We start from the raw sequence: 57671 nt of genomic DNA, 5'->3' as shown, positions 1-57671 counted from the left end.
ATCAACCGCTTTGGAAAAGACAGATATATTGCCAACCTTGGACATGGCATCTTACCTAATGTACCGGTAGAAAATGCTGAGGCATTTATCAGAGCAGTTGTTGACTGGAAACCCAATTTATAAGATTACTTCTTTTAAAATAGATAAAACCTTATAGAGCATTCTATAAGGTTTTATATTGTAAGCCTATTTTTTGATAATTTTCTTCTTCAGAACTTCATTCTTATTATCCGTAATCACAACAATATAAGTTCCCTTAGGAATATCTGACACGTCATACGAATCAGATTCCTTATCAAACGTTTTTATGCGTTTTCCAGACATATCCATAACATTGATCATTTTAACCTTATTTTGGGCAGCCATTTTAATATGAATATTATCCCTTACCGGATTTGGATATATATTTATATGATCAGCATATGAAACTTCCCCCGTTGCCAAAGCTCCACTTGTGATCATTACATTATCTACTACAACGCCGTAGGAATAATCCCCTGCGTCGTCATAAACAAATCTAAGCTTAAAAGCAGCATTAGCGTATGGAGTCAAATCTATATTGGCCGCTGTATCGTAAGCTGTTACCACATATGAAAAGGTATTAAAATCAAGATCCCAGACACCTGCATCGCCTGAAAAGGTAAAAACCTGAACCCACGAAGTTCCGTTAAAAACTTCAACTTTTAAAGTAGAGTCCAGATCATAAATCATATTGGCATAATTAAACGAAAGTTTTGGATTTGCAACTCCGTTAAGGTTAATCACCGGAGAAACCAATCTTGCATTTGCGTTAATTGCAGTTGGGCCAGCATCATCATCGTCAAAAAAAGCTGCACCATCAGGAAAGCTGGCAAAGCCATTCTGAGTACCCACATCCCAGTTATAAGATGTATCCGGATTTTCTACCGTCCATCCGGCTGGTAAAGAATTACTATTGAAACTTTCAGAGAAAACCTGTGCATCACATATTCCCCAGGTGGATAAAAATAAAATAAATAGTTTTTTCATAATAAAAATATTTGATGTTTATATAAAATTAACAAATTATACCTTACAAAACATAATCATACACAAAATCAATACATTACTATTCATTGTAAAAAGAAACAGAATTTTTATCTATTATTTATACCTTTATGTCTAACCTTTAAATCACATCGCATGAAAAAACTAAACAAACAAAAAATGAAAAAAATTATGGCAGGAGGAGATATCTGCCTTGAATGTGCTGAAGGATACCATCAGGTAATTATTGACGGGCGCTGTTCATGCGTTCCGGACTAATAAAAAAAGCAGCCCAACCGGCTGCTTTTCTATTTATATCAGTATCGTTATTAATTAACTCAACATTCTCTGAGCTTTTTTAACTCCCTCTACCAAAATATCAATTTCTTCAAAAGTATTGTAAACCGCAAAACTTGCCCTTACCGTTCCTGCAATATTAAAGAAGTTCATGATAGGCTGTGTACAATGATGTCCTGTTCTTACAGCAACACCCATTTTATCAAGGATCATCCCTACATCGGAGGCAATCCCCACTCCTTCCAGATTAAAGGAAACCACTCCGGTTCTTTTCGCTTTTTCACCATAGATTTTAATACCTTCTATTTCCAAAAGCTGTCTCTGAGCATATTCCAATAAAGCATTCTCATGATTCTGAATGTGAGAATGACCTATTCTGTTCATAAAATCAACAGCTGCACCTAATGCAATATTTCCTCCTACATTAGGGGTTCCTGCCTCATATTTAAACGGAAGACCTGCATAAGTTGTTTCTTCAAAAGAACAGGTTGCAATCATTTCTCCTCCTCCATGAAATGGCGGCAAAGCTTCTAATACTTCTTGTTTTCCATATAAAATACCTGTTCCCATTGGAGCATACATTTTATGACCTGAAAACACAAAGAAATCACAATCCAGCTTCTGAACATCAATATTGAAATGTGGAGCGGACTGAGCTCCGTCAATAACAATATAAGCATCAGTATTCTTTCTTGTTTTTGCAATGATCTCCTCAACAGGATTGACAATTCCCAACGCATTGGAAACCTGGTTTACAGAAACAACTTTTGTTTTTTCACTTAAAAACTGATCAAAATAATCCATCTGAAGGATTCCGTTTTCATCAATAGGAATCACGCGAAGCTTTGCTCCCGTTCTTTCGCAAAGCATCTGCCATGGAACAATATTAGAATGGTGTTCAAGATATGAAATAATAATCTCATCATCTTTCTTCAGTTTCTGCGTTAAAATATAAGCGATAAGGTTCAGCCCTTCTGTTGTACCTTTTGTAAAGATAACTTCAAAATCATGTTCAGCATTGATGAATTTCTGGATCTTTCTTCTTGAAAGCTCCATTTCTTCAGTAGCCAGCTGACTTAGCGTATGAATTCCCCTATGAACATTGGCATTAATTTCGGTATAATATGCGTGACAAACTTCCAAAACCGAATTTGGCTTTTGAGATGTAGCTGCATTGTCCAGATAAACCAGTGGCTTACCATTCACTTCTCTATCCAATATAGAAAACTGGCTTCTTATTTCCTGAATGTCAAACATTTATTTATTTTTTATAAAATTAAGACGTTCTTATTTAGAACTCTTCAAATTTACATAAAATCATTTAAATTATTAATTTAAAATACAATCAAAAAGAGTCGATTATTTTTAAATTTATAATTTTTCATCAAAACAGGTTCCCAATATAATGATGATAATGACTATGCCTAACCCTGCAATAATTGAATAAGGATTTGCAAAATTAATCGTCCATCCTAAAAATTTTGTTTGTTTTGGAGGAAACAATCTTTTATCTTCTTTATTATAGTAAAACAGCCCGAATTTCTAATAACCTGGATCATTAAAATCTTTTTTACTATTATTTATATCCGTTTTTTTCATTTTAATACACTGTTTTTAAATCGCACTGAAATAATTTTTTACAAAAAAAAATCTACCAATAAATTGATAGATTTTATGTTGTGTATTAAATAAGCAATTCTTATTCTGCAGATTTTTCTTCTGTTGTTGGAACGTCAGGAGACTGAGTTGCAACTTCTTCTGCTTCCTCTTCATCTTCATCATCCATTGCTGCTGCACCTCCTTTCATTGCATTTCTAGACATCTTAACAGCAACTACTACTGCGTTGTCAGGGTGCATGAAAGAATATCCTTCTGTTTTGATACCACCGATGTAAAGTTTGTTACCAATTCTTAATGGAGTAACATCTACAACGATTTCGTCAGGTAGGTTAGCAGGAATAGCTTTTACTTTCAGTTTTCTGAAAGACTGACGCAAAACACCACCAGCTACAACACCTTTAGAACGTCCTGTAATTCTTACCGGAACTTCCATGATAACCGGCTTGTCATCAGATAACTGATAGAAGTCAGCGTGAAGAATTTTATCAGTGATTGGGTGAAACTGAATATCCTGAAGAACAGCTGGAATTGTTTTTCCGTCAACTTCAATAGATACCGTGTGTGCTTCAGGAGTGTATACTAATCCTTTGAAAGCTTTCTCTTCAGCAGAGAAGTTTAAAGGTGCTTCACCTCCATAAACAACACAAGGAACTAATTCAGCATCACGTAAAGCTTTTGTAGACTTTTTGCCCACGCTTTCTCTTTTTGTACCTTGAATTGTAATAGATTTCATTTATAAAAATTTAAAAAATTGTTTTTAATTTCAATTTGCAAACCACTTAAAATCAATTAAATAACAAACTTACTGCTAATTGATTTATGCTCATGAACCATAGTCATAACATCCGCAAATAATGGGGCGCAAGATAGCACTTTTATTTTAGATGACAAATTATTTTTAACAGGAATTGAGTCAGTTACAATAACTTCCAAAAGTTTTGAGTTCTCAATATTCTCGTAAGCCTTACCTGAAAGCACTCCATGAGTAGCCATAGCTCTCACAGTTTTTGCTCCTTTTTCAATTAAGATATCTGCTGCTTTGCAAAGTGTACCAGCAGTATCAATCATATCATCAATAAGGATTACGTTTTTACCTGTTACATCCCCGATAAGGAACATTTCTTCCACAACATTTGCTTTTTTTCTTTCCTTATAAGCAATTACTACTTCAGCGCCTAAGTGGCCTGCATAGTTTTTAGCTCTTTTTGCACCACCCATATCCGGAGAAGCAATGGTAAGATTATCAAGGTTCAAAGATCTGATGTGGTCTACGAAAATAGTTGAAGCATACAGATGATCTACCGGAATTTCGAAGAATCCCTGAATCTGATCTGCATGCAGGTCCATTGTCATGATTCTTGTAGCTCCCGCTGCTGTTAGAAGGTTCGCAACTAGTTTTGCACCGATCGGCGCTCTTGGTTTGTCTTTTCTGTCCTGTCTGGCAAGTCCGAAGTAAGGAATTACCACGGTGATGCTCTTTGCAGAAGCTCTTTTTGCTGCATCAATCATTAGAAGAAGCTCCAAAAGATTGTCTGCAGGAGGGAATGTAGATCCAATCAGGAAAACTCTTCCTCCTCTTACAGATTCATCCAAAACAGGTTCAAATTCTCCGTCACTGAATTCCTGAAAGTTGATTTTTCCTAATTCTTTCCCATAATTCTGGGCAATTTTCTCTGCCAAGTCCCTGCTGGTTCTTGTACAAAATAGATAACTTAACTGATCGGCCATTTTTACTTTTTAAAAGATTTTGCAAATTTAAAAAAAAACCACAAGATTTACTCCTGTGGTTTCTAAGTTTTTATTTTATCAATTATTAAGGGAATTTAACTCCTGAATATTTGTTCGGGTCTACCTGCGGAAGTGTAGATCTGTATTTTGCATTAATAGATTTAATAAATTCATTAGCAACAATACCATATCCACGTCCTGTCAGGTGAACACCGTCTAAAGAGAAAGCTCCCCCTGTAACGAATTTGGCAGAGTATTTTACTCCATTAAATATAATTCCGGACTGTCCGTTAAGCTCCACCATTTTAGCGTTAGCATCTACAAATGCCAACCCGTATGAATCTGCAAGTGATTTTATAGAACCGTTGTAAGCATCTGTTGCAGTTTTCACATAACCGGCTTCAGTTTTTGTCAATACATGCTGGTTCTGCAATGGATAAGAAATTCCATAAACATTTACCGGAGCTGGAACATTCGGCGCATTAGTTCCGATTAAAGAACTTGTAGTAAGAAGAATATAATCATCTTTTGTAGCCTGTCTTGCCTGTCCGAAAATCTGCCCGAAAACGGTTGCAGTAGGTAGCCCTAAAGAAGGAGTAAGAGCTGCAGTAAGCTGAGCTGATAAATCTGTAAGGGCAACATCTTTAATCAATACCGGGTTAGGATCTGTTGTGGAAAGCAAATTAATTCTATCTCCGGCACCAAAAGCAGTAAGTGCCTGCTTCAAAGGACCATAAAGACTGGTATTAAGAGCTGTTAAGTTAGCTCCTAAAACAGCAGGTGTCAATGGATTATATGGCACTGTTGTAAAGAAAGGAACCGATGTAACATAAGGAATATTTGCCACCACTCCTTTTGTTGTCCCAACGCTCTTAAGTCCGTCAAGAACCGCTTTTATAGAACCGGCTACTACCGCCGGATCAGAAATATCATTTGATTTATACGTTGCTGGATTGGTATTTCCGGTCTGAACTGTAGCAGCAGTATATGTTGTAACTCCAGCTACCGTCTGAGAATTTGTCCCTCCATTGGTAGCATATGATAATACATCATTATTCCCAATCCAAAGTGAGAAGAATGTAGCTTTTTGGGCCATAGCATCCGCAAGAACACTGGTTGTTGCAGAAGAAGCAAATCTTACAAAATAAGGATTAGCCGTTCCTGTTGCCAGACCCGCCTGGCTGCCATATCCAGGGGCAACCAGATGGAAAGATTTTGCTCCCGGAACCCCCATATTCTGATAAGGCCCCCCAGAAGTTACATTATCCAAGGCTCCCGCCGGCGCACTTGGTACAGGTGCTAAAGATCCGTTAACCACCTGTAATGTCAGTTTTCCTGAAAATCCGGGAAGGTTATTAAAGCCACCGATATCATTAGGCATCAAAGGCTGTTTAAAATCTCCTCCACCCGCAAGTTTCATCTGTGCAGCAATCATACTTGGATAAGATTCATTCTGACCACTGCTGTACAATGCACCATCACGATATCCTGAAGTAAGTGAATTTCCTAAAGAGATATATTTTGAAAAGTCTGCATCACCTTTTGTTACCGGAATATCTTTCACATCCGTATCGAAATCCGTATTACAGCTTGTTACCGTAAAAAGAAGTGCAGAAACTGCAATTGTCGATATTATAATTTTTTTCATAGTCTTCTAAAATTAAAAAGGATTATAAGATAAACCTAGACCCAGATAGAAAGCAGTTGCTTTTGACTGGCCTTCAAGTCCTATATTAACATTGTTTACCTTTCTGTACTGAGGCATTGCATATCCTCCTGCAACATCAATTCCGAACTGCTTAAACTTGAAACCTACCCCACCTGTAACAACATACGTGTCATATGAAGGAGTTTCCGGAATAAAATTATCAGTAGTGTAAGGTGCTTCATCATAATAAGCTCCCAAACGTCCATAGATCATATTGGTGAAAGCATATTGAGTCCCCAGTCTGAATGTCTTGGAGTTTTTGAAGTTCTTAGGATTGGTAAGAATAGTAGGATCTGATGGATTGTTTCCAATAGGTGCATTTTCGAAATCAAGGGTCAGCTTACTGTATCTCTCCCATCCATGATAGTTAAAGTCTGCAGAAACCTGCCATTTCGGTGTCACTTTATAGGTTAAACCAATAGTATATTCTTCAACCAGTGGCAGCATTGCTGAGAATCCGTCCTGTCCGGCCGCATTCAATTTCAGCTGATTATAAACAGACTGTGATGGGAACTGGAAGGTAGCCGTTCCATTTTTAGCTTTCATATCTACCGGTGAACGGTAAGCAATACTTACATCTAATTTAGGATCAGGTCTGAAATAGAAACCGAATCCATAACCGTGTCCGCTTGCTTTTTTATCATTGATGTTAACTTTTCCGTCAAATTGGGTAACAGCTTTATCCCAATCCACTACTCCTCGTGCATAAATATAGCTCGCTCCGAAAGCAAGCCATGGAGCCAGCTTCACAGAAATCATAGGCTGGAAGTAGAAACTTTTCAGCTCCAGCTTCTGTACCAATTCTTTACCTTCCCAGTTATCGGGCCATTTGATGGTACTTCCAAAAGGAGTGGTAACACTAAGACCTACGGTAAGTTTTTCTATGGGTCTATAAGTAATCGCTGCATAAAAAGGAGTTCCTACAGGGTTATCTGTTTCCGCACTTTGTAAAGTATTGAAATTCTGAAAAGTAACCTTATTACTTGCAGCAAACCCTCCTGCCACTACACTCAGTTTGGAAGGGATAAATGACATACCCGCCGGGTTGAAGAATGTCACACTCGCATCTTCGGCATGAGCACTAGTATGCGCCATTGCCAATTGTTTTACCCCCTGCAGGGAAACTCTGAAGCCTCCTGCGTAAGATAGAACGCCCGCCAATAAAGCAGTTGATACTAATATTTTTTTCATAGACTATTATTATATAAGCCAAATATAAAATTATTTTGAATACGTCTGTTAATATTTCCTAATATTTTAAACAATATACCAAAAGAAAACTATGTTTAAAATAATATTTCACAAAAATCAAAACACAAACCAATCATTATGAAATAATTATGAAAAATCAGAAAAGATATGTATTACACTGTTTAATTTCAAACAAGTGTTTAACTTAAAGTATATTCACCACCAAAGGGGATTATAGAAATATAAAATAATAAGAAATGTTAATTTTTAGAAGAGCTCTGTTAAAATAAAAAAAATATATGCACTACGATTCCTTCTACAGCACTCCTTATCCTGCATCTCTCTTCCATTCTCTCTTAAAATATAGAAATGTTTTCTTCTGAATTCAGCTTATTTAAGTATTTTAGAATCACATAAAGATAAAAATACATAAATTTGCAGATTATAAATAATAGTAATATGAGTTGTGGATGTAAAACATCCGGCGATTCTGCACATTCTTGCGGACCTAAAAAAACCGCAAATGGCTGTGAAAATGTAAATACCTGCGGGAATAGTTATAAATTAAGTGTTTTTGACTGGCTTTCTAACATCAACAATCCAGCACCAAACAGGTGTGATTTTGTAGAAGTTAGATTTAAAAATGACAGAAAATCGTTTTATAAGAATGTAAATAATATTCCTTTACATATCGGCAGTGTAGTTACAGTAGAATCAAGTCCGGGACACGATGTAGGCGTTGTAAGCCTTACGGGAGAATTAGTAAAGATTCAGATGAAAAAGAAAAAGTTTTCTGAAGAATCGGCACTCAAAATATACAGACAGGCCAACCAAAAAGATCTTGAGGTATGGCAGGAAGCAAGAAAAAAAGAAGACGGCGTAAAGCTTGAGGCAAGAAAAATCGCTCAAAGGCTCAGCCTTGAAATGAAAGTAACTGATGTTGAATATCAGGGTGATGCTTCAAAGATTACGTTTTATTACACCGCCGACACCCGGGTGGATTTCAGGCAGTTAATTAAAGATTATGCCGGAGCTTTCCGTACTAAGATCGACATGAAACAGATTGGTTTCAGACAGGAAGCAGCCAAAGTAGGCGGAATAGGATCTTGCGGACGTGAGCTTTGCTGTTCTACATGGCTTACAGATTTCAGATCCGTAAATACCAATGTTGCCAGATATCAGCAGCTGAGTATTAACCCTCAGAAACTGGCAGGACAATGTGGTAAGCTTAAATGTTGTCTTAACTATGAGCTAGACAGCTACCTGGACGCATTAAGCGACTTCCCTTCTTCTTCGACGACCCTGGAAACTGAAAAAGGAAAAGCTTTTTGTATCAAAATTGATGTTTTCAAAAAGAAAATGTGGTTTGCTTACGTGGAAAGTTCCATTGCATGGTATGATTTTGATATTGATCTGGTTAAAAAATTGATTTCAAAAAATAAAAGAGGAGAAAAAACACTTCCTCTTGAAGAACTGAAGCAGCCTGAAACTTCTATACACACTATCGATCTGATCCAGGAAAACAATGTAGATCGTTTTGAAAAGAAAAACAGAGGAAACAGAAATAGAAACAATCAGAATAAACAACACAACGGGAACCAACAGGGACAGGGTCAAAAAAGAAACAAACCGGAAAGAACGGAAAGATCTGAAAAAACAGAAAACCCGAATGCTCATTCCGGAAATCAGCCTAAAGCACAAAAACAGCATCCACAGCAAAAAGCAGCTGTAGAGAAAGTAGCGGGCAGTACTGACGCTGATAAAAAACCACAAAACAACCCGAACAAGAAAAAATTTAAAAAGAAATATCCTCCAAAAAAAGATAAAAATGCGTAAAATTTTAGGATTATTTTCCCTTATCCTTTTCTTTAGCTGTACCTCTTCCTCAGGAGAAGACATCATTATGAATTCCGTTGATAACAAGTGGAATAAGAAAAGTGAGCAAAAATTTAATCTTGAGATTTCAGATCCGCAGAATCCTAAAAATATTATATTTGTTGTAAGAAATAATAACAGTTATCCATACAGCAACATAAGGTTTATTGTAAATTTCACCAATCTCCAGAACAAAAAAAAGGAGACAGACACCTTAAATTATGTATTGGCAAAGCCAAACGGAGAATGGCTTGGTACAGGCTTTGGTGATACGAAAGAAACTTTGTTTCAGTATAGAGCTAATTACAGATTTCCAGGAAAGGGAAAATATGAAATTGGACTGATCCAGGCGATGAGAAACGATAACCTTCCGGGAATTGAGGATATTGGGATAAAAATAGAAACGGCTAAACCGTAACCATAAATGGAAGAGAACAAAAAAAATGCAGGAAACAAGGGGAAAACATTTCCTCTGCCTCCCAAGAAAAAGAAAGATACCTCCTGGAAAAAATGGGTCTCATTTATTTGGATCGGACTCATTGCAGTAGTTTTGGGGATTTCAGGACTTTTCTTTGCGGTTTCCCAAGGTTTCCTTGGAGAAATGCCTGATGTAAAAGAGCTTGAAAATCCGGACATCTTTGTCGCTTCTGAGATTATTTCTTCAGATGGAGTCACTCTGGGTAAATTCGAAAAAGAAAAAACACAGCCTATCGTTTACAAGGATCTTCCTCCTTTTCTTATTTATGCACTTCAGGCTAAAGAAGACGAGCGTTTTAAAGAACACTCAGGAATCGACTTATATTCCGTAGCCAGAGCCGTAGCTTATGGTGGTGGACGTGGAGGTGGTTCTACCATCACTCAACAGCTTGCCAAGCTTCTCTTTACTGGAAACGCCTCTCAAAATAAGTTTCAGAGAGCATTCCAGAAGCTAAAGGAGTGGGTTGTAGCAGTAAGTTTAGAAAAAAGATATACCAAAGAAGAAATTATTACTCTTTACTTCAATAAATTCGATTTCCTTTTCAATGCCAATGGTATTGAAATGGCTTCAAGAGTTTACTTCAACAAAAAGACTTCTGAACTTACACTGCCTGAAGCCGCTACATTTGTGGCAATGCTTGAAAATCCAAGAAAAAATAACCCTTACAGATATCCTGAGAAGGCCAAGGAAAGAAGGAATGTAGTATTAGACCAGATGCAGAAAACCGGATATATTGATGCCGCAACATATGAAAAAGCAGCCAATACTCCAATAGAAGTAGATTTCCACCCTATCAAGACTATCACTGACGGATATTCTGCCTATTATAAGTTTTATCTGAGAAAAGAGATTGATAAATATCTTGAGACTCACGAAAAAGAAACCGGTAAAAAGCTTAATCTTTATAAAGATGGCTTAAAAATATATGTTACCCTTGATTCTAAAATGCAGAAATATGCAGAAGATGCAATCAGGGAGCACCTGACTGACCTGCAGAAAAGATTTGATGCAGAACAGAGAGGAAGAAAGAACAGACCTTTCTATTACCTTAATGATAAACAAATCAATGATGTGATGGTTCAGGCTATGAAAAGAACCGGCCGTTACAAGCTTCTGAAAGCGGATGGAATGCCTGAAGACTCTATCATGATGGAATTCAAGAAACCAATTAAAACTTCACGATTTACGTGGAATGGAGAGGAAGAAGTTGAAATGTCCCCTTGGGATTCTATCAGATACCACAAACAAATTGCACAGGCAGGCTTAATGTCTATGGTTCCGGGAACCGGAGAGATTAAAGCCTGGGTAGGAGGTATTGACTGGCAGCACTTCCAATATGACCATATCAAACAAGGTAAGAGACAGGTAGGATCTACATTCAAGCCTTTCGTATACGCAACAGCGATTATGAAACTTGGAATGACACCTTGCTCTACTGTTTCCAACGGAACTTATGATCATAACGGATGGCATGTACCAGGAAGAGGAGGAATGCTTACCTTAAAGGACGCATTAGCTCACTCACAAAACCCTGTTGCAGCTAGACTTATTGAAATGACAGGAGTAGACGCTGTTATCCAGACAGCAAGAGATCTGGGCGTAACAGAAGATATCCCAAGAAACAATACAATTGCTCTGGGTTCATCCGATATTACCATCTACGAGATGCTAGGGGCTTACAGTACATTTGCCAACTATGGGAACTACATTAAACCAGAAATGATCTGGAGAATTGAAGATGCCAACGGCAGAGTAATCAAAGAAGTAAACGTAGAGCCGAAAGAAGTAATGAACCCAATGTATGCTTACACCATGATTGAGCTCATGAAGGGAGTAGCACAATTTGGAACTGCTTCCGGGGAGCTGGGAAGAAAAGGTATATCTAAGGCAGTGGAAATTGCAGGTAAAACCGGAACAACTCAGAACAACTCTGATGGATGGTTTATGGGAATTACTCCTAAATTAGCAACCGGAGCATGGGTTGGATGGGAAGACAGAGCAACTCACTTCTTTGGAACGGGTGAAGGTCAGGGAGCGAAGATGGCTTTACCGATCTGGGCTATCTTTATGAAGAAAGTATGGGCGGATAAGAGTTTAGGAATCACTCCTGATGATAAGTTTGTAAAACCTTCAGACTGGAAAGACGGATGTTCAAACCTTAAAGGTCTGAGTGGAGGATATGGAGATGATGGAAGTCTTCAGACTATCGATGAGATTAAGAATCCAAGGCCAGCAGATCCGACCCCGAAAAAAACGACAGAAAAGAAAGAGGATAATATCAATGAAAACCTTCATTCTAATGATGAAGTAGATTTCAATAAATAAATTCTCTTTTAGAAATATACAAGACCTTTCAGATTATTGAAAGGTCTTTTCTTTTATATTTAATACCTTTGAAGCATGAATATTGAACATATCAGACAACCCTTTATCGAACATTTTCCGGGAGATTTTTCCAACAACCCCATGCAGAGAAACACTCCAAAGGTTTTATTTTCCACCATTAAACCGGCCGGCTTTGAAAAACCTGAACTGATCGCTTTTAACGAAGTCTTATCAGAAGAAATAGGCCTGGGAACATATGACGATAAAGACCTTGATTTTCTGGTGGGAAACAATCTTCCTGAAAATGTTCAGACCTACTCCACAGCATACGCAGGGCATCAGTTTGGAAACTGGGCGGGACAGCTTGGGGATGGAAGAGCTATTCTTGCTGGTGAAATCACAAACGATGCCGGCAAAAAAACAGAAATTCAATGGAAAGGTGCCGGAGCTACCCCATACTCCAGACATGCTGACGGAAGAGCCGTGCTAAGGTCTTCCCTGCGCGAATATCTGATGAGTGAGGCTATGTATCACCTGGGAGTTCCTACGACAAGAGCATTAAGTCTCGCCTTTACAGGAGAAGATGTAATGCGTGATATAATGTACAATGGAAATCCAAAGCTGGAAAAAGGAGCTGTGGTTATCAGAACAGCAGAAAGCTTTCTTCGTTTCGGACATTTCGAGCTGATGTCCGCTCAAAGAGAATACAACAGCCTGCAGGAACTTGCTGATTTTACGATCGAAAACTACTTTCCTGAAATCACATCTTCAGACCACCGAAAATACAGAGATTTTTTTGAAAATATCTGTACCCGTACGGCAGACCTGATGGTTGAATGGTTCAGGGTCGGCTTTGTACATGGAGTCATGAATACGGATAACATGTCTGTTTTAGGATTAACCATTGATTACGGACCTTATTCTATGATGGATGAATATGATTTGAATTTCACACCCAATACGACAGACCTTCCTGGAAGAAGATACGCCTTCGGAAAGCAGGGCCAAATTGCCCAGTGGAATCTCTGGCAGCTTGCCAATGCCCTTCATCCCTTAATCAAAGATGAAAAATTTTTAGAAGACACCCTAAATCATTTCGGAACCTATTTTTGGGAAGCCCATGATAAAATGCTTTGTAAAAAGTTTGGTTTCGACCAAATTCAGAAAGATGATGAGGAGTTTTTCACCAACTGGCAGGGATTAATGCAGGAACTTCAGTTGGATTACACCCTGTTTTTCAACAAATTGGAGACCGTAACCCTTTATACTGATGTAAAGGAACATTTTAAAGATATATCCTATACTTTTTTAAATGAAGAGATGATAGAAAAACTCAGCAATTTTATTGCGGGTTACGAAAAAAGATTGACTTCAAACTCAATTTCCAAAGAAGATTCAATAGCAATCATGAAAGAAACAAACCCAAAATTCATCCTAAGAAACTACCTTCTTTATGAATGCATAGAAGAGATCAGTAATGGTAAAAAAGAAATGCTGGAAAAACTAACCAAAGCATTAGAATCTCCTTATCTGGAACTCTATCCTGAGTTTTCAATCAAAAGACCATCCGGGTATGATGACACTGCAGGATGCTCTACACTTTCATGCAGCTCATAGGAATTTAACAACAAATACCATATATAACTAATACATTTTCATAACATTGATATTTTTACTATATTTAGAGAAATTTTTAATTATGAAAAAAATTGTATTTTCTTTAGCATTAGCATCATGCTTTTACAGTAATGCCCAAACCCTTCTTTCAGAAAGTTTCGAAGGAGCGACATTTCCCCCAACAGGTTGGACCAAGTCCAATACAAACACGTCAAGAGCCTGGGAACTAACCAGTTCTGTTTTTTCCGGCACTTCCGCTTCCTCTATTGAATTAAAAACAAGATTTACTATTGCTGGAACGAATTCCGCTACCATTGACTGGATTTCAGGAGCCAATACAGCCAATCTGGTAAGTCCTACATTTAGTTTAGTGGGAGCTACAAGCCCAGTCTTCAGCTTCAAGGTAAAAGTAGGATGGGGCTATATGATCAGCCTGAACAAGGGTAATCTTCTGGCACAGATCTCAACAGATGGCGGAACCAGCTGGACCACTCTTTGGAATGAAGACACTGAAGCAGGATTTACTGATGATGGTGATGGCAATGTAGATACTGATTTGTATAATACTGTAACTGTACAAAGAAGTCTCTCCTCTTATATTGGACAAGCCAATGTAAAAGTAAGATTCCAGTATGTTGCAAATGATGCTGACGCAGTTTCAATTGACGATGTACAGGTTACAGCCAATGGAACACTTGCTACCAATGAAATTTCAAGATCAAATAATAATCTTTCTATTTATCCTAATCCTACAAAAGGAGAAATAAATATCAAAACAGATAATAAAATCAAATCTGCAGCAGTATTTGATATGAGCGGAAAATCTCTGCTTAACAAAGGTTCTGAAGGATTAAATATTTCTTCACTTCCAAAAGGAACTTACTTACTAAAAGTAGACTTCTCAGACGGAACTTCCAAAACCGAAAAAGTAATCAAACAATAACAAACCTTTATACAAACTTTTATAACCACCTACTTTGGTGGTTTTTTTATTTTACTTTTGCAAAAAAATCGCACGTGTCTTTTATTAAAACAAAAATTATCAATTTTTTTAAACTGATTTTCCCTTCCACCTATACTGAATTGGCGGTTTTTCTGTTCTTTATTATTTGCTATGGGATTTTAGGTTCCTATATTGCGGTTCATTATAGAATAATTTTTGACAGCAGGATTCCATGGGACGCTTACTTCAGTTTTGATAACAAGTCTATTCTCATGACGGGAGGGAGCTTCGAAAGGCATCCTCTATCCTATTATTTTTTCAATTGGGTAAGAGAGTTTTCGTTATATATTTCAGGCGGAAAAATGGATACAAATTTCAGACTCACACTGGCATGGCTCAGCAATATTATCATCACTCTAAATATTGTCCAGGTTTTTAAATATTTAAAAAACATTATCAGCCTGCCTTTGTGGTTAAGCATATTCATTATTATTTTTTTTGGAACGTTTTCAACCAACATTATTTTATCATTTACTCCTGAGAATTTCACATACACTCTATTCTTACTGTCATTATACAACTACTATGCAGCCATAAAACTCAGAAAAGAAGAAAGAACACCGGCAATTGCTCTTTCCCTGGCAGGAATCACCATTGGCGGGCTTACTGTTACCAATTTTGTAAAAGTTTTTATCCCTTTACTTTTTGAGAAAAATCTTTTCACCAACTGGAAAAAATTCGGAAACGCAGCCTTCAGAGTAATTGTTGCTGCCATTTGTTTTATACTTCTTTATTTGAATAGAATTGATTTTAAATATCAGAATATTTTTTCGAAGACTAACCAGCAGTATGAAAAATTTTCGAACGTAGAATCCATGCCTACATGGGATATGATCATTTCATTCTTTTTTGGAGGTAATATCCTTTTCCCGGGATTTATTATGTCAGACAAGCATAATATGAAAGGGTTCAATTTCAAAGGACTTTATATGGATCTTTATTCATCCCCCTTTCCTTACCTTTTTATAACAATTTTACTACTACTGATATGTTGGAGTTATCTTAAAAATTTCAAAAACAAGTGGGTCCAGGTGATTGCCATTTCATTTTTGGTTGATATCATCATCCACTGTGTGATGAGGTTTGGACTTCATACTTCCTATATTTATGGAGGACATTTTGTTTTTGTATATCCACTATTGTTGGGATGGTTATTTTACGCTTACAGATCATCACCAAAAATAATATCATTTTTAACATTAATCCTGGCTGTATTATTCACTTATCTGCTTTTTAATAACATCTTTAGAATGACCGAATTCTTTTGGTTTATGGAAAATTATTACCAATAAAAAGAGCGGAGAAAAACTTTCTCCGCTCTTTTGTTATATGTCGTATGGATCATTCCTATTTGGCTTCTGCACAGAAAATTCTGTACTGTACGGCTACCGCAGACTTGAAATATTCTCTGATCTTAGAAAGATCACTGGCTGCACTTTGTTTGGTGAAATAACTTCCTGCTAAAATTTTATAATTCGGCCTTAAAGATGCATCCGTTTCCACTTTAAGATTAGGGAATCTTTTTCTGAAATATGACTTCACCTCATTGGCTTCTTCATTACTTTTCACTGTTGTAATCTGAATTTTGAAACCTAAAATTCTAGGATTTTTCTTACAAATTTCTGCATTGGTAAGTTCTCTGCTAGGCACAAAGATTTTAGGTGGTTTTGTATTGATTCCTGTAGAAATTCCACTGTCATTATTACTGAAATCTTTAGAAGAATTAGTTGTGACAACTTTAGCACATTTCCCTTCAATTCCTTCCAAAGCAGCATTTATTCTGGAATCCATTGTCATGACAAGCTCCGTTCCCGAAAGGGTATCTTTTTTAACAACCTGCTGTGCTTCAATACTATAAAATCCAAATAATGATAATATCGAAAATATTTTGATTAGATTTCTCATTTAAACTTGTTTCCGCAAATTTATACAAATTAAAAAACTATACCAAACTGGTTATTTAGAATCAATACAAATTAAACGTAAATGATATTTTCCCTTTTCGATATACCGTTAAATTCCTGTTAAAAATATTATTTTTGCGGAATTGATTGAATGTTCAATAATTTACTAACATAAGATAATTTAAATGATTAGTTGGAGAAAGCATTATAAAAAAACGTTGATCGCGATAGGCTTATTGCTATCAACCAGTGCTTCATTTTACGGGCAAGACGGCGATCCTAAAAACGGAGAGAAACTTTTCAAAGCGAATTGTACTGCATGTCACGCGCTGGACAAACAAGTTGTAGGACCACCATTGAAGGGGGTTGTAGAACGAGTAAAGACAGAAGGTGGTGTAGACAAAGACTGGCTTCACAAGTGGATCAAGGATAACAAAGCTCTTAGAGCTTCGGGAGACAAATACGCCAATGAGATTTTTGAAAAGTTTAATAAGACTGAAATGCAGGTCTTTCCAAATCTTACAGATAAGGATATTGACGACATTTTAGCTTTCACAACTAACCCTCCTGCTCCGGAGGAGAAAAAGCCGGAAGCAACTCCTGCAACTGACGCTACTGCGGCAGCTCCTGCAGACAAAACTACTACAAACGTTGTCATCATTTCACTTTTAGCGATTGCAGGTTTACTGGTTTGGATCTTGGTAAAACTAAGACAGTTGGTAAAACTAGGCCAATCTGAAGATTTAGCCGGGCTTAACGAGACCAGAGTTCGTTCTTTCAGTGAAATGTATGAGAAGTTCCATTACATTGGCAAAGGGTTATTGGCAATTCTTGCTATTCTGGCCGCTTACGGAGTTTGGAACTGGTTGATGTGGATCGGGGTTTACAAAGGTTACAAGCCTGAACAGCCTATCTACTTCTCTCACAAAATCCACGCTGGGGAACAGAAAATTGACTGTCAGTTATGTCACTCAAGTGCTAAATACGGAAAAGTATCTGAGATCCCTTCTATGAATGTTTGTATGAACTGTCACAGAACAATCTCTGAATACAACAAAGATCACTACATGGAGCCAGGAAAAGATAAGGCGTTCTATGATGGTGAAATCCAGAAGATCTATGCAGCAACAGGCTGGGATCCTGCAAAACAACAGTACACAGGAAAAACACAGCCGGTTGAATGGACAAGAATCCACAACATGCCAGACTTCGTTTACTTCAACCACTCTCAGCACGTAATTGCTGGAGAACAGGCTATCATCAATTCTTTCAACAAAAAGAATCCTAACAACAAAATTGATGTTGTATGTAAAGCTTGTCACGGTAAAATTGATACAATGAATGTTGTTCAGATGGCTAACGACTTTACTATGGGATGGTGTATCGAGTGCCACAGAACGACTGAAGTTGATATGAACAACGGTTATAATAAAGAGTACTTCAAAAATCTACATGACAAGTTGAAAAAACAATATCCACAAGATGGAGGTAAGATCACTGTAGATGCCATTGGAGGTCTTGAGTGTGGTAAATGTCATTATTAATAACTAAAAAATTAGAAGTATAAATGGCTTCAAACAAAATACAATTCAGAAGTATTCATGAACTTAAAGATCCGGCTTTGAATAATAAGCTGGCTCAGAAAGAGTTTCAGGAAGAAATTCCGGTAGAAGATTTCCTTGGAGATGCTGAGAAAAACGGATCAAGTACTTCAAGAAGAGATTTCCTTAAATTATTAGGGTTCTCTACAGCAGCAGTTACATTAGCTGCCTGCGAAGCTCCGGTAATCAAAACGATTCCTTACGTGGTAAAACCACATGATATTATTCCGGGAATCCCTAACTATTACGCTTCAACTTATTTTGACGGTTTCGACTTTGCTAGTGTTTTAGTAAAAACCCGTGAAGGTAGACCTATCAAAATTGAACCCAACCCAGCTGGTGGTGACTTAGGTAAAACTAACGCAAGAGCTCAGGCAAGTGTACTTTCTCTTTATGATAACGATAAAGTAAAGCAGCCTAAACTGGATGGTAAAGACGAAACGTTCGATAAAGTAGACAGTTTTGTTATAAAAGGGTTAGAGGAAGCTAAAGCTTCAGGCAAAAAGATTGTGGTTTTATCACACTCTTTTGCTTCACCAACTTTCAAAAAGTTATTTGGTGAATTCAAAGCTAAATATCCTACAGCAGAACTGGTAACTTATGATGCTTTCCCTTATTCTGCACAATTAGACGCAGCTCAGGAAGTATTCGGACAGAGAGCATTACCTGTTTACGATCTTAAAGGATCTGAATTGGTAGTTTCTTTCCAGGCTGATTTCTTAGGGGACTATAACGCTTCAAGCTTAGAAACGTCTTATGCAGCGGCAAGAAAACCAGGAGCAAACATGTTGAGACACATTCAGGTGGAATCTAACATGTCATTAACGGGTGCTAATGCCGATTCAAGATATAGATTAAAACCAAGTGCTGTAAACAAAACTTTAGTTGAAGTTTACAATGCAATCGTAGGTGGTGGTACTTCTGATAAGACTGCAACTGAAATTGCTAACGAATTGAAGGCAAAAGGAAACAAAGCCGTTGTTTTTGCTGACGGTTCTAAAGGAGCACAGGTTTTAGCACACTTAATCAACCAAAAATTAGGTTCAGTAGCTTTCACAGGTAAAGCAAACTTCCTGAAAGAGTTCGATGGAGCAAAATACCAGGAATTCTTAGGATGGGTAAACGGTGGACAAGTAGGTGTGTTGATTACAAACAATGTAGATCCTATCTACTCTCATCCAAAAGGAGAAGATTTCAAAAAATCTTTATCAAAAGTTCCTTACGTAGTTGCTGTAGCAGATAAGAAAAATGAAATGTACAAAGCAGCGAAAGCTGTAATTCCGGTAGCTAACTGGTTAGAGTCCTGGGGAGATATCGAACCACAGACAGGAGTATATTCATTAATGCAGCCTACCATCCAGAAAATCTACAAATCAAGACAGATCGAAGAATCTTTACTGGTTTGGAAGAATGGTAAAAACAATGCAGCAAACAATTACTACGATTATTTAAAAGCAAGCTCTGCTTCTCTTTTAGGTGGTACTTCTTTCAACAAAGCATTGTATAACGGTATCAACGCTTCTACTAACTCAACAACATTATCTTACGCAGGTGGAAACGCTGCTCAGGCTGTTGCTGAACTAGGAAACTTCAAAGCTTCTGAATTAGAATTAGTACTATATACTAAGACTTCAATGGGAGACGGTACTCAGGCTAATAACCCTTGGTTGCAAGAATTACCTGACCCAATCACAAGAATGTCTTGGGATAACTATTTGACAATTTCTCCAAAAGACGCAGAAAAGTTCGGAATCGATAACGATCTTAATGCAAGAATGCAGCTAGACGGTTCTATTGTAAACCTTACTGTAAACGGAGTAACAATAAAAGATGTTCCTGTATTTGTACAACCAGGACAGGCTGAAGGATCTGTAGGTCTTGCGCTTGGTTATGGTAAGAAAAACTCAGGAGCAACTGCTGATACCGGGGTAAATGCTTATCCTTTATTTGACGGTTCTAACCTTGTTCTTTCAGGTGTTAAAATTGAAAAAACAGGAGAAGATCACGAATTTGCAGGGATCCAGCTTCAAAATACATTGATGGGTCGTTATGAGATCGCTAAAGAAGTTCCTTTAGCAGATTTCATCAACGTTGCTTTCGATGATGAGCACAAAGGATGGAACAAACCTTTGGAATACCACACTATCAGCGGAGCGCTTCCGGCAAGAAAAATTGACCTTTGGGATGCATTTGATGATACGGACGGTCCTCACTTCAACTTATCTATTGACCTGAACTCTTGTACCGGTTGTGGAGCATGTATTATTGCTTGTCAGGCAGAAAACAACGTTCCTGTAGTAGGAAAAGCAGAAGTAAGAATGTCCAGAGATATGTACTGGTTAAGAATTGACCGTTACTATTCTTCAAGACAGACAGTAGAAGTATACGAAGGATTAAAAGACGGAATGGCTGTACCAGAATTATACGGTACTGCTTTCAATAAAGAAGGAGGGGCATTAAACCACCCTGCTGATAATCCGGATGTAATCTTCCAGCCTGTAATGTGTCAGCACTGTAACCATGCTCCATGTGAAACAGTATGTCCGGTAGCGGCTACTTCACACGGTAAGCAAGGTCAAAACCATATGGCTTACAACAGATGTATCGGTACAAGATATTGTGCAAACAACTGTCCGTACAAAGTAAGACGTTTCAACTGGTTTACTTATAACCTAAATGACAAGTTCGATTTCAATATGAACAACGATTTAGGAAGAATGGTACTTAACCCGGATGTAGTTGTAAGAACTAGAGGGGTAATGGAGAAATGTTCAATGTGTATCCAAATGACTCAGAATACTATTCTTGAGGCTAAGAAAGAAGGAAGAAGAGTGAAGGATGGAGAATTCCAGACTGCTTGTTCTAAAGCTTGTTCTACCGGAGCAATGACATTTGGAGACATGAATGATAAAGATTCTGAAATTAGAAAGGTATATGCCTCTAACAGAAGATATTATTTACTGGAGGAGATCGGAACAAAACCAAACGTGTTCTATCATACTAAAGTAAGAAACAGAGTAGAAAAATAAAGTTTAAATAATAAATAGGTAAAAAATGTCAGGACATTACGAAGCTCCGATAAGGGAACCTCTAATTATTGGTCACAAAACTTATCACGATATTACAGAAGATATCGCACGACCTATCGAAGAAAGAGCAGGTAAATTATGGTGGATCTCATTATATGCTGCACTAGTTCTATTCCTCTATGGATTCGGCTGTATCGCTTACACTATCGGGACAGGTATTGGAGCATGGGGGCTTAACAGAACTATTAACTGGGGTTGGGATATTACCAACTTCGTATGGTGGGTAGGTATCGGTCACGCCGGGACCCTAATCTCAGCGGTATTATTATTATTTAGACAGAGATGGAGAATGTCTGTAAACAGATCTGCAGAGGCGATGACGATCTTTGCGGTTGTACAGGCAGCAATCTTCCCTGTAATTCACATGGGTAGAGTTTGGGTTGGATACTGGGTATTCCCATTACCAAACCAATTCGGTTCTCTTTGGGGGAACTTCAACTCTCCTCTACTTTGGGACGTATTTGCGATCTCTACGTATTTCTCAGTATCTACTGTATTCTGGTTCATGGGACTTATCCCTGACTTTGCAATGATCAGAGATAGAGCCAAGACTCCTTGGACTAAGAAGATTTATACATTCCTTGCATTCGGTTGGGGTGGTAAAGCAAAACACTGGCAAAGATTCGAAGAACTTTCTTTGGTTCTTGCAGGGTTGGCAACTCCACTTGTATTCTCAGTACACACTACCGTATCTTTTGACTTCGCGACTTCAGTAATTAAAGGATGGCACTCAACGATCTACCCTCCTTACTTCGTTGCTGGTGCGATCTTCTCAGGATTTGCAATGGTACAGACACTATTGTTGGTTGCAAGAAAGGTGTGTCACTTAGAAGAGTATATTACAATGTATCATATCGAAATTATGAACATCGTAATTATCTTAACTGGTGGTATGGTAACGGTAGCTTACGCCACTGAATATTTCATCGGATGGTACTCAGGTTCAAGATTCGAAGATTTCACATATCTTTCTCCAGGTGCTGCTGTAGGACCTTACTGGTGGGCATTCTGGTCATTGATCATCTGTAACCTTGTTGTTCCTGCTTCTTTCTGGTTCAAGAGACTAAGAACGAACATTATCTGGACATTCATTGTTGCATTAATCATCAACATCGGTATGTGGTTCGAGCGATTTGATATCATCGTTATCAACCTTTCAAGAGACTACTTACCAGGATCATGGACTATGTTTAAACCAACGATCATTGATGTGGGTGTATATTTAGGAACTATCGGATTCTTCTCTGTATTATTCTTACTATACGCAAGAACATTCCCTGTAATTGCACAGGCTGAATTAAAATCGATTTTGAAAATCTCAGGTGAAACTTATAAAGCAAAAGAAGGAGATGAGCACCACTAAAATTGTATACGGACTTTATGCTGACGACGACGATTTGATGAACGGCGTTAAAGCATTCAACGATAAAGGAATCGCAATCAACGAAGTTTATACTCCGTTTCCAGTTCACGGACTAGACAAAGCTTTAGGTTTAAAGAAAACCAGAATTTCTGATGCTGCTTTTATCTATGCTTGTTATGGAGTTACTATCGGTGCTACTTTAACCTGGTATGTAATGAACCACGACTGGCCTCAGAATATCGGTGGTAAACCAGCTTTTGACTGGGGACACAACATGCCTGCATTCGTAGTTCCAATGTTCGAATTAATGGTATTCTGTGCAGCTCACATGATGTCTTTAACTTTCTTGGTTAGAAACAAAATGTACCCAGGAGCTCCTGCTCAGAATCCTGATCCAAGAACTACTGATGATAAATTCATGATGGAATTTGTAACTGAAGATGTAGAATCTGTAAAGCAGTTGCTTATTGAAACTGGAGTTGAAGAAATAACTGTTAAAGACGCTTAAAATGAAAAAGAATGTATTAAAGATTACAGCAGTTTTAGGTTTAACAACAGTTTTACTTAACTCTTGCGGACCAAAGGAGAATACTCCGTTGGTATATTTCCCGGACATGTATTTTCCGGTAGCTTATGATCCATTGATGAAAGCTCAGGATGCTTACTCAGATCATGAAAATGAAATTCCTGCTTTTGTTAAAAATAATGGTGCAACGGGTCTTTCTCCAGTAGAAGGATCAGTTCCTCAGAATAAAGACGGTGTTTTTGAAGAAAGCTTATTACCTAAGAACGTTGACGAGTACAACGCTGGGTATGATGCTTCCAAAAAACTTACCGTATCTCCTTTGAATCCGGCTAATGCAGCTAAGGATCTTGAAAGAGGGAAAATATTGTTTGATCACACTTGTGCTGCATGTCACGGAACAGGAGGTGATGGACAAGGACCTATCGTACAAAGTGGAGCATTCTCAGGAGTACCTAACTATGCTGACAGAGAAATTACTGTAGGATCTGTTCATTATGTATTAACAAACGGTAGAAATGCCATGGGATCTTATGCGGGACAACTGAACGCTGGAGACAGATGGAGAGTAGCCATGTATGTGATGAGTGCTTTCAAAAAAGGAGCAGCAGCACCGGCAGCAGCTACAGCGGCGGCACCAGCAAAAACTGAAACGACTACCGAAACTAAAAAATAAGAAAAGAAATGTATAGTTTTTCACCAAAATTAAAATCAACTTCTATAATACTTCTTGTTGTAGGTTTAGTTCTTTTCGGTATTGGTTTCTTTATGAACAAAGGAATTTCTACTGAGAAAATAGAACAAATGATGGAAGCTGTTCATGCTTCTGGTCATACAGCTCCTACACATTCAAGTGAAATGGTTGGACCTCAGGATCACGCAGCTCACCTTGAGCATGCTACATTGCAGGTACACAACCAGCCTTTAGCAGCAATACATTTTGTAGCTGTATTTTTCTTTGGAGTAAGCTGCTGCGTATTGTTCTTCTATTCTATTCAGCACGCTGCACACGCAGGATGGCCAATCATCATTACAAGAGTAATGGAAGCTATTGCTTCTTATATCCCTTACGGTGGTGCAATCCTGGTAATCCTGATGATCTTGAACATCACTCATAATGGTCATTTATTCCACTGGATGGACCCTGAATTGACAAACCCGGATTCTCCGCATTTTGATGTGATCTTATTTGAAAAGAAAAAATTCTTAAATATTCCTTTCTATGCAGTAAGAACTTTAATCTATGTGATTGGTGCTTCTTTCTTTGCTTGGAAATTAAAAGCTCAGTCTAAGAAAGTAGACGAAACTAAATCTAAAGTTGAGTATCAGATGCTTTACAGATGGGCAGTAGGATATATCGCATTCTTTGGATTTGCTTCTGCAGCTTGGGCTTGGGACTGGTTGATGTCTATTGACCCTCACTGGTATTCTACAATGTATATCTGGTATTCAATGGTTAGCTGCCTTTCAAGTGGTATCGCTGTAATTATCTTATTAAGTGTTTATCTTAAGAAAAACGGTTTCTTACCACAGTTCAACGACAACCACTTACACGATTTAGGAGTATTCCTTTTCGCGACAAGTATGCTTTGGACTTATACATGGTTCGCACAGTTCATGCTTTACTGGTATGCAAACGTTCCGGAAGAGGTTAACTACTTCTTCGGTAGATTCCAGCACTACTCTCCTACTTTCTTGCCGATGTTGATCATCAACTTCTTATTACCATTATTGGTATTGGTAAGCAGCAGCATCAAGAGAAACTACAAAGTAGTTACAACTATGGCTGTAGTAGTTCTTTTAGGACACATCTTAGACTACTTCAACATGGTAATGCCGGGAACAGTAGGACCATACTGGAACACTCCTGAAGTATTCTTGTTAATCCTTGGAGCAATCCTGTTCGTAGCTGGGTTATTTATGTTCACTGTACTTTCAGCTTTATCTAAACTGAAACTGATTCCTACAGGAAACCCATTCTTACACGAATCTGAAATTTATGAGTATCCTTTCTAAGGACTTGTAACAAAATAAAATTATAAAAGACTGATTGTTAAACGATCAGTCTTTTTTTATGCAGATAACCGTCAGGCAACTATTCTGAACGTTATGCGTCTCTATAATGAGATCAATCACTAAAAACAAATCTTATTATGAAAACAAAACTTTTCCTTTACTCATTCTGCCTTTTCATCTATAGTTTTATTCAGGCCCAGACTATTACTTTTGTTTCTGAAAAAAGTAATCATCCTCTTCCAAGGGTTTCAGTATTTGGAAAAGATGGAACTATTCTGGCTTATTCTGATATTGAAGGTAAGATTGATAAAAAATCATTGTCTCCTTCTCAGGAGAAGTTTCAGCTGGTCTATAATAATTTTCCGGTAGCTACCCTATCTTATACTGATTTTGATCAGCCCATTATTAAAATTAATGATCAGGTAAAGGAAATCGAAACAGTAGTTATCAAAAACAGCAAACCTGCCAAGTACATTTTCATCAAAGGAAATTTTAATGCCTACGTAACGGTGAATAATAAGTTGAACAGTTATGCAGATGGAATTGTAACTTATATCTTCGACAACAAAACAAAAAAACTGAAGAGCACCAATGTGGAGCAGTACAGGATATTCAGGCTTACAGAAGCTAAAAACGAAAAGAAAGAGACTTCTTCATGGGATTATGGAAATTCCCTGAATATTCCAAAACTTAAAAATGTGGGAAACCCTGAAGAATATAAAACTAACAAAAATGTAATCCGTGAATTGAAAGGTGATCGCAAAGATCAGATAGAAGTTACAGGCGGAATTCTCCGGGAAAAAGAATTTTCATTCTTCGGCTACAGATTTTATGATATCAGAACCATTTTAAATATGTCCTTCGAAAAGGGATCAGAAAAAACCTTAAAAGACTTCCTCGAATACAACGAACTGTTTTTTGTGAAACTTAAACATAAAAGTGAACCGGATTATAATCAGATTGCTGGCTATACTAATTTCTATCCCACAGAATTAAGCTTTAATAATGACAACGACATTGAAAAAGTAAAATTTAATAAAGAAAACAGTAACTATCAGATTCCCTATTGGCAGGATGCTTCGTTTCCGAATATGCAGACAATTTTTAGCAGCTTCTTTAAAGGAGACCTTAAAGAGATGCCTAATAAACAATAACACTTCACAATATGAAAAAAGTATTATCTCTTATTTTCATGACCATGCTATGTATTGGAAATGCTCAGAACTCAGCCCATCGCTTTTTTTATGAATTATCTTACAGACCCAATAAAGATTCCCTGCAATATGAAAAGGAGATCATGATTCTGGATATTGATAAAGAGCAATCTGTATATCAATCTTATGAACTTACTGTTTTAGATTCACTTTCTAATGACATCATCTCTAAAAGTGAAAAAAATGGAACTATGCCGGATTTAGCCAATATGCCGGATCGTAAACCAATACCATTTTCGCACAGAATTTTCAAAAAATATCCGATACAGAATGTGCTCTATACGGACATTATTTTCAATGATGATTACTCCTATATCGAAACACCTCCCATCACATGGACAATAAGCAATGAAAAAGGAAAAATGGAAAATTACACTGTCCAAAAAGCAGAAACAGCTTATGGAGGAAGACTGTGGACTGCCTGGTTTACAACCGACCTTCCATTTCAGGATGGCCCCTATAAATTTTATGGGCTTCCGGGTTTAATCATTCAGATAGAAGATTCAGAGAAAAATTACTCCTGGGAACTAAAGGGAAACAGAAAAATAGACCAAATTAAAAATATACTTCTTCTTGAAAAATTTAACAAAAAAAATTCAAACCCAGGAATACGCCAGCTCCCCAAAGAAAAATTCGAAGAAAAATACAATGAGTATAAAAAAGATCCATTCGCTCAAATAAGGCAGATGGCTTCACAGCTTCCTTCCAATATGAGACTGCCAGATGGTTCCTCTATTACAGATGGAATGCGGGAGGCAGATAAAAAGGCAAAAGAAATGGCAAAAAAGAATAATAACAGCATTGAAATTTCCCGGAAAAAGTAATAAAATAGGCTGGAAAGATAAAATAAAAAATAAAATCCTGTATTAATAAAGGTTTTATTAAATTTGCAACAAACCAAATAAAAATGAAAAAGTTTTCTTTTCTACTTGTTTTCAGCCTGTTGCTTTTTACAGCATGCAAGAAAGACCATGTAGATGCTACGAATACTAAAACACTGCAGTCAAGTATCAACGATATGACTTCCAGTTTACCTACCATTAAGCAGATTAAGTTTAATGAGGCCCTTTATATCCTTAAAACATTTGGTGTAGAAGCCGATGGTGATATCAATGAGCTAAAGGCACTGGGAAAACTCATCAACGGAAAAAAAGTTCCTGAGATCATGGCACTTGCTGACGAGGTTGCACAGAAAAATGGAATAGAATGGGCCAGTACGGCTCCTCCATCACTGGGAGAAATGAATATCTTCGGGGATGATAAAGCTAAAGAAAGTGACCCTAACGATGTAAAAGCAGGAGCATTAAGCCTTGTGACAAGACCTACAGGAGATGATGGAACAGGAGCTCCCACAGCCATTCAGGTTGTTCCAAGACTTGTAGATGCTGCCGGAAACCCGGTATCATTCACAGGAGCCGGTCTCGAAGCTACATTGGAAGTTTTCAGTAATGGTGTAAGATTGGCAACAGCCAAAAACCTGATGCAGGATAATAATTTCAAAGGATTCAACCTTAAGTTCTCCTCTATTCCTGCTGCAAAAGTAGTAGATAACAAAATAGACATCACTGTTTCTGTAAAAACCACTGCAAAGACCTTCAAAATGTCAAAAATAGGTCTTGATGTAAATGCCGCAGCCCTAAAAGTTCCAGCCATCCCAAAAACAGACTCTACCGCTGTACCGGAACAACCAAGTGCTGTAATAGATCCAAACAATCCGGCAGCTGCTTCCGGAACTACTACGGACCCTTCTGCAGTTGCTCCAGCAACACCAGCCACTCCAAAGCAACCGACCACAGACCCTAAAAATACAGTAAGTAAATTTTTGAATAGCGTAAGCTCTCAGAATTTAAAAGCAGCTTACGAAACATCCAGCAATCCAAGCTGGGGAAGCTATGAATCGTTCTCAAATCCCACCTCAGGTTTCGGATCGGTAAAAAATGTAAGCGTAAAAAATATTACAACCAGTGGTGCTACGCCTAACAGCGCCAGTGTAAACGCAACTTATGATGTAACGGATAAAAGTGGTAAGACTACTTCTTTAAAAGTAACTTTCGGACTTAAAAATGTAAATGGAGACTGGAAAATTTCCAGCTATAAAATCAATCAATAAATGGCTTCAGCAGAACTGATCAAGAAATTAGAGGAGACAATTGAAAATATTCCTGATTTTCCCATTCCGGGGATTCAATTCAAGGATATTTCTCCAATCTTTTTAAATCCGAAGCTTTACGAAGATGTAATCGCAGATCTTGCAGCTTTCAGTAAAGGGAAAATAGATGCAGTCTGCGGAATAGAGAGCCGGGGTTATCTTTTCGGAATTGCCATTGCAGTAGCATTGGAAGTTCCGTTTATCTTAATCAGAAAAGCAGGAAAACTACCCCCTCCCATTATTTCAGAGAAATACGATCTTGAATATGGAAGCGCTGTTATTGAAACCAGAGACGGGCAGATAAAGCCGGGACAAAGGGTTTTGATTCACGATGACCTTTTAGCGACCGGGGGAACAACTGAAGCAGCGGCAAAGCTTGTTGAGAAACAAGGAGCAACCGTTTCACAATTCAGCTTCCTGATCGGGTTAAAAGGATTGGGTGGTGATGAGAAATTGAAAAAATTTGGTGCTGAAGTCTACCATATTTTAGAATACTAGATACTGCACAGTCAGCATTAAAGATCAGAAATGGAAAATCTGAGAGCTCATTTCGAAGAAATAATTGAATTGACTGATGATGAATTTGCTTACATCCTTTCTCACTTCACTCCAAAAAAACTAAAAAAACACCAGTACCTCATTCAAAAAGATGATAATGTTCATCATACCTATTGGGTACGGAAAGGGTTATTGAAGGCGTCATATACTGATGAAAAAGAAAAGGAACACATTATACAGTTTGCGATGGAAAATTGGTGGATTACAGATTATCAGGCCTATTTTACCCATACAAAAGCCATATTTAATGTAGACTGCCTCGAAAATACAGAGCTTCTCTGTTTATCTTATGAAAACCGGGAAAAACTGTGCAAGGAAATGCAAAAGGTAGAGCACTTTTTCAGAAAAAAAGCCAACAGTGGATTTGTTGCACTGCAAAAAAGAATGCTTTCCCTTTTATCCGATAATATAAAAGAACGCTATGAAGTTCTCCTTGCCCAATATCCTGACCTTTTTCAAAGAGTTTCAAAAACCGTAATTGCATCTTATCTTGGCGTTTCAAGAGAATCCCTGAGCCGCCTGCATTCAAAATAGTGAGATTCGTCACAAAATATTTGTGAGATTCGTCCTTTTACATTCCATCATATACATCCATTTTTGTAGTAAAATTTCACTAAAAATAGATGTAGATATGTACACCCTGAAAAAAATGATTCTCCTATGTTTGTTTATAATAAACATCACGGCTTATACTCAGAAAACAAGCCGCAAAGTTCAGATGAGCACCTTTGCGGAAAGCCAGCAGCAATGGACTGGTATTGCTATTTCAAAAAAAGATCACGTTTTTGTTAATTTTCCGAGGTGGTCTCAGAAAACACCCGTTTCTGTAGCAGAAATTATTGATGGGAAAACCATTCCTTTTCCTGATCTGCGCTGGAATAGCTGGACTCAAAACACGGCAGGTAACAATCAGTTTATTTGTGTTCAAAGTATATATGCAGATCATACAAACTTACTTTGGGTGTTGGATACGGGTTACGAACTTTCCACCGATACAACGAAGGGTGCCCGTTTATACTGTTTTGATCTCAGTAATAATACTCTCACGCATGAATACTTTTTATCTGCAGAAAAAATAACAGAAAAAGCATATTTAAATGATTTCAGGATAGACCATAAAAATCATGCTGTTTACTTTACAGATTCTCAGGTAGGCGGCATTGTAATCTTAGACTTAAATACGAATGAAGTAAAAAGGGTTCTTGCCCATCATTATTCTACCTTGACCGAAGTAGACCAAATTGTAATAGAAGGCTATGAAAGAAAGCATCCTGTACATTCAGACGGAATAGAGCTTGATGCCACAGGAAACTATTTATATTATTGTTCACTGATGGGTAAAAACGTTTACAGAATCCCTGTTGCGTCATTATTGGACAAAAAGATTTCAGAAGCCATGCTGGAAACAAAAGTGGAGAAGTATGCACAGACCGGAGCCAATGATGGAATTATCTTCAATAAAAAAGGAGAGCTTTTTCTCAGCAGTTTAGAAAAAAATGCCATCAGTAAAATAGATAAAAAGGGAATTTTTACCGAAGTAATACACAACGAAGATATCAAATGGCCTGATTCATTTGCTTTTGACACCCATGGAAACCTCTATTTTACAACATCCCAAATACACTTACCGAAAGAAAAAAGAAGCACTTATAAAATATTTAAATTAAAGTTTTAAAAACAAAACCAGGAAATCTTTTGATATTTAAAGCCACAAAAAGCAATAATCATAATTTATATTTTGTAAATCATTCAGAAACAATTAAATTTGCATTTCAATTTTTAAAAACTTATGGCAAAATTGGGAAAGAGTGCTCAGAACGAGCAAGAAGGTAAAGAAACAGTTGAGTTCTTTAAAGATCTTGACAGAGAAGCTTTAAACACTGAAAGATTTGTTGAAAAATATTCAAAACCTCTTGGTTTTATATTTGGGGCATTGCTTTTAGGAGTTTTAGGATTCTTTGCTTACAAGCAATTTGTAATTGCACCAAAAAACGCTGAAGCTGTGAAAAGTTTCCTTGCTGCTCAGAAAAATCTTGCAGAAGGTAAAGATAAAGATGCTTTGGGTGGAAAATCAGCAGCTAACCCTGGTTTTATAGGTACAGCTAATGAATATTCTTCTACCGATATCGGTAAACTTTCTGCTTACAATGCCGGTTTATTAAAATTCAAAGAAGGAAAGTTCCAGGAAGCTTATGATCTTTTGGATAAATTTTCATCCAAAAACAAAACTTTAATGGCAATGAAGTACGGAGCTATGGCAGATGCAAAATCAGGCCTTAATAAAAATGACGAGGCATTGTCTTTATTAGACCAGGCAGCATCAGCATCTGACGATCCTTATACAACCTATTACTTTACAAGAAAAGCAGGTATCGTTGCATTAGGATTGAAGAAAAATGCAGAAGCCAAAAAATACTTCGCTACAATTGACGAGAAATATCAGGACTACGACAACGGAATGTCTGATTCTTATATTGAAATGACTAAATATTACTAAAAAATGGCAACAGTTAATCTTTCCGATTACAAGCCACTTCATATAACGAATGCCGAAGATTTTTCTATCGGCATTGTTTTTTCTGAGTGGAATGATTTTGTAACGTACAACCTTCGTGATGCAGCTTTGGAAATCCTTGAAAAAGAAGGTGTAAAATCTGAAAACATTAAGCTTTTCCCGGTTCCGGGAGCTTTTGAATTAAGCTATGCAAGCATGCAGCTGTGCAAAGAGAGAAAATATGATGCGGTAATCTCTATCGGATGCGTAATCCGTGGGGAGACTCCACATTTTGATTATGTATGCTCTGCAGTAGCACAGGGTATCAAAGACTGCAATATCATGACAGATACGCCTACTATTTTCTGTGTATTGACAGATGATACAAAGGAACAATCTATCGCTAGAAGCGGTGGTGATCTTGGGAACAAAGGTGTGGAAGCCGCTGTAACAGCTCTCAGAATGATCGATTTTAAAAAGAAATTATCCGATAAAAAAGGGAATATCGGCTTTGGACACTCTTAAACCAGATTCGCCTTAACAAAATATAATGAGGACTATTTTTTAATAGTCCTTTTTTATTGGTATATTTCTAAAATAAATCTTTTTAGCAGAGAGCATGTTTTTGTTTTTTTATATCAAAAGTTCTGTACAAAAACTATCTTTGTGTAAACTAATAAAGACAGTACATACATGTTTTTAAGAAAAATAAAACCGTTCCTATATTTAGGAGTTTTTTATCTTATTATTTCGTTGATAATAAGAACAATATTCTTTTTCCATCCTATTACTACAGCCAGTTTTGGATTTTTTGAAGTCATAAAGGTCCTGCTCATAGGCCTGGTGAATGATGTTTTTGTTTTCATATTGGCCAGTTCTCTTCTCGCCCTTTATTTCCTCTTCTTATCCAATTCAAAATATAGAAAACCTTACGGTTACATTATTCTGGGAGCACTGGTTCTGTTCTTTCTTTATATTTGGCTTGTACCAAACAATATTTTTAAGCAGTACGGTGGCTCTGTCATGGAAATTGCCCTTGTCTTCGTAGGAATAAAGACTCTTTTCTTCGGATTGATGCTTTTCCTTCCTGCACAAAGAATAAAAATCCGGAACACATTATATTTCACCACATTATTTTTATATGTTCTCCTGATTATCTTTAACGGAGTAAGTGAATACTTCTTTTATAATGAATTCGGGGTACGCTATAATTTTATTGCAGTAGATTATCTTATCTATACAAATGAAGTGATCGGAAATATCATGGAAAGTTATCCGGTTATTCCATTATTTTCCGGGATCATGATTGTCACTCTTACGATCACATGGTTCATTTATAAAAAAACAAAAAACGAACTGCTGGAACTTCCTGATTTTAAACAAAAAATGGTACTTCTGGGCTGTTTTATAGTGCTTTGCGCTCTCAGTTCACTGGCTATACCTTCTTTGATGCAGATCAGGTCAGACAATGTTTTTGCTGACGAAATTGAAGCGAACGGAATTCCAAAATTTTATTGGGCCTTTACGCATAATGAACTGGATTATTTCCAGTTTTATCCGCAGATTAACCAGCAGCAGGCTGAAAAAAATTTCCTGAGCCAGTATCCACAGCATACATTATCAAGAGCAGTTACCGCCGAGCAGCCGGAAATGAAAAAGAATGTAGTATTGATCTCTATTGAAAGCCTTTCTGCAGATTTCATGGAACATTACGGCAATACACAGAAGATCACTCCTTTCTTGGACAGTCTTGCAGACAGATCACTGATGTTTACAAACTTGTATGCCACCGGTAACAGAACGGTACGCGGGCTGGAAGCATTAACCTTGTGTATTCCGCCTACTGCGGGAGAAAGTATCATCAAAAGAGATGACAATAAAAATAAATTCACAACCGGGAGTGTCTTTAAATCCAAAGGATACGATGTTAAGTTTTTATATGGAGGCTACAGCTATTTCGATAATATGCAGGATTTCTTCCAGGGAAACGGGTATGATATCGTAGACAGAAACAACTTTAAACCGGAAGAGATCACGTTTGCCAATGTTTGGGGTGTTGCTGATGAAGATATGGCCAAAAAAGCGATCCAGGTAATGAATGCTGAAGCTAAATCAGGGAAACCGTTTTTCAATCACTGGATGACAGTCTCCAATCACAGACCGTTTACATATCCTGATGGAAGAATCGATATTCCCGGAACAGCAAAATCACGTGAAGGAGGGGTAAAATACACTGATTATTCTCTTAAACTGTTCTTTGATATGGCTAAAAAACAGGACTGGTATAAAAATACAGTCTTTGTCATTATTGCTGACCATTGTGCTTCAAGTGCCGGAAAAACAGAGCTTCCGATGGACAAATACAGAATTCCCGCAATGATCTTTTCTGAAGGATTTATTGAGCCTCAGAAGTTTAATGCCCTGATGTCTCAGATAGATCTGATGCCTACCCTTTTCGGATTACTGAATTTCAGTTATCAGTCTAAATTTTTAGGACAGGATGTCTTCAGACAGGAATTCCAGCCTAAAGCCTATGTGGCTACTTATCAGGATCTGGGGCTTATAAAAGACGGACGCCTCACCATTATCTCTCCGGTGAAAAAAGTAAAACAGTATTCATTGGAACTGGAAAAAAGCGACCTTGCCCCGGAATTTAAGCTGTATTACGACGAAAATTTATTAAAAAAGCCGGATCAGAAACTGGTAGATGATGCTGTATCAGCCTATCAGTCTACTTCCTACTGGCTAAAAACGAAACAACTTAACAGATAAATATCTAGATATTTTTCGCATATAGTTTGGCTTAAAATATTTAAATTAACCGATAAATTTATTAGTATGAAATGGACAGACGACAGAGGCGGAAACGTTGATGACCGCCGTGGTTCAGGAGGTGGAAGTGGCGGTATGATCGTAGGAGGCGGACTCGGAACCTTAATTATAGCCGCCATCGTATTCTTTTTGGGTGGTGACCCATCCGGTATTTTGAATTCCGGCAGTATACAGTCTTCAGGAAATTCCGGAGAACAAAGAGAACTCACTGCCGGTGAAAAGCAGGTTGGAGAAATGGTCGACATGATGGCCAAATGGAATATCCTTACCTGGGATCAAATCTTCAAGGAAAATGGAATGACATACAGTGCTCCTCAGGTAGTTCTTTTCGAAAATACAACTTCTTCAGCATGTGGTACAGCGCAGTCTGCCATGGGACCATTTTATTGTCCGGCTGATCAGAAAGTTTATATGGATATGAGCTTCTTCAATGAACTTCAGCAAAAGTTTGGCGCCAAAGTAACCGAATTTACAGTAGCTTACGTTCTGGCTCATGAAGTAGGCCATCATGTTCAGACACTTCTGGGAACTACCCAAAAAGTAGATGCATTAAGAAGAAGTGGAAGATATTCTGAAGAACAAATGAACAGAGTTTCTGTTGCTACAGAATTGCAGGCAGATTTTTATGCCGGCGTCTGGGCAAAAAGAACCAATGACAGCAAACATATCCTGGAACCTGGAGATATTGAGTCCGCCATAGATGCTGCTGAAGCTGTTGGAGATGACAACATTCAGAGAAGAGCACAGGGCTATGTAAACCAGGAAAGCTTTACCCACGGATCCTCTGCGCAACGTAAAGAATGGTTTATGAAAGGGTACAACACCGGAGATATCAGACAAGGTGATACTTTCAACCAACTGTTGAAATAGTTTCACCATAGCTATTATCATATAAAATAAAATGCGGCCTTAGATGAAGACCGCATTTTTCATTTATTGCAATTCGATTGGATTAGAATTTCTCTTAGCTTCTTCTTTTATCCGCTCCTCCATTCTCTTTCTCATATCGGCAGGATTCTGATTTCCTCCCCCGCCAGGGCCTCCAATTCTCATGGGTGCAGCTACACTACCACCCTGATTCATAAATGACATTGGATCTGTTTTAAACTTTTGCTGCTGTTTTACAAAATCAGCTCTTTTTACTTTTAAAGTATTTCCAAACTGATTCAAAGTCGGAAACTCCGCGATTTTGTAATTTTTCATAAGATCAAAAGAATAATCTCCTTTATCATCTTCTATTTTTACAATCAGTCCCGGAAGTCCACCAAATTTATATGGACCGTCCTGATAAGGAAGATCCGTGGTAAACCAGGCAGTCCATTTTCTTCCTCCAAAATCAGTTTCCGCTTTCTGAACTTTATATTCGCCTATTTTTCTAGTTTCTGATTCAATTTTCCAGTTCAGCGGTCTGTCTTCTTCATACGAATAGATGTCACGGCCAATCCTGTCTTTGAAGTAAGTCTTTTGACCGGTCTTATCCTTTTCTACAGAATAGTTGATATTGGATCTCAAACTTTCCATCTGGTCCCTGTTGATACTTCCTCTTCCGCCTCCGCCTTGAAATGCCTTTTGCATAATAGAATCTCTTTTGATTCTGTTTTCAGAATAAAACAAAGATTTTTCCGGAGAAATATCCAGATAAGCATTTTCAGTCTTGATATCTGTTTTATTTTCCGCATCAGGTTTCATAGTGACCTGATACACAAATCTGTTTGTCTGTGCAGAAACATTCTGTATGAAGAGTGCCAATGCGATAATACCTAATTTTTTCATTTATATTTTTATTTATTTTAATTCAATTGGATTCTGGGCTGTATTGGTAAAAGAAGGTACTTCTCCAGACGAACCTGTTGAGACCGGTATTCCTTGATTTTCATCTCCCATTCCCCGGTGCATTCCGTCACCACTGTGACCACCGCCTCTCATTCCTCCTCCATTCATTCCTCCACCCATGCCGCCACGATGTCTTCCGCCACCAAAATTCATATTTCCACCACCATTATTTCCTGCCATTGCCTTTCTGCTTTTACCAAACTCAAGTTCCAGAGCTGCTTTATCACCATGGAAATTAATCCTTGTACTTTGTTTAGCATCAGGATCTATCTGTTCTTCAAAGGCATTTTTAATCATCATTTTTTTAACAAGATCAAATTTATAATCTCCTTTGTCATCTTCCAGTTTTACAATCAGTCCTGGCAGTCCTGAGAATTTGTAAGGCCCGTCAGACAAAGGAATCTCTTTCGTGAACCATGCCGTCCAGACTCTTCCGCCAAATTCTGTCACTGCCTTTTGGGTCGAATATCCGTTTTGTTTTTCAACAGCATTTGTCACTTCCCATTTTATGGGCCTGTCTTCCTCATAGTAAATTTGCTTTCCGGCAGCTTTTTCATAATAATACACTTTCTGTTCCGGAATAACCTTGGTAATAAAATATTCAAAAAAAGTAGGTTCAAGATGTTTTCTCCCCTCCATTTTTGAAAAATCTCTTTCCTCTTTTTTCTGAGTTTCTTTCGCTTCTGATCTTATAGAAGTAAAAAGAGAGTCTCTTTTCAGTTTATTCTCACTGATAAATAGAGAACGTCCCTCTTTAATATCCAGAAAAGTTCTTTCACTTTTCATACTGACCAGATTGATTGAATCCGGGTTAACCAGTGTTTCATACACAAATCTTGTTGTCTGCCCATAAGATACCGTGATGAAGAACAATACAAAAAAAGCAGTTATTTTTTGTTTCATTACCAATTTTCTTTATAGATCGAAAATAGCTTTCAAAGTTAAAATAAGGAAAGAAATCTTCACATCATAAGATAAATTCACTTGATTTTATCATTAATAACGGTATATAAAACAGCTATTAATATCAGAATCATTAAAATAGATATCTTCGATTTGAGATTGCGGAAATTAGTTCGTATTTTTGCATCATTAAATCATTCTAAATAAATACAATGATAAAAGTATCAGACCATGCAAAGGAGAAAGCCATCCAGTTGATGACGGAAGATGGTTTTAACCCTGCTGAAGATTATATAAGAGTAGGGGTGAAAAGCGGCGGATGCTCTGGTTTAGAGTATGTTTTAAAGTTTGACAACCAAAAAACAGACGCAGATCAGATTTTTGAAGATAATAACATCAAAATTATTATAGATAAAAAATCCATCCTTTATTTAGCAGGAACAACTCTTGAGTATTCAGGAGGATTGAACGGAAAAGGGTTTGTTTTTAACAACCCGAATGCATCCAGAACATGCGGATGTGGGGAATCATTTAGTCTTTAGAGAAAAGACATTAGATCCTAGATTTCAGACCTCAGAGCTATTCTGACTTCTGAAATCTAAAATCTGAAATCTAAAAAAAAATAATGAGTAAATATACAGAAGACGATTTAAGAGTCGATCTAGAAAATAAAAAATATGAATTCGGCTGGGAAACGAAGATTGATTATGAAGATTTCCCGATCGGTTTAAATGAGGATATCATCCGTGCGATCTCTGCTAAAAAAGAAGAGCCTGAATGGATGACTGAATGGCGTCTGGAATCTTTCAAAATCTGGCAGAAAATGGTAGAGCCTGAATGGGCAAATATCAAATATGAAAAACCAGATTTTCAGGCAATCCGTTACTATGCTGCTCCTAAAGTAAAACCAGAGCTGGCAAGCCTTGATGAAGTAGATCCTGAATTATTGAAAACATTCGAAAAGCTAGGGATTAATATCGAGGAACAAAAAAGGCTTTCAGGAGTTGCCGTAGATATTGTCATGGACTCCGTTTCTGTGAAAACCACTTTCCAGGATACATTGGCAGAAAAAGGAATTATCTTCTGTTCTATTTCTGAGGCCATTAAAAACCATCCTGATTTAGTAAGAAAATATCTTGGAAAAGTAGTTCCGAGAGGGGATAACTTTTACGCAGCATTAAATTCCGCAGTATTCTCTGACGGAAGTTTCTGTTATATTCCTAAAGGAGTAAGATGTCCAATGGAACTTTCCACTTATTTCCGTATCAACCAGGCAGGAACAGGACAGTTTGAAAGAACTCTTGTAATTGCAGATGAAGGCAGTTATGTTTCTTATCTTGAAGGATGTACAGCACCATCAAGAGATGAGAACCAGCTTCACGCAGCCGTTGTTGAGCTTATTGCATTAGACGATGCTGAAATCAAATATTCAACGGTTCAGAACTGGTATCCGGGTAATGAAGAAGGAAAAGGAGGGGTATTCAATTTTGTAACCAAAAGAGGACTTTGCGAGAGAAATGCAAAAATCTCATGGACGCAGGTAGAAACCGGTTCAGCAGTAACATGGAAATATCCGTCTTGTATCCTTAAAGGAGACAATTCTATCGGTGAGTTCTACTCTATTGCAGTAACCAACAACCATCAGTATGCTGATACAGGAACAAAAATGATCCACATTGGTAAAAACACCAAATCAACGATCATTTCCAAAGGTATTTCCGCAGGAAAATCTCAGAACTCATACAGAGGGCTGGTGAAGGTAATGCCTTCTGCAAAAGGCGCCAGAAACTTCTCCCAGTGTGATTCTTTGCTGATGGGTAATGAATGTGGTGCTCACACTTTCCCTTATATAGAAATCAAAGATCCTTCCGCACAGTTAGAGCACGAAGCTACTACTTCAAAAATCGGGGAAGATCAGATTTTCTACTGTAATCAGAGAGGTATTGATACTGAAAGAGCTATTGCATTGATCGTAAATGGCTTCAGTAAAGAAGTTCTAAATAAACTTCCAATGGAGTTTGCTATTGAAGCTCAGAAACTACTTGAAATTTCATTAGAAGGATCAGTAGGATAATCTTTTAAAAGGATTTTCAGATAAAAACCAACTGATTTAAAGGCAAGGTTTTCAGTGTTTTTATCGGATGATTAACCGTTATCAACGGAAGATAAATTATAATCTTCACAGAAGGTTATTAGTAAAATAAAATATAAAAAGCTTCTATCTGTCCGCTGAGGAAATACTTCAGTAAAAGACAAAGTGAATACACGATGAGAAGCTCACACAATTATAAAGCAAAAGTTAGCAAGAATGTTACAAATTAAAGACCTTCACGCCAAAATTGAAGATGGCGCAGAAATATTAAAAGGTATTAATCTTGAAATAAAGCCGGGCGAAGTTCACGCCATTATGGGACCGAATGGAGCTGGTAAATCTACCCTTTCTTCTGTAATCGCAGGAAAAGAAGATTACGAAGTGACTGGTGGAGAGATTCTTTTCGAAGGACAAGACATCAGTGAAGATGCTCCTGAAGATAGAGCTCACAAAGGAATTTTCCTTTCTTTCCAATATCCAGTGGAAATTCCGGGAGTTTCTGTAACGAACTTTATCAAAGCTGCTTTGAACGAAACAAGAAAAGCAAACGGACTGGAAGAAATGCCGGCAAAAGAAATGCTAGCCTTAATCCGTGAAAAATCTGAAAAACTGGGAATCAAAAAAGATTTTCTTTCAAGATCATTGAACGAGGGATTCTCCGGAGGTGAAAAGAAAAGAAACGAAATCTTCCAGATGATGATGCTTAATCCTAAGTTGGCTATTCTTGATGAAACCGATTCAGGACTTGATATCGATGCATTAAGAATCGTAGCAGACGGAGTAAATTATTTTAAAAACGAGGGAAACGCAGTTCTTTTGATTACCCACTATCAAAGATTGCTTAATTATATTCAGCCTGACTTCGTTCACGTGCTGGCAGACGGGAAAATCATCAAAACAGGTGATAAGTCTTTAGCATTAGAACTTGAAGAAAAGGGTTACGACTGGCTTCTTAATTAATTTGAAATTAAATATTTGAGATTTGAAATTATGGCCACTATAAATAGTTTTGAGGATTTAGATATATGGAAAAAATCCAGAGAATTATGCCAAAAAATTTTCATCTCACTAATACAAAATTCAAATTGCAGTCAAAATATTAAAAATCAAATCGACCGTTCATCTGCCTCTGTAATGGATAATATTGCAGAAGGTTTTGAAAGGGAAGGAAATAAAGAGTTTATTAATTTTTATCTATGTCGAAAGGATCATGTGGAGAAGTAAGATCTCAGTTGATCAGAGCATTTGATAGAGATTTTATTAACGAGAATGAATTTAATGATTTGAAAAAAGATTATGCGGATTTATCAAAAATGATTTCAGGTTTTATGAAGTATTTAAAAACTACCGAACATAACGGAAATAAATTTAACCGCTCATAATTTCAAATCTCAAATTTCAAATTTCAATAAACATGAGTTTAAAAGAACAAATTATAGAGAACCATAATGAATTTTTGGAGAGTCTTCGTCACAGATTTCTGGATGATGAAAGAAAAGAGGCGCTTCAAAGATTTACCAATATTGGTTTTCCTACTAAAAAAGACGAAGAATATAAATATACCAATCTAAAGGAGATCACGGAAAAAAGCTACAACTTCTTCCCGAAAGAACACCACAATATCACTAAAGAGCAGTTTGATGAGCTGCACCTTGGAGAAGAAAACTTTGATTGGATTGTTTTTGTAAACGGTAAACTTCACAAAGAACTTTCAAAAGTTTCTATTGAAAATGTAGAGTTCCTTTCTTTCAACTATGCGTTGAACGATGAGAAGCATAAAGAGGTTTTTGAAAAATATTTTAATACCATTGCATCTAAGGAACAGGCTTTCACGAACTTAAACCTGGCTTACTGCAAATATGGATTCTTTTTAAAAGTTCCTAAAAATGTAGTGATTGAAAAACCAATCCACGTTTTCTATATTTCTCAGAATCAGGATGAAAACACGTTCTACAATACAAGAAATCTTTTGATCGTAGAAGAAGGAGCAAAAGTAGAAGTAATTGAAAGCCACCATAATTTTGACAGTACTTATGTATTGACCAACTCTGTAACAGAGATCTTTACATATCCGAATGCGAAAGCTGACTGGCACAAACTTCAGAACGATAACAACACAACCTATCTTATCGATAATACTTTCGCAAAACAGGAGAAAGACAGCTTAACAACTGTAAATACATTCTCTTTCGGAGGTAAGCTGGTAAGAAACAATCTTGATTTCATTCATAACGGATCAAATATCAATTCATTCATGAACGGAATCACTATCATCGGAAAAGACCAGTTGGTTGACCATCATACAGCGGTTCACCATAACTTCCCGAACTGTGAAAGTTATCAGAACTATAAAGGAATCTTCGATGGCAATGCCCACGGAGTTTTCAACGGAAAAGTTTTTGTTGATAAAATCGCTCAGAAAACAAATGCTTACCAGCAGAACAACAACGTTTTGCTAAGTGAAGGAGCGAGTATCGATACTAAACCTCAATTAGAGATCTTTGCTGATGACGTAAAATGTTCTCACGGCTGTACCGTAGGCCAATTGAATGAGGATGCATTATTCTACCTGAGAGCAAGAGGGATCTCTAAAAAAGAAGCACAGGCATTACTTTTATATGCTTTCGCAAATGATGCCATGCAGAACATTGATATAGAACCTCTTAAACAAAAGATCTCAAAGCTATTGGCAGAGAAATTAGAAGTTGATATAGAATTTTAAAACTTATATATATTGATACACAAAAGCACTTCATTTTGAAGTGCTTTTGTATTTTTATGACAGAATTTGCCATTCTATTTTTTTAACCAGCTTTGGTTATCTTTATTATCTGAACGCTTTTTGCCATTATCAATATTATAGGCCAGACCTACACCTAATGTCTGTTTCAACTGTGTTTTCCATATCTGATTATGATCATACAACAGATCAAGAGTAACGTTGGTGGAAATATATTTATTGATTTTCATGCTTAAAACTCCGCTATATCCGAGAACCAGTCTTTCCGGATGGTCAAGATAGTTTGAGAAGACAGAAGCTGTATTTAAAAGGCTTATATTCTCCATAATCTTTAATTTATACATGGCTGTACCCAAGAACCCAAACTGGAAAAGAGAAGAATCTCCATCATTTTTAAGACCATAAGTTCCCGCTTTCTGAAGATCTTTGTCTAAAACAAAAGTCCATCTTGCGTTCGCAGGACGCAAAGTTACTGTAAGATTATCATTGGGACGATAGGTAACCCCAGCTCCTAAATTCAGATATCCAGGTGCCATAAAATTCGAAATCTTGGCAGCATCCGGATTATTGCCATCTTCGTACCCTGGAGCAAATTGAGTCTGGAGGCCTGCACCTGCTGAGAAATACCAGTGCTTGGCAAACTCTCTACCATAATTGGTTGAAAGATTGATAACATCCTGGGTCTTTCTTACTCCTGTTCCCTGGGTGTTATTTTGTCCATAGCCCAAAACAATAATATTTTCCCACAGATCTTTTCCTTTTTCATAGGTCAGGTTATAATTAACACCGGCAAGCCAGCCTACGTTATTGGCTCCCCCACCTACCCAGTTTGAAAAGGCAGCCTGATTAAGCATTAATGTATTTTGCCCCTGAATAGACCAGGCTTTCACAGTGTCTGATGCCGGAGCATCTGTTTTAGTCTCCTGGGCCAGCGCTAACGCTCCAAAAGAGACAGAGCTGATCAATAAAAGTTTTTTCATAATGTCGATTTGTTACAAATGTATAAAATAATAATTTTTGACAGAATAAAATTCACTATAAAATGAATTTAACAAAGCTAAATTTCCCTTGATAATACAATGAAAACAAACCATTTAAATGAAAGCCTATTCCGGTTTAAACTTAAACCAACTTAAAATTACAGAAGTTAAAAAGCAAAAAAGCACCTCATATCTGAAGTGCTATACTTTGAAATATATTATATTTTATACTATTTTTTGATCCACCACTGGCTGTCTTTACGGTCAGAGCGCTTCACTCCATTATCCAGTGTATAGGCGAATCCAATTCCGAGGGTTTGTTTCAGCTGGGTCTTTTCAATCTGATTATGATCGTACAGCAAATCTACTGTTACATTGGATGAAATATATTTGTTTACTTTCAGGTTCAGTAAAGCTCCATAAGCTAGAACCAGCCTGTCCGGACGGTCAAGGTAATTCGAGAAGACAGACGCTGTATTGGTCAGGTAAATATCTTCCATAATTTTTAATTTGTATATTGCCGTTCCCAGAAAACCGAATTGCAGTAAGGAAGTATCACCATCACTCTTTAAACCGTAGCTTCCTGCCGTCTGGAGGTCTTTGTCCAGAACAAATGTCCATCTGGCGTTGGTAGGGCGTAGGGTAACCGTAAGATCATCGTTTGGCCTGTATGTAATACCCATCCCGACGTTCAGGTAGCCTGGTGCCATAAAGTTTGAGATTTTTTTAGCTTCGGGATTGTTTCCGTCTTCATATCCTGCAGCAAACTGTGATTGAAATCCTGCTCCCATAGAGAAATACCAGCTTTTTGAAAATTTTCTACCATAATTGGTAGAAACATTAATGAGATCCTGAGTTTTTCTTATTCCCAATCCTTTTGTGTCATTCTGCCCATAGCCCAGTATGATGATATTCTCCCAAAGGTCTTTATCCTTTTCATAGGTCAGATTGTAATTGACACCGGCAAGCCACCCTACGTTGTTGGCTCCACCACCTACCCAGTTTGAAAAGGCAGCCTGGTTGATCATTAATGTGTTTTTTCCTAACACTGACCAGTATTTTACTGTGTCTACTACTGCGGAATCTTTTTTCAATTCTTCTTGTGCACTTGCATATATTCCTATAAAACAGGAAAGAATCAATAAAAACTTCTTCATTACTCTAAATAATTTTCAATGCAAAAATATTAATATAATTTTTTTAAAAGGTAAATTCACCTTTAAAGAATCGATTTTCACTAAAGTTTAATCACCTAATAACAAGATATCTCTATAAAATCAATGCCAAAATAATAAGTTCAAAAATTAAATTGATACCTTTTGTCTTAAAATCAGTTTGATAGCAACCCATTCATCGACAAATTTTCCGAAATTTATCATTGGCTTTTGATTTGACGTTAAATTCCCATGTTTAAGAATGTAATTTCCAAAAGAGCGGTTATATATCCATTGCTGATGCTTTCTGCAATGTGGTTCGGGTACTTTTTACAAATGCAGGGCTTTTTCCAAAGCTGTTTTGGAGCCATTATTCCTCTTTTGCCTGAGGGATTGTTTGGTATCGTTACATCACCTCTTTTACATGGAAATACTGATCATATTATAGGGAATTCTATCCCAATAGCAGCACTTATGTTTTTGCTTTATCAGTTTTATCCTCTGGTCGCCAATAAGGTTTTTATTATCGGCTGGCTGGCAACAGGACTTTTGGTATGGCTTCTTCCTCCCATTGACATTCTAACCGGAGAATATATGTATACCTGTACTATCGGAGCCAGTGGTGTGGTATATGTTCTTGCTTTTTTCCTTTTCTTCAGCGGGGTATTCAAATGGAATACAAAACTTCTCACCATTTCAATGCTTGTAGTCTTATATTATGGAAGTTTAGTGTGGGGAATGCTTCCTGAAGAGCTGTTCTACAATATGCAGGAACCCAGTAAGATTTCATGGCAGGCCCATCTTTCCGGAGCTGTAGTGGGAAGTATTATAGCATTTGCTTTTAAAAATGTAGGTGAAAAAAAGAAAAAATTCATCTGGGAGTTTCCGAATTATTACAGTGAGAAGGACGACAAGCTGTGGCAGGAATACAAGGAAAACCATCCTGAAGATTTTATGGAGCTTCCTTACAAGAAAAAAGATGACATTTGGGACCATTTGGATGAATTAAGGAAGAGATAAAACTTATTTTACTACATTTGAAAAAAACACATATGAGTTCCGAAGAATATTTTTACGCAATCGCTCTCCGCGAATGCAGCCATATTGGTGACATTCATTTTCATAAGCTCATCCGTACCTTTGGAAGCGCTCAGGAAGCATGGAAAAGAGCAAAAAAAGAGTATAAAAAACTGGAAGGTATAGGTCAGAAAACGGTTTCCGACATCGGAAACAGCAATCATTTGAAATTCGCAGAAGAAGAAGTAAATTTTTGCGAAAAAAATAATATCAAAATAAGACTAAAACATCTTAACGAAACCCCAACTCTCCTCAAAGAATGTCCTGATGCTCCCGCAATTCTCTATCAAAAAGGAAACATTGACAATGTTCTTCCAAAAGTAAGCATTGTAGGTACCAGAAATATGACAGCTTATGGCCGTCAGTTTATTGAAGACTTCTTTGAATCCACCCGGTTTTCGAAATATATCTCAGTAAGCGGACTCGCTTTAGGAGTTGATAAAGAAGTTCATGAACAGTCTGTTCGTAACCAAAAACCTACTGTAGCAGTTCTTGCACATGGTTTTCAATATTTATATCCTGCAAATAACAGAAAGCTTTCTGAAAAGATCCTTCAGGAGGGAGGTGCTTTAATTACAGAGTTCTGTTCATCCAGAAAACCGGACCGTGAAAACTTCATCCAGAGAAACAGAATCGTTGCGGGAATGTCACCTTCAATTATTGTAGTGGAAACCAGTTTTGGAGGCGGATCTGTAAGCACAGCAGCTTTTGCCAATGATTATAACCGTGATGTTTTTGCCCTTCCCGGAAAAATTACAGACGTTTACAGCCAGGGATGTAACCAGCTGATCTTCCATAATAACGCAACGGCTATTTCTACCATAAAAGATCTTATAAAACTATTGGGGCTGAATGCTCCCAAAGAAAAAATGGAGGAACTATTTCCTCATAGCGAGACCGGCATACAATTATCTGAAAATCAAGAGATAATATATCGATCCATCAAAAATCATCCTCAGATTTCTCTGGATGATTTGTCACAAAAAATTGACGTATCCACCCACAAAATTTTACCAATAATTTTGGAATTGGAACTTTTAGGGAAAGTAAAATCATTTTCCGGGAGACAATTCACAGCAATTTAAGATTTAATGATTTCTTAATATTGCATTATTTCACACATAACATTTCATTTTTAATAAAATTTGAAGATAAATTATCAATTTAATAATATTACGAAACATTATTATTTAATTTTTAACAATGTTAAAATATAGTGTTGTGAATCTTGAAAAAAAAATTAAATTTGTTGACAATAATATTCAACCTTAATATATGGAACAATATAATATTGACCAGAAAATCCAAGAGTTTATTGCAAAAATTGAAGCAAAAAATCCCAACGAACCGGAGTTTTTACAGGCTGTAAAAGAAGTTGCCGTAACTGTAATTCCGTTCATTGCTACGAAAAAAGAATATACCGGAATGAAGCTGCTTGAAAGAATGGCTGAAGCTGAAAGAATTATTATTTTCAGAGTTCCATGGGTTGATGACAAAGGAGAAATTCAGGTTAACAGAGGTTTCAGAATTCAGATGAACTCTGCTATTGGACCATACAAAGGAGGAATACGTTTCCACCCTACTGTAAACTTGTCAGTTCTTAAGTTCTTAGCTTTCGAACAGGTATTCAAAAACTCTTTAACGACTCTTCCAATGGGAGGAGGTAAAGGAGGTTCAGATTTTGATCCGCAAGGAAAATCTGATATGGAAGTGATGCGTTTCTGCCAGGCTTTCATGACAGAATTGTGCAAACATATTGGTCCTGAAACAGATGTACCTGCAGGAGACATCGGTGTTGGAGCAAGAGAAATCGGATATTTATTCGGACAATACAAGAAAATCAGAAACGAGTTTACGGGAGTTCTTACAGGAAAAGGTCTTGCTTACGGAGGATCACTGATTCGCCCTGAAGCTACAGGATATGGTGTTGTATACTTCGCTGAGCAGATGCTTAAAACGATCGGGCAGGATTTCCAGGGGAAAACTGTAACCGTATCAGGCTTCGGAAACGTTGCCTGGGGAGTTATCAAAAAAGCAACGGAACTAGGTGCTAAAGTAGTTACGATCTCCGGTCCTGACGGATATATCTATGATAAAGACGGTATCAGCGGAGAAAAGATCGATTATTTACTGGAACTTAGATCTTCAGGAAACAACAGAGCTGAAGATTATGCTAAAAAATATCCATCTGCTGAATTCCATGCAGGAAAACGCCCTTGGGAAGTAAAATGTGATGTAGCATTCCCTTCTGCAACTCAAAACGAATTAGATTTAGATGACGCAAGAAAATTAGTTGAAAACGGTTGTATCTGTGTTACAGAAGCAGCTAACATGCCTTCTACATTAGATGCCATCAACTATTTCTTAGACAACAAAGTATTATTCTCTCCTGGTAAAGCTTCCAATGCTGGAGGTGTTGCTACCTCAGGATTAGAAATGACCCAGAACTCTATCCGTCTTAACTGGACTTCTGAAGAAGTTGATGCAAGATTAAAGGAAATCATGATCGGTATCCACAAGGCTTGCAGAGACTACGGAAAAGACGAAGATGGTTATGTAAACTACGTAAAAGGCGCAAATATTGCCGGCTTCGTAAAAGTAGCAGAAGCAATGTTGGCTCAGGGAGTGGTGTAACAGAAAATACAAAGGTTGGGAGAAATTCCCGACCTTTTTTGATATAGCCTGTTCCCGGGATAATGGGAAAAAAGTAAAAAGTGAAAGGAGAAAGCGCTGCTATATGCAGTGCTTTTTTTATTTTTATGCAATGAAAGACACCTTTAAAAATATTGATGAATACATTCTTCTGTTCCCCATAGAAATACAGAAAAAACTACTTGAGCTGAGAAAAGCAATTCATTCGCAGGTTCCGGATATTGAGGAATATATTGGATATCAGATGCCTGCTTTCCGCTACAAAGGAAAGCCTTTGATTTATTTTGCAGGGTATAAAAAACATATCGGATTCTATCCCGGAGCTGAGGGCATCCGAAATTTTGAGAAAGATTTTGAAGAAAGGAAATATAAATTTTCAAAAGGAGCGGTTCAGTTTCCCATGATGGAAGGCCTTCCTCTGGATCTGATCACTAAGATTCTTTTATACAAAGTGGAAGAAGTCGAACAAAAAAAATCCTGAAATACAGGATTTCAGGATTCCGACTAGTGTTTGCTAAAGTGCTTTTACTTTTTCTTTTTCTTGTCTTTCTTTTCCTCTTTAGGGGTATCTGCAGGCTTGGTTGCATCCGTAGGCGTTGTACTTACTGATGGATCAGTTGCCGGGGCAGTCTCCGTTGTAGTTGCAGGTGATTTTTCCTGAGTTTTTGGATCCGAAGGACTTGTAGTCTGGGTATTCGGTTGTTGGGTTTGAGTTGTCGTTGGGTTATTAGTAGAAGTATCGGCCGGCTTTTGTGGTGTTGATTGTGCTGATACTGCGATTACTCCGACTAATGTAAACGCTGCCGTTAAAAATAACTTTTTCATAATGATAATATTTAAATGATTGTTTAACTTAAACGAAGCTTCAAATATAAAATTATGCGTAAATAGCTTATTTAACGTACTTTATGATTATTTAAGAGGATTTTGCAAAAATAAAATCGTTTGAATTAGCCGGAAGCAGCGTACTGGAAACCGGAAGTTTATTTCAGTAAAAATACTAACTAAAACAGCTCATTATCAAACCTTCCCTATCCTATCTTACTGCTCCCTACCTGAAATCTATTTCGAAATATTCTTCATCATTTTTTCTACAAATTCAAATGCAGCAGGACAGATCACTGTATTTTTCAGCATTAAATTATTAATCTGATAAATTTTCTTCCGGTCTGTATGTGGGTACTCACGACAGGCTTTTGGTCTTACATCATAAATTGAACAGGTATTATCACTGTTCAGGAAAAAGCAAGGAAGGTTCTGCAGTACTTTATCATTGTCTTCATCTACTCTTAGAAACTTGGCTTCAAAGTCTGCAGGTTTCATTCTCAGATGTTTGGCGATACGTTCAATATCTTTTTCTGTATAGAGTGGGCCTGTTGTTTTGCAGCAATTGGCACACTGAAGACAATCAATTTCCTCAAAAACTTCATCATGGGTTTCCTGCACTATATAATCAAGATTTTTGGGCGGTTTTTTCTTTAATCCGTCCAGAAATTTCTTGTGTTCCTTCTGCTTCTGTACAGCCTGTTTTTTATAAAAATCTAAATTCATTTATTCTTTGTTTCTCACGAAATCCGAAAGCTCTTCTCTTTTATATTCATTGATTTTGTCCAGATCCAGTATTGTGGAAAGATTTTCTTTATTCGGATAAAACATTGGGACAAATTTTGCCCCATAGACGATTTCTCCGGTAGTATATGAAGAACGCTGAACCACAGTGTTAGAAAACACTTCATCAAATGCGCGTACCTGTACGATAAGTTCAATATCCGTATTTTTAAAATCCTCTTCAGAAAAGCCATAAAAAGGAGAATTCTCATCAATTTTATGTACTACAGTCCAGTTGAGAGCTAACGTATTAATCTTGCTAAGCTGAGTTTCAAGCCGGTAAAAATTACTTTTGGCAATCCCGTTTTCTATGACTTCAATGGCTGCAGATACAATAACGTCTGCATCTGTGAGGGCATTATTTTTATAAGGAGCAAGCCTGAACATTAATGCCGAAGATTCCTGAAAAGGAGCAATCAATGCTATATCTGAAAATCTAAGATATGCCCGTGGCCTTGAAAACCTTCCGTAAAAAAGACCGGTTGCAATGGCAAAGGTAAGCAATCCCAAAAAAGCTTCAAAAGTAGCCACAAGGCTTGCCAAAAAGCCTACCGGTGCTATTCTTCCGTATCCTACTGTGGTAAAGGTCTGTGAGCTGAAGAAAAATACATCAATAAACTCGTTTAGCGGATCACTTTTGTCAATTCCGGTAAGATGCTCTACACCAATCAGATAGTAGATCATAGCAAAAAGCAGATTTACCAGAATGTAGGCAATAACCAGATAGGAGATAAAGCGGAATGATGAAAGATTCAGCATAGTATGATACCAGCTTAGCCTGTTAAAAACATTCACGCCCCTTCTCTGAACATTCGGGAGACCGTCCTTATTGATAAACCTTCCGGATGCATTGGTTCCGAAACCACTGTTCTCCGCATTTTTCTGACGGATCTTTTTTCTGAAACCTCCTGTCATTTTTAAAGCATTTTCTTACCGTTTGTGATGCAAAGATAAAATATTGTTTTGATGAATTTTATCAATTGATTCATTTGAGTTTTAAATCGATTTTGGAGTACATTTGAAGTATGAAAAAACTGGAGTCAAGAGAGGACATTGAACACCTTGTCAACTCATTTTATGCAAAGGTAATTAAAGATGATACCATAGGATTCTTTTTCAATGATATTGCTAAAGTAAACTGGGAAAAACATCTTCCAAAAATGTATTCTTTCTGGGAATCTATTCTCTTTGGGCAGATGAGCTATAAAGGAAATCCTATGGGAGTACACTTCCCCATTAATGAAATGCAGGCCATGGAGCAGAAACATTTTGACAGATGGCTTGAGCTCTGGCGAATCACCATTGAAGAAAATTTCGTAGGAGAAAATGCTGATATGGCGATTTATAAATCCGAAAATATAGCAAAACTGATGGCCTTCAAAATGGATTTAGCAAGAAGACTGTAAGAGAAATCTATTCGAGATCCGAGATATCAATATAATTCAGCTTATTAAGGAACTATTACCGTAAAGATATAAGCCGCCAGATTCACTAATAAAACAGTACCATACAGGATGTTTGTTTTTCCGCGGCTCAGGGAAAGCATTACAATAAATACTGATAAAGAGAGCAAAATAACGTCTTTTTTATCCAGACCAAGGACCAATGGGATATCATACATGATACATACTGCTGAAACTGCCGGAATAGTCAATCCGATACTTGCCAGCGCAGATCCTAATGCCAGATTTAAGCTGGACTGAATCTGGTTAGCCCTTGCCGCACGAATAGCAGCAACCCCTTCAGGAAGAAGAACAACGGCGGCAATGATAACCCCAACCAGGGATTTTGGCGCCCCCAGGCTTCTTACCATATCTTCAATTGTATCTGATAATCCTTTTGCCATAAGTACCACAATGGCGAGACAAATAAGCAGAAAAACAAAGCTTATCAGTGTTTTGACTAAAGTAGGAATATAATGTTCTTCCGGATGCTCATCAGGAACAATAAAATAGCTTCTGTGGCGCACCGTCTGTACCATAAGGAATACACCATAAATCACAAGACAGGCAATGGATATAAAAATAAGCTGGGCTTCATTGTAGAAAGGTCCGTTTACACTTGATGTAAAATTAGGCAGAACCAGCGTAAGCACCAGAATGGAAACAATACTTACCAGATAGGTAGTTGCTGAGGTTCTTGCAAAGAACTGCTCATGGTATTTAACGCCACCTACAAGAATACATATTCCCAGAATTCCGTTGAGAATAAGCATGACAGCAGCAAAAACGGTATCCCTGGCCAGCGTGATCGCCTGATCTCCGCCGGCAACCATCAGTGAGATGATAAGCGCCACTTCAATAATGGTGATACAAAGAGCCAGGATAATGGTTCCGAAAGGCTCTCCTACTTTATGCGCTACAACTTCAGCATGATGTACTGCTGATAAAACACTGCCAATCAATAAAATACCTGCAAGAATATCATAAAGAACTCCTGTTCCCATCAATCCGGAAAAGTAGTACCCTACCGCAAGGAGAGGAAAAATATAGGTGTAATGTAAGAATTCTTTAGGTTTCATAAAGTGACTACAAAATACAAAAAATCTATATTATTTTCAATATCAAAAGAAAATATTAATGTTATTTTAATGAGGCCAGAAGTTAAAGTCCTGATAATCTGTCAACATGTGAAACAGAAGCCCAATTCCTATAATCCTGACATTGCCTCTGAAAAACAGCATCAAAAAATACACCGCAATGGCATAATAGGAGTGTAAAAAATGAAAGCCTATGCTTCCCCTTGACGGATCAAAAATCGGATTGGCAAAAAGATGATCCAGGTCTACAAGCATTGTAGCCAGTAGTATAAGATATACTTTCTTCCAGTTTTTAGGATAAAAAACCAATGCTATAAAGACCGGAAACACAAAATGTAAAAAGTAATGTGTGCATGTTTTGAGCACAGCAATTTCTGATGGAGCCATTAATGGATATTTTTTCAGTTTCTATGATTACCACCGTAAAATTAAGGGTAAATCTCCTTTCTTCGCTTTTATTTTCAACCAGTAATCCTTTGCTTTATTTCCATACAGGACGTAATCAATGTCTGAAATGATCTTTTTCTCACTGCTGGTCAATATTTTTAAAGATGAATACAGCAAAGCATTATTTCTGATCAGGAAGTAATTTTCGTTTAACTGAGGTGGTAACTTCACTTGCTTCCTTGTTGACTGTATGACAATTCCCTTATCTGTTTTACTGATTTGATTGGGTTGAAATGGAATTGCGGTAAATTGATTTTCATCATTGATCCATTTCCTGGACTGGAAATACTCCCAGGTTTTTCCTGAATCGTTGCTTTGAATACCCATATTATAGCTGGGCTGTGTAATCTTCTGAATGGTCTTCTTTTCCACTTCATTAAAGTTATCATCATATTCATAGCTGATAATGGTATCATTGACCTGTACGAGGTCTGCAGTGCCCTTTAAAGCAATCACCCGTGAGGAATCAGCAATACTTTTATTGAAAAAACGGCTGAAATTTCTGATATTTTCTTTGTCAAGTTCCACTTCAAGAAAATGATTTCTTTTCTGAAGCATGGAGGTAATTCTGTCAAAAATTTCCCGGTTTGAATTGTTTCGGATCTCAATTTCATCATCATTTAACGTCATGGAAAAGTTTTGAATTTTCTGTCCTGAAATGAATGAAATACTTCCCAAAGTATTTTGAATAAACTGATCTGCATTCCAAACGGTATTCGCAGAATTATGAAGCATTTGCTTCCGTATAGTCTCAAAAGCAAGATCCGAAATCCCTGCCACACAATGATTTCCTTCCACCATAAGAAAGATCTGATCCTTCTGAAAATGGTTATCTCCTTTATCCGTAAACTTCTGTTTTTTTAAAAAACCAATGAATCGCTGGGAGTCTTTAAGTTCTAAAATGGTATACCATTCGGAGAACCCGGTGTCTTTAATATGGAAAATCTGTAAAAAATCTGGAATTCTGATCCCTGAATCTTTGAATGAGCCAGAGCTTTTATTTTTTGCTTTACCTCCGGACCACCTTGAAGGGTGCATTGCTAGGCTGAAGAGATATTGTTCCGTTAATTTCTTTGTGTCAATTAAAACAACCACATCTGCATTCTGAGGAATATATCTGAGGTTCTTATCCTTATGAAAAACCACAAAATATACCACAGTAATAAGCAATAATAGTAACGGAACAATAATCCTCTTTTTGTTCATTTATAAAATTTGTGGTTTCTTTTCTGTTTCTTTTGATTTAAAAACCTGATCAAATATATCAAAGAAGTACATTAAGCTGTTTTCTGAAGAATCTTTGATGTTATAATTCATTTCAGTCTGAATACTTTCTCCTTTCACTTCAGTTTTGTAATACAGCTCTCCTACATTTTTTCTGATGGCATCCAATGTTTTTCTTTCTTTAGGGCTTTTAAATTCTTTATCTAAACCCGTTAAAAGCTTTTGAATATCAAGTCTCCCGGATAAAGGATATTTAGCTGAGTCTTTTGCCCATTTTCTGGAAATATCTGACTGGTGTACAGATAAAATATTGTCGGCAGAACTCATCAGATATACCACTCCGTCTTTCACTGTAAAGAACAGCTGATCAATATATCCTCCATCTTTCTCTTCTTTAAAGGTGTACATGCTTCCTTTTTTAGAGAATCTTTTAGAAAATTTCTTGTTAGTTGCTAGCAGATCAAAAATACGATTCCAGTAGCCTTCATTTTCTGTTGCAAAAGCAAAAGTGAAGTTAGGAACAGCAATTTCTTTGGTTTTCTTTACTTCTTTTTCGTTGAAATCAGCATCATATTCAAAATCCGTGTACTCTACTGTTTTGGATTTCAGCTCGTTTAAAACAAAGATTCCGTTCCCCGGAGCTATTTTGGCAATCGCTTCTTCATCCAGAACAATCTTCATGGTTTCCATGATCAGCTCCATTTCTTTTTTATACTCATTTTCTCCGGAATTCTGAAGAAGACTGTACATCATATCAAAACACTTTGCCCCATTTATATTCATAGCATAGTAGCCAACACTTTTCTCATTGATAAGTTCCAGCAGTTTCTTATTTTTCTTCCCTTTGTAAATAGCTGATACACTGTTTTGTATACCTGCATTTTTGTGCTGATAATTATTGACCAGTCTTACTTTATCTTTATCAAAATACAGATTGTAAGAGTAATTGGAATCATACATATTTTTGAAAAACTGTCCATAGCTATAATACTTTGTCATCTTTCCGTAGATTCCTTCATTCACAATTCTTCCATAATCTGTGTACACAAATACATCCGAGTTGGCATCCCGGAATTTCAGCATTTCTTTGGGAACTTCAATTTCCAGATTTGAACTGAAGTATTGATCAAACCTGTCCTCAGCATTTTTTTTAACGATCCTGAAGTTTTCCCTGCGGATAGAGTCCTGTTCTTTCTGGAAAGCTTTTTCCTCTTCCTCGCCATATGCACTGTCAGGCATTTCTTCTCCATTTTCAGGACTTTCAGCATTTTCTTTTTCTTCAGGATATTTATGATGTTTTTGAAGATATTTGATATCTTTCTGGATTCTTGCGATTTCGTTGTTGTTATCTTTAATACTTTCCTTCAGGTATTTAATATCCTCCTTCAGATTTCTGATTTCTTCTTTATAATCAAATGGTTTTTCAGGTTCATCCGTATAAGCTGTATCTCCGGCATCTACGGCAGCACTGTCTACAACAGCAACAGAGGCACTGTCAGCGACAGCTTCCGTAGCCCAGAGATCTTTATAAGGTTTGGTATAGCTGATCATGCTGAGAACTGCACGACTTCCGTTCCAGGCAACAAAAATATCATCATTGATATCCACGTAAGAATAGTTCTTTCTGCTGGAGATCTCCTGCCCTTTTTTCTTTACAGAATTGATGAATTCCTGAAATTTTTCTTTATTATCAATGATAAAGTGGGTGTTGTAAGATTTAATAGAATCATTAAAACTGGCATAATGATACTGAACATCATCGTATTTAATTCCGGTTTTGGAGTAATCTGTCCAGGAAAGATTTTCTTTACTTTTTTTGCTGAGTTCATTCAGCAAAGGATTCAATTTATTCCAGTTGATTTTATTATTCAGCTGTTTCCCGTTGACTTCCATATAAAATACAGCATCAGACGGAATTTTCATGCTGTTCTGGGCAAAAGACAAAGTAAAGCCAAAGAGTACGAAAATAATTTTCTGTGTTTTTAATAAGATAGATTTCATGACTATAGTTTAGAAATTTATTGAAAAAGGATTGTATTTTGGATTTGTCTTTTCTGAAGAATCAGATCCAGAATATCAGCTTCCAGTTTGAGTGCTTTTTTATTGGGTGAAAGCATATAGGTGTTGTTGCTTTGTGATTTCACCATATTTTCGAATTGCATAATAGAGGTGTATTTTGCATCATTAAAAACCTCCTTGTCTGCCTTATTCATCTTATCATAATCAGCCTTGAATGTATTCACTTTATTTCTTGTCAATGTCTTTTTTTCAAGATTCTGGCTGTAGATCTGTGTAGGGATCATTTTTCCCAATATGTTTTGAGCTTTTAATTTTTCCAGGCCGGCATTGATGTTTTCAATTTTTTTGAAATTACAGCTGAGTTTGATGATATAATTATCAAAATCCATCGATGTCTTCACATTGCTGATTCCGGGAGTTGCTTTAAAAATTTTGGCTGCTTCATTGATCTTATTTTCAATTTCAGCCTTTTTGGGGACTTTCTTTCCGTTGACAGTTTCCATTTTAGAAATGGAGGCCAGTCTGGTCTTGCTTTTACTGGCATTAAGAATAACAGTATATTCTCCGGTTCCGTCAGCTTTTATATTTACTTTATCAAGAATATCGAAACAGCTGGTCAGGAATAATAATGAAGTCAATGAAAGAAATAATCTGAGAAAATTTTTCATGATTGGGTTTAAAAGCACAAAATTACTCAATTCTGGCTTTACAACCTTATAATCTTTGATTTTTTGAGCATAAATAGCTGTTTTCCGGTACTTTTCAATATGGAAATAATACTACAATATTTGTATTGCTTTTAAATACGTCCTTTCAGATAATCCTTGCGAAGACCTTCATCCAGCTTTTCGATCGCATACCGAAGGCAGGTTCTCGGCATTTCTTTATAATATATATTCAGATAACTGATCAGTTCGCTTTCATTCTTATTTCCCATTTCCCTCAATAACCATCCGTTTGCCTTGTGCATCAGATCATGAGGGTGCTTCATATTCCTGGTTACGAATTCTTTTGTCAGGTCAAATGACCCCTTTTTTATATAATGCATCGTCCCTACAACAGCAATTCTCTTATACCACATCTCTTCAGATTCTGAAAGCTCCCTAAGCAGATTTTCTTTGTGATTTTCAAAAGCATATCTTCCTAAAATCTTATAACAGCTTGAATCTACCAGATCCCAGTTGTTAACATAAGGAAGATGAGCAAGATAAAAACGGATCACTTCTTCTTTTACAGCTTTTTCTTTTGTTTTTTCAAATTTTGAAATCAGCATAAAAAGAGCCGTTAATCTATGCTCATGATATTCTGAAGAAAGTAAGATGCTGAGTTCCTGCAGGCTTATTTGATGATAATATTCCTTTGCAACTGAGCGCTGATCCGGAACTTTTACACCCAAAAACAAATCCCCTTCGCCATATTCTCCTTTTCCGGTTTTAAAAAATCTCGGAAAGAATGCTGCTTTTTCAGGAATGGAGAGAACCGTCAGTGCTTCCTGTATTTCTTTAACAATACTCATATTTCTGAATGCTATTATGCCTAAGCTCTATCTTCCGCAGTAATATTCTCCTGTTCTTCTTCCTCTTTGGCGATCTTATTGGGATTGGCCACTTTAGCAATGGTAAGCCCCTGAACAATGATTGAGAAGACCACGACACAGTAGGTAATACTTAAAATAATCTCGCTGTATTCACTTTTGGGAATAGACATTGCCAATGCAATAGATACTCCTCCACGGATTCCTCCCCAAACCAGGACTTTTACTGTCTGCGGACTGAAACTTCTTCTCAGAGAAGTAAATTTTGAAGGTCCCCAG

Annotated in this window: 55 protein-coding genes and 1 pseudogene (2 of these 56 cut by a window edge); 34 read left to right on the top strand and 22 right to left on the bottom strand. The window is 37.1% G+C overall.

Annotated elements, in window-relative coordinates; translation table 11 throughout:
* Positions 1-123 carry the 3' end of a uroporphyrinogen decarboxylase gene (gene hemE, locus AC3FI7_RS17225; protein WP_291901275.1) on the top strand. The gene continues 909 nt to the left of window position 1, outside the view, so the window shows 123 of its 1032 coding nt (coding positions 910-1032); the start codon falls outside the window, past its left edge; it ends in the stop codon at positions 121-123.
* Positions 124-186: 63 nt separating this feature from the next.
* Here hemE and AC3FI7_RS17220 read toward each other — a convergent pair whose 3' ends face one another.
* Complete coding sequence (locus AC3FI7_RS17220; protein WP_491460581.1) at positions 187-1008, bottom strand: T9SS type A sorting domain-containing protein; 822 nt, start codon at positions 1006-1008, stop codon at positions 187-189.
* Between the two features lie 153 nt (positions 1009-1161).
* Here AC3FI7_RS17220 and AC3FI7_RS17215 point away from each other — a divergent pair, with 153 nt between their 5' ends.
* A complete protein-coding gene (locus AC3FI7_RS17215; protein WP_291901270.1) occupies positions 1162-1284 on the top strand; it encodes a GNAT family acetyltransferase in 123 nt (40 codons plus the stop codon).
* Between the two features lie 54 nt (positions 1285-1338).
* Here the strand turns inward: AC3FI7_RS17215 and AC3FI7_RS17210 are convergent, their stop codons facing one another.
* From AC3FI7_RS17210 to AC3FI7_RS17185, 6 genes are all read right to left on the bottom strand, one after another.
* Positions 1339-2559 carry a cysteine desulfurase gene (locus AC3FI7_RS17210; protein WP_491460580.1) on the bottom strand — a complete coding sequence of 407 codons (1221 nt, stop codon included), beginning with the start codon at positions 2557-2559 and terminating at the stop codon, positions 1339-1341.
* Positions 2560-2673: 114 nt separating this feature from the next.
* Positions 2674-2805 carry a hypothetical protein gene (locus tag AC3FI7_RS17205; RefSeq protein WP_491460579.1) on the bottom strand — a complete coding sequence of 44 codons (132 nt, stop codon included), beginning with the start codon at positions 2803-2805 and terminating at the stop codon, positions 2674-2676.
* A 196-nt stretch (positions 2806-3001) separates the two neighbouring features.
* On the bottom strand, positions 3002-3655 hold the full coding sequence (locus tag AC3FI7_RS17200; RefSeq protein WP_142723417.1) for a 50S ribosomal protein L25/general stress protein Ctc: 654 nt from the start codon (positions 3653-3655) through the stop codon (positions 3002-3004).
* Positions 3656-3711: 56 nt separating this feature from the next.
* Complete coding sequence (locus tag AC3FI7_RS17195; protein ID WP_110009120.1) at positions 3712-4650, bottom strand: ribose-phosphate pyrophosphokinase; 939 nt, start codon at positions 4648-4650, stop codon at positions 3712-3714.
* Positions 4651-4735: 85 nt separating this feature from the next.
* Positions 4736-6298: an SGNH/GDSL hydrolase family protein gene (locus AC3FI7_RS17190; protein ID WP_343660410.1), complete on the bottom strand. Its 1563-nt coding sequence runs from the start codon at positions 6296-6298 to the stop codon at positions 4736-4738.
* 12 nt (positions 6299-6310) lie between these two features.
* Positions 6311-7549, bottom strand: coding sequence for an OmpP1/FadL family transporter (locus tag AC3FI7_RS17185; RefSeq protein ID WP_142723419.1), 1239 nt, complete (start codon positions 7547-7549; stop codon positions 6311-6313).
* A 459-nt stretch (positions 7550-8008) separates the two neighbouring features.
* Here AC3FI7_RS17185 and AC3FI7_RS17180 point away from each other — a divergent pair, with 459 nt between their 5' ends.
* The 6 genes from AC3FI7_RS17180 (at position 8009) to AC3FI7_RS17155 (ending at position 16139) form a co-directional block, all read left to right on the top strand.
* Positions 8009-9385, top strand: coding sequence for a PSP1 domain-containing protein (locus AC3FI7_RS17180; RefSeq protein ID WP_343660412.1), 1377 nt, complete (start codon positions 8009-8011; stop codon positions 9383-9385).
* Entirely contained in the window at positions 9378-9842 is a 465-nt protein-coding gene (locus AC3FI7_RS17175; protein WP_343660413.1) for a gliding motility lipoprotein GldH, read from the top strand. The genes AC3FI7_RS17180 and AC3FI7_RS17175 overlap by 8 nt, the downstream gene beginning before the upstream one ends.
* 6 nt (positions 9843-9848) lie before the next feature.
* Positions 9849-12227: a transglycosylase domain-containing protein gene (locus tag AC3FI7_RS17170; RefSeq protein ID WP_142723422.1), complete on the top strand. Its 2379-nt coding sequence runs from the start codon at positions 9849-9851 to the stop codon at positions 12225-12227.
* 75 nt (positions 12228-12302) lie between these two features.
* On the top strand, positions 12303-13844 hold the full coding sequence (locus tag AC3FI7_RS17165) for a protein adenylyltransferase SelO (protein WP_343660415.1): 1542 nt from the start codon (positions 12303-12305) through the stop codon (positions 13842-13844).
* A gap of 82 nt (positions 13845-13926) precedes the next feature.
* On the top strand, positions 13927-14787 hold the full coding sequence (locus AC3FI7_RS17160) for a T9SS type A sorting domain-containing protein (protein ID WP_491460578.1): 861 nt from the start codon (positions 13927-13929) through the stop codon (positions 14785-14787).
* A gap of 74 nt (positions 14788-14861) precedes the next feature.
* Positions 14862-16139 carry a DUF6080 domain-containing protein gene (locus AC3FI7_RS17155; RefSeq protein ID WP_491460577.1) on the top strand — a complete coding sequence of 426 codons (1278 nt, stop codon included), beginning with the start codon at positions 14862-14864 and terminating at the stop codon, positions 16137-16139.
* A gap of 55 nt (positions 16140-16194) precedes the next feature.
* Here the strand turns inward: AC3FI7_RS17155 and AC3FI7_RS17150 are convergent, their stop codons facing one another.
* The gene (locus tag AC3FI7_RS17150; protein WP_291901231.1) at positions 16195-16752 is read right to left on the bottom strand and encodes an SPOR domain-containing protein; all 558 of its coding nucleotides are present in this window, start codon (positions 16750-16752) and stop codon (positions 16195-16197) included.
* Between the two features lie 184 nt (positions 16753-16936).
* On the opposite strand from AC3FI7_RS17150, the gene AC3FI7_RS17145 reads away from it, so the two are divergent.
* From AC3FI7_RS17145 to ypfJ, 16 genes are all read left to right on the top strand, one after another.
* Positions 16937-18295: a c-type cytochrome gene (locus tag AC3FI7_RS17145; RefSeq protein WP_142723426.1), complete on the top strand. Its 1359-nt coding sequence runs from the start codon at positions 16937-16939 to the stop codon at positions 18293-18295.
* A gap of 23 nt (positions 18296-18318) precedes the next feature.
* Entirely contained in the window at positions 18319-21381 is a 3063-nt protein-coding gene (locus AC3FI7_RS17140) for a TAT-variant-translocated molybdopterin oxidoreductase (RefSeq protein ID WP_142723427.1), read from the top strand.
* A gap of 25 nt (positions 21382-21406) precedes the next feature.
* Positions 21407-22804: an NrfD/PsrC family molybdoenzyme membrane anchor subunit gene (nrfD, locus tag AC3FI7_RS17135; RefSeq protein ID WP_002982402.1), complete on the top strand. Its 1398-nt coding sequence runs from the start codon at positions 21407-21409 to the stop codon at positions 22802-22804.
* Complete coding sequence (locus AC3FI7_RS17130) at positions 22791-23312, top strand: DUF3341 domain-containing protein (protein WP_027371993.1); 522 nt, start codon at positions 22791-22793, stop codon at positions 23310-23312. The genes nrfD and AC3FI7_RS17130 overlap by 14 nt, the downstream gene beginning before the upstream one ends.
* A 1-nt stretch (position 23313) precedes the next feature.
* Positions 23314-24003 (top strand): c-type cytochrome, encoded by a 690-nt coding sequence (locus AC3FI7_RS17125; RefSeq protein ID WP_142723428.1) that lies wholly within the window; start codon positions 23314-23316, stop codon positions 24001-24003.
* A gap of 8 nt (positions 24004-24011) precedes the next feature.
* The gene (locus tag AC3FI7_RS17120) at positions 24012-25343 is read left to right on the top strand and encodes a quinol:cytochrome C oxidoreductase (RefSeq protein WP_142723429.1); all 1332 of its coding nucleotides are present in this window, start codon (positions 24012-24014) and stop codon (positions 25341-25343) included.
* A gap of 137 nt (positions 25344-25480) precedes the next feature.
* Positions 25481-26497 (top strand): hypothetical protein, encoded by a 1017-nt coding sequence (locus AC3FI7_RS17115; RefSeq protein ID WP_142723430.1) that lies wholly within the window; start codon positions 25481-25483, stop codon positions 26495-26497.
* Positions 26498-26508: 11 nt separating this feature from the next.
* A complete protein-coding gene (locus AC3FI7_RS17110) occupies positions 26509-27381 on the top strand; it encodes a GLPGLI family protein (RefSeq protein ID WP_343660419.1) in 873 nt (290 codons plus the stop codon).
* 83 nt (positions 27382-27464) lie between these two features.
* Positions 27465-28667, top strand: a complete 1203-nt coding sequence (locus AC3FI7_RS17105; protein ID WP_343660421.1) for a hypothetical protein — start codon at positions 27465-27467, stop codon at positions 28665-28667.
* On the top strand, positions 28668-29204 hold the full coding sequence (locus tag AC3FI7_RS17100; RefSeq protein WP_142723433.1) for an adenine phosphoribosyltransferase: 537 nt from the start codon (positions 28668-28670) through the stop codon (positions 29202-29204).
* A gap of 30 nt (positions 29205-29234) precedes the next feature.
* Complete coding sequence (locus tag AC3FI7_RS17095) at positions 29235-29798, top strand: Crp/Fnr family transcriptional regulator (protein ID WP_491460576.1); 564 nt, start codon at positions 29235-29237, stop codon at positions 29796-29798.
* A 130-nt stretch (positions 29799-29928) separates the two neighbouring features.
* Entirely contained in the window at positions 29929-30939 is a 1011-nt protein-coding gene (locus AC3FI7_RS17090; protein WP_491460575.1) for an SMP-30/gluconolactonase/LRE family protein, read from the top strand.
* A gap of 114 nt (positions 30940-31053) precedes the next feature.
* On the top strand, positions 31054-31761 hold the full coding sequence (locus AC3FI7_RS17085; protein ID WP_142723436.1) for a YfgM family protein: 708 nt from the start codon (positions 31054-31056) through the stop codon (positions 31759-31761).
* A 3-nt stretch (positions 31762-31764) separates the two neighbouring features.
* Positions 31765-32283 carry a 6,7-dimethyl-8-ribityllumazine synthase gene (ribH, locus tag AC3FI7_RS17080; RefSeq protein WP_002982386.1) on the top strand — a complete coding sequence of 173 codons (519 nt, stop codon included), beginning with the start codon at positions 31765-31767 and terminating at the stop codon, positions 32281-32283.
* A gap of 168 nt (positions 32284-32451) precedes the next feature.
* Positions 32452-34530: an LTA synthase family protein gene (locus AC3FI7_RS17075; RefSeq protein ID WP_491460574.1), complete on the top strand. Its 2079-nt coding sequence runs from the start codon at positions 32452-32454 to the stop codon at positions 34528-34530.
* A gap of 66 nt (positions 34531-34596) precedes the next feature.
* Positions 34597-35460 (top strand): KPN_02809 family neutral zinc metallopeptidase, encoded by an 864-nt coding sequence (gene ypfJ, locus AC3FI7_RS17070; RefSeq protein WP_142723438.1) that lies wholly within the window; start codon positions 34597-34599, stop codon positions 35458-35460.
* Positions 35461-35523: 63 nt separating this feature from the next.
* On the opposite strand, the gene AC3FI7_RS17065 is transcribed toward ypfJ, so the two are convergent.
* A complete protein-coding gene (locus AC3FI7_RS17065) occupies positions 35524-36363 on the bottom strand; it encodes a GLPGLI family protein (RefSeq protein ID WP_491460573.1) in 840 nt (279 codons plus the stop codon).
* Between the two features lie 12 nt (positions 36364-36375).
* Positions 36376-37326: a GLPGLI family protein gene (locus AC3FI7_RS17060; protein ID WP_491460572.1), complete on the bottom strand. Its 951-nt coding sequence runs from the start codon at positions 37324-37326 to the stop codon at positions 36376-36378.
* A gap of 212 nt (positions 37327-37538) precedes the next feature.
* Here AC3FI7_RS17060 and AC3FI7_RS17055 point away from each other — a divergent pair, with 212 nt between their 5' ends.
* The 5 genes and pseudogenes from AC3FI7_RS17055 to sufD all read left to right on the top strand — a co-directional run bounded on the left by AC3FI7_RS17055 (position 37539) and on the right by sufD (position 42140).
* Entirely contained in the window at positions 37539-37868 is a 330-nt protein-coding gene (locus AC3FI7_RS17055; protein ID WP_101238641.1) for a HesB/IscA family protein, read from the top strand.
* Positions 37869-37951: 83 nt separating this feature from the next.
* Positions 37952-39400, top strand: a complete 1449-nt coding sequence (gene sufB / locus AC3FI7_RS17050; protein ID WP_142723441.1) for a Fe-S cluster assembly protein SufB — start codon at positions 37952-37954, stop codon at positions 39398-39400.
* 234 nt (positions 39401-39634) lie between these two features.
* On the top strand, positions 39635-40378 hold the full coding sequence (gene sufC, locus AC3FI7_RS17045) for a Fe-S cluster assembly ATPase SufC (protein WP_142723442.1): 744 nt from the start codon (positions 39635-39637) through the stop codon (positions 40376-40378).
* A gap of 30 nt (positions 40379-40408) precedes the next feature.
* Positions 40409-40800 (top strand): annotated as a pseudogene (locus tag AC3FI7_RS17040) (four helix bundle protein).
* A gap of 32 nt (positions 40801-40832) precedes the next feature.
* Positions 40833-42140: a Fe-S cluster assembly protein SufD gene (gene sufD, locus AC3FI7_RS17035; protein WP_291901148.1), complete on the top strand. Its 1308-nt coding sequence runs from the start codon at positions 40833-40835 to the stop codon at positions 42138-42140.
* 74 nt (positions 42141-42214) lie between these two features.
* Here the strand turns inward: sufD and AC3FI7_RS17030 are convergent, their stop codons facing one another.
* Complete coding sequence (locus AC3FI7_RS17030) at positions 42215-43138, bottom strand: DUF3078 domain-containing protein (protein WP_491460571.1); 924 nt, start codon at positions 43136-43138, stop codon at positions 42215-42217.
* A 230-nt stretch (positions 43139-43368) separates the two neighbouring features.
* Positions 43369-44295, bottom strand: a complete 927-nt coding sequence (locus AC3FI7_RS17025) for a DUF3078 domain-containing protein (protein WP_142723445.1) — start codon at positions 44293-44295, stop codon at positions 43369-43371.
* A 249-nt stretch (positions 44296-44544) separates the two neighbouring features.
* On the opposite strand from AC3FI7_RS17025, the gene AC3FI7_RS17020 reads away from it, so the two are divergent.
* The 4 genes from AC3FI7_RS17020 (at position 44545) to AC3FI7_RS17005 (ending at position 48502) form a co-directional block, all read left to right on the top strand.
* The gene (locus tag AC3FI7_RS17020) at positions 44545-45312 is read left to right on the top strand and encodes a rhomboid family intramembrane serine protease (RefSeq protein ID WP_491460570.1); all 768 of its coding nucleotides are present in this window, start codon (positions 44545-44547) and stop codon (positions 45310-45312) included.
* 32 nt (positions 45313-45344) lie between these two features.
* The gene (gene dprA, locus AC3FI7_RS17015; protein ID WP_491460569.1) at positions 45345-46454 is read left to right on the top strand and encodes a DNA-processing protein DprA; all 1110 of its coding nucleotides are present in this window, start codon (positions 45345-45347) and stop codon (positions 46452-46454) included.
* Positions 46455-46644: 190 nt separating this feature from the next.
* Positions 46645-48003 (top strand): NADP-specific glutamate dehydrogenase, encoded by a 1359-nt coding sequence (gene gdhA / locus AC3FI7_RS17010; RefSeq protein WP_142723448.1) that lies wholly within the window; start codon positions 46645-46647, stop codon positions 48001-48003.
* Positions 48004-48133: 130 nt separating this feature from the next.
* Positions 48134-48502 carry an iron chaperone gene (locus AC3FI7_RS17005; protein ID WP_142723449.1) on the top strand — a complete coding sequence of 123 codons (369 nt, stop codon included), beginning with the start codon at positions 48134-48136 and terminating at the stop codon, positions 48500-48502.
* 44 nt (positions 48503-48546) lie between these two features.
* On the opposite strand, the gene AC3FI7_RS17000 is transcribed toward AC3FI7_RS17005, so the two are convergent.
* From AC3FI7_RS17000 to AC3FI7_RS16990, 3 genes are all read right to left on the bottom strand, one after another.
* Complete coding sequence (locus AC3FI7_RS17000) at positions 48547-48846, bottom strand: hypothetical protein (RefSeq protein WP_291901134.1); 300 nt, start codon at positions 48844-48846, stop codon at positions 48547-48549.
* 237 nt (positions 48847-49083) lie between these two features.
* Entirely contained in the window at positions 49084-49572 is a 489-nt protein-coding gene (locus tag AC3FI7_RS16995; protein ID WP_291901132.1) for a YkgJ family cysteine cluster protein, read from the bottom strand.
* The gene (locus AC3FI7_RS16990; protein WP_491460568.1) at positions 49573-50544 is read right to left on the bottom strand and encodes an ion channel; all 972 of its coding nucleotides are present in this window, start codon (positions 50542-50544) and stop codon (positions 49573-49575) included.
* Positions 50545-50654: 110 nt separating this feature from the next.
* Here AC3FI7_RS16990 and AC3FI7_RS16985 point away from each other — a divergent pair, with 110 nt between their 5' ends.
* Positions 50655-51035, top strand: coding sequence for a group III truncated hemoglobin (locus AC3FI7_RS16985; RefSeq protein ID WP_291901128.1), 381 nt, complete (start codon positions 50655-50657; stop codon positions 51033-51035).
* Positions 51036-51079: 44 nt separating this feature from the next.
* Here AC3FI7_RS16985 and AC3FI7_RS16980 read toward each other — a convergent pair whose 3' ends face one another.
* The 7 genes from AC3FI7_RS16980 to AC3FI7_RS16950 form a co-directional block, all read right to left on the bottom strand.
* Positions 51080-52150, bottom strand: a complete 1071-nt coding sequence (locus AC3FI7_RS16980) for a calcium:cation antiporter (protein WP_291901126.1) — start codon at positions 52148-52150, stop codon at positions 51080-51082.
* A 66-nt stretch (positions 52151-52216) separates the two neighbouring features.
* Positions 52217-52555 carry a DUF6122 family protein gene (locus AC3FI7_RS16975; protein WP_142723455.1) on the bottom strand — a complete coding sequence of 113 codons (339 nt, stop codon included), beginning with the start codon at positions 52553-52555 and terminating at the stop codon, positions 52217-52219.
* Between the two features lie 27 nt (positions 52556-52582).
* Positions 52583-53821, bottom strand: a complete 1239-nt coding sequence (locus AC3FI7_RS16970) for a hypothetical protein (RefSeq protein ID WP_491460567.1) — start codon at positions 53819-53821, stop codon at positions 52583-52585.
* The gene (locus tag AC3FI7_RS16965; RefSeq protein WP_142723457.1) at positions 53822-55840 is read right to left on the bottom strand and encodes a hypothetical protein; all 2019 of its coding nucleotides are present in this window, start codon (positions 55838-55840) and stop codon (positions 53822-53824) included.
* A gap of 17 nt (positions 55841-55857) precedes the next feature.
* A complete protein-coding gene (locus tag AC3FI7_RS16960; RefSeq protein WP_343660441.1) occupies positions 55858-56526 on the bottom strand; it encodes a hypothetical protein in 669 nt (222 codons plus the stop codon).
* Positions 56527-56657: 131 nt separating this feature from the next.
* Entirely contained in the window at positions 56658-57374 is a 717-nt protein-coding gene (locus AC3FI7_RS16955; protein ID WP_491460566.1) for a DNA alkylation repair protein, read from the bottom strand.
* Positions 57375-57394: 20 nt separating this feature from the next.
* Positions 57395-57671: the 3' end of a cation:proton antiporter gene (locus AC3FI7_RS16950; protein ID WP_142723460.1), read on the bottom strand. The gene runs 1010 nt beyond the window's last position; only the last 277 of its 1287 coding nucleotides appear in the window; its start codon lies off the right edge, out of view — the gene reads right to left on this strand; the stop codon is at positions 57395-57397.

The sequence above is a fragment of the Chryseobacterium sp. TQ-BC-N36 genome, assembly GCF_058382295.1.
This window is presented reverse-complemented; position numbering and strand designations above follow the sequence as displayed.

Coding starts and splice junctions, on each gene's coding strand:
- AC3FI7_RS17220 (WP_491460581.1), bottom strand. CDS start 1,008: ATGAAAAAACTATTTATTTTATTTTTATCCACCTGGGGAATATGTGAT.
- AC3FI7_RS17215 (WP_291901270.1), top strand. CDS start 1,162: ATGAAAAAACTAAACAAACAAAAAATGAAAAAAATTATGGCAGGAGGA.
- AC3FI7_RS17210 (WP_491460580.1), bottom strand. CDS start 2,559: ATGTTTGACATTCAGGAAATAAGAAGCCAGTTTTCTATATTGGATAGA.
- AC3FI7_RS17200 (WP_142723417.1), bottom strand. CDS start 3,655: ATGAAATCTATTACAATTCAAGGTACAAAAAGAGAAAGCGTGGGCAAA.
- AC3FI7_RS17195 (WP_110009120.1), bottom strand. CDS start 4,650: ATGGCCGATCAGTTAAGTTATCTATTTTGTACAAGAACCAGCAGGGAC.
- AC3FI7_RS17190 (WP_343660410.1), bottom strand. CDS start 6,298: ATGAAAAAAATTATAATATCGACAATTGCAGTTTCTGCACTTCTTTTT.
- AC3FI7_RS17185 (WP_142723419.1), bottom strand. CDS start 7,549: ATGAAAAAAATATTAGTATCAACTGCTTTATTGGCGGGCGTTCTATCT.
- AC3FI7_RS17180 (WP_343660412.1), top strand. CDS start 8,009: ATGAGTTGTGGATGTAAAACATCCGGCGATTCTGCACATTCTTGCGGA.
- AC3FI7_RS17175 (WP_343660413.1), top strand. CDS start 9,378: ATGCGTAAAATTTTAGGATTATTTTCCCTTATCCTTTTCTTTAGCTGT.
- AC3FI7_RS17170 (WP_142723422.1), top strand. CDS start 9,849: ATGGAAGAGAACAAAAAAAATGCAGGAAACAAGGGGAAAACATTTCCT.
- AC3FI7_RS17165 (WP_343660415.1), top strand. CDS start 12,303: ATGAATATTGAACATATCAGACAACCCTTTATCGAACATTTTCCGGGA.
- AC3FI7_RS17160 (WP_491460578.1), top strand. CDS start 13,927: ATGAAAAAAATTGTATTTTCTTTAGCATTAGCATCATGCTTTTACAGT.
- AC3FI7_RS17150 (WP_291901231.1), bottom strand. CDS start 16,752: ATGAGAAATCTAATCAAAATATTTTCGATATTATCATTATTTGGATTT.
- AC3FI7_RS17145 (WP_142723426.1), top strand. CDS start 16,937: ATGATTAGTTGGAGAAAGCATTATAAAAAAACGTTGATCGCGATAGGC.
- AC3FI7_RS17140 (WP_142723427.1), top strand. CDS start 18,319: ATGGCTTCAAACAAAATACAATTCAGAAGTATTCATGAACTTAAAGAT.
- nrfD (WP_002982402.1), top strand. CDS start 21,407: ATGTCAGGACATTACGAAGCTCCGATAAGGGAACCTCTAATTATTGGT.
- AC3FI7_RS17130 (WP_027371993.1), top strand. CDS start 22,791: ATGAGCACCACTAAAATTGTATACGGACTTTATGCTGACGACGACGAT.
- AC3FI7_RS17125 (WP_142723428.1), top strand. CDS start 23,314: ATGAAAAAGAATGTATTAAAGATTACAGCAGTTTTAGGTTTAACAACA.
- AC3FI7_RS17120 (WP_142723429.1), top strand. CDS start 24,012: ATGTATAGTTTTTCACCAAAATTAAAATCAACTTCTATAATACTTCTT.
- AC3FI7_RS17115 (WP_142723430.1), top strand. CDS start 25,481: ATGAAAACAAAACTTTTCCTTTACTCATTCTGCCTTTTCATCTATAGT.
- AC3FI7_RS17110 (WP_343660419.1), top strand. CDS start 26,509: ATGAAAAAAGTATTATCTCTTATTTTCATGACCATGCTATGTATTGGA.
- AC3FI7_RS17105 (WP_343660421.1), top strand. CDS start 27,465: ATGAAAAAGTTTTCTTTTCTACTTGTTTTCAGCCTGTTGCTTTTTACA.
- AC3FI7_RS17100 (WP_142723433.1), top strand. CDS start 28,668: ATGGCTTCAGCAGAACTGATCAAGAAATTAGAGGAGACAATTGAAAAT.
- AC3FI7_RS17095 (WP_491460576.1), top strand. CDS start 29,235: ATGGAAAATCTGAGAGCTCATTTCGAAGAAATAATTGAATTGACTGAT.
- AC3FI7_RS17085 (WP_142723436.1), top strand. CDS start 31,054: ATGGCAAAATTGGGAAAGAGTGCTCAGAACGAGCAAGAAGGTAAAGAA.
- ribH (WP_002982386.1), top strand. CDS start 31,765: ATGGCAACAGTTAATCTTTCCGATTACAAGCCACTTCATATAACGAAT.
- AC3FI7_RS17075 (WP_491460574.1), top strand. CDS start 32,452: ATGTTTTTAAGAAAAATAAAACCGTTCCTATATTTAGGAGTTTTTTAT.
- ypfJ (WP_142723438.1), top strand. CDS start 34,597: ATGAAATGGACAGACGACAGAGGCGGAAACGTTGATGACCGCCGTGGT.
- AC3FI7_RS17065 (WP_491460573.1), bottom strand. CDS start 36,363: ATGAAAAAATTAGGTATTATCGCATTGGCACTCTTCATACAGAATGTT.
- AC3FI7_RS17060 (WP_491460572.1), bottom strand. CDS start 37,326: ATGAAACAAAAAATAACTGCTTTTTTTGTATTGTTCTTCATCACGGTA.
- AC3FI7_RS17055 (WP_101238641.1), top strand. CDS start 37,539: ATGATAAAAGTATCAGACCATGCAAAGGAGAAAGCCATCCAGTTGATG.
- sufB (WP_142723441.1), top strand. CDS start 37,952: ATGAGTAAATATACAGAAGACGATTTAAGAGTCGATCTAGAAAATAAA.
- sufC (WP_142723442.1), top strand. CDS start 39,635: ATGTTACAAATTAAAGACCTTCACGCCAAAATTGAAGATGGCGCAGAA.
- sufD (WP_291901148.1), top strand. CDS start 40,833: ATGAGTTTAAAAGAACAAATTATAGAGAACCATAATGAATTTTTGGAG.
- AC3FI7_RS17030 (WP_491460571.1), bottom strand. CDS start 43,138: ATGAAAAAACTTTTATTGATCAGCTCTGTCTCTTTTGGAGCGTTAGCG.
- AC3FI7_RS17025 (WP_142723445.1), bottom strand. CDS start 44,295: ATGAAGAAGTTTTTATTGATTCTTTCCTGTTTTATAGGAATATATGCA.
- AC3FI7_RS17020 (WP_491460570.1), top strand. CDS start 44,545: ATGTTTAAGAATGTAATTTCCAAAAGAGCGGTTATATATCCATTGCTG.
- dprA (WP_491460569.1), top strand. CDS start 45,345: ATGAGTTCCGAAGAATATTTTTACGCAATCGCTCTCCGCGAATGCAGC.
- gdhA (WP_142723448.1), top strand. CDS start 46,645: ATGGAACAATATAATATTGACCAGAAAATCCAAGAGTTTATTGCAAAA.
- AC3FI7_RS17005 (WP_142723449.1), top strand. CDS start 48,134: ATGAAAGACACCTTTAAAAATATTGATGAATACATTCTTCTGTTCCCC.
- AC3FI7_RS17000 (WP_291901134.1), bottom strand. CDS start 48,846: ATGAAAAAGTTATTTTTAACGGCAGCGTTTACATTAGTCGGAGTAATC.
- AC3FI7_RS16995 (WP_291901132.1), bottom strand. CDS start 49,572: ATGAATTTAGATTTTTATAAAAAACAGGCTGTACAGAAGCAGAAGGAA.
- AC3FI7_RS16990 (WP_491460568.1), bottom strand. CDS start 50,544: ATGACAGGAGGTTTCAGAAAAAAGATCCGTCAGAAAAATGCGGAGAAC.
- AC3FI7_RS16985 (WP_291901128.1), top strand. CDS start 50,655: ATGAAAAAACTGGAGTCAAGAGAGGACATTGAACACCTTGTCAACTCA.
- AC3FI7_RS16980 (WP_291901126.1), bottom strand. CDS start 52,150: ATGAAACCTAAAGAATTCTTACATTACACCTATATTTTTCCTCTCCTT.
- AC3FI7_RS16975 (WP_142723455.1), bottom strand. CDS start 52,555: ATGGCTCCATCAGAAATTGCTGTGCTCAAAACATGCACACATTACTTT.
- AC3FI7_RS16970 (WP_491460567.1), bottom strand. CDS start 53,821: ATGAACAAAAAGAGGATTATTGTTCCGTTACTATTATTGCTTATTACT.
- AC3FI7_RS16965 (WP_142723457.1), bottom strand. CDS start 55,840: ATGAAATCTATCTTATTAAAAACACAGAAAATTATTTTCGTACTCTTT.
- AC3FI7_RS16960 (WP_343660441.1), bottom strand. CDS start 56,526: ATGAAAAATTTTCTCAGATTATTTCTTTCATTGACTTCATTATTATTC.
- AC3FI7_RS16955 (WP_491460566.1), bottom strand. CDS start 57,374: ATGAGTATTGTTAAAGAAATACAGGAAGCACTGACGGTTCTCTCCATT.